This window comes from Acidobacteriota bacterium, assembly GCA_016716715.1.
Taxonomy (GTDB): Bacteria; Acidobacteriota; Thermoanaerobaculia; order UBA5066; family UBA5066; genus Fen-183.
The window spans coordinates 57,672-115,342 of record JADJVE010000012.1 but is presented as its reverse complement, the minus strand read 5'-3'; the positions used below and the strand labels follow the sequence as shown (position 1 = coordinate 115,342).

Here is a 57,671-nt window from a genome sequence, read left to right as displayed (position 1 = left end):
CGCTCCCTCGGCGCACGCTTCCTCGACGTCGACCTCGGCGGCATCCAGACGCAGGACGCCGGCGGCTACGCCGTCGAGCTCTCGCCCGAGGCGCTCAAACGCGGACGGGACCTCGTCGCCGCGCGCGTGAAGGACGCCGACCTCGTGATCACCACCGCGCAGGTCCCCGGCCGCAAGGCGCCTCTCATGCTCGACGAAGACGCCGTCCGCGGGATGAAGGCCGGCGCCGTCATCGTCGATCTCGCCGCACCTACGGGCGGCAATACGGCGCTCACACGGCCGGGCGAGAACACCCTCGTGAACGGCGTCGCGATCCTCGCGCCGCTGAACCTCGCGGCCACGGTGCCGCTCCACGCCAGCCAGCTCTACGCGCGAAACGTCGCCGCGTTCCTCAAGCTCCTCGTGGGCGAGGGCGGGGCGCTCACCGTCAACCTGAGCGACGACGTCGTGGCCGGCGCCTGCGCCGTTCACGACGGCAAAGCCGTGAATCCCCGCGTCGCCGCGCTCCTTGCGCCGGCCGCGCCTGCCGGAGCCTCCCGATGAACGAAATCCTCATCGCCGGCCTGTACGTCTTCGTGCTGGCCGCCTTCCTCGGCTATCAGGTCATCTCCCGCGTCCCGCCGCTCCTCCACACGCCGCTCATGTCGGCGACGAACGCCATCTCGGGCATCTCGCTCATCGGGTCGATCGTGACGGCGGGCGCGAAGTACAACACGACGAGCACGATCCTCGGCGTCGTCGCCGTGACGGCCGCGACGATCAACGTGGTCGGCGGATTCATCATCACGGACCGCATGCTGAAGATGTTCAGGCGCGAGACGAAGTCCACCAGGCCGGGCGAGGCGGGAAAGAAGTGAGCGCGCAGCTCCTCCTCACCGAGCTCTCGTACTTCGTCGCCTCGATCCTTTTCATCCTCGGCCTCCGCGGCCTGAGCCATCCCGACACCGCCCGGCGCGGCATGTTCATGGCCGAGTTCGGGATGCTGCTCGCGGTCATCGGGACGCTGCTCCACCGCGACATCGTCAGCTACGAGTGGATCATCGTCGGCCTCCTCGCCGGCTCGACGATCGGCGTCGTGATGGGCCTCTGGGTCCCGATGACGGCCATGCCGCAGCGGACGGCGCTCTCCCACGCGTTCGGCGGCCTCGCGGCGGCCCTCGTCGGCGTGTCGGAGTTCCTCCGGCACGGCGAGCATCTCGGGACGTTCAAGGTCACGGCGCTCGGCTTCGAGGTCCTGCTCGGCGGCATCACGTTCACGGGCAGCCTCGTCGCCTTCGCGAAGCTCCAGGAGCTCGTGAAGGGCCAGCCGATCACGTACAAGGGCCAGAACGTCCTGAACTTCCTCCTCTTCGGGAGCGCGGTCGTCATTTTCGTCGCGCTCGTCCTCAATCCCGGCCAAACCGTCCTCTTCTACGCGATGTGCGCGCTCGCGCTGCTCTTCGGCGTGCTTCTCGTCCTGCCGATCGGAGCCGCGGACATGCCCGTCGTGATCGCTCTCCTGAACTCCTACGCGGGCCTCGCGTCGGCCGCCACTGGCTTCGCGCTCGGGAACAACGTCCTCATCATCGCGGGCACCCTGGACGGCGGCTCTGGCTTCATCCTGTCGATCCTCATGTGCAAGGCGATGAACCGCTCGATCACGAACGTTCTCTTCGGAGCGTTCGGCAGCGCGGCCGCCGTGGGCCCGGAGACGGGCGAGGAAGGCGTGATGCGCGAGGTCTCTCTCGAGGACGTCGCGACGCAGCTCGCCTACGCCCGGAAGGTCGTCTTCGTGCCGGGCTACGGGATGGCGACCGCGCAGGCGCAAAACGCCGTGCGCGAGCTCGCGACGCACCTCGAGTCCCGCGGAGTCGAGGTCAAGTACGGGATCCACCCCGTCGCCGGGCGCATGCCGGGGCACATGAACGTCCTGCTCGCCGAGGCGAACGTCCCGTACTCGCAGCTCTACGAGCTCGAGCAGATCAACCCGGAGATGCCGACGACGGACGTCGCGGTCGTCATCGGCGCCAACGACGTCGTGAACCCCGAGGCGCGCGACAACCCGAAGAGCGCGATCGCCGGGATGCCCATCATCGAGGTCGACAAGGCGAAGTCCGTCATCGTCCTCAAGCGCGGGCGCGGGAAGGGCTTCTCGGGCCTCGAGAACCCGCTCTTCTTCAAGCCGGTCACGGGCCTCCTCTTCGGCGACGCCAAGACGAGCCTCGCCCGCCTCGCGTCGGCCGTCAGCGAGCTCTGACGAGCCGGGTTCGTTAACGGACGATGAAGCGAACCCCGGTCCTGTGGGGACTGGCAGTCGGTGCCATCCAGGCCGCCTCGCCGCTCGCCATCCGGTGGCTCGATCAGGCGACCGTGCAGGCGCTCTTGCTGGCCCTGATCGCAGCGGTCTACATCGGGTTCGCGGTAGCGGACGGAAGGCCCAGGGTCATCGCCGTCGAGAGCAGCGTCACGGGCGCCTTCCTCTTGCTTGCCGCCGCCGCCGTCACCGGATCGGCTTGGCTCCTCGTCCTCGGCTATGCAGGCCATGGTCTCAAGGATTGTTGGCAGGAGCGCAGCCACTACGTTGCCGGCACACGGTGGTGGCCTCCGTTCTGCGCCGCCGTGGACTTTCTCGTCGCCGCGGTTCTCATCATCGAGATCGCCCTCGGAGTCGGATTTCATCACTAGCCATCTGTAGGAATCCTGATGGCGGGGGTGGCGATCGCCGCCCTCCGGCCCTACTTTTGCTTTGGGGGAAGAGGGCCGTGTTGCACGCACAGGACCGGTTCGGGCACGAGGTCGCGACGGCGAGGTTCTGGGACGTGGGAGTTCCGGTTTCGACGGACGCCGACATGTTCCAGGCGTGGGCGTGGGACGACGATCCGCCCCGGCCGTTTCTCGTGACGCGCGTGTGGAGCGAAGGCACGCCGATCAACGAGCAGGCGTTCGAGCGCCTCGTCGCCGAGTGCCACCACCAGCCGGGGCTCGAAGGCGAGATCTGACGCGGCATCGCCGTTGCAGGAGCCGGGGCGGCTCCCAATCAACTGCCCGAATGGCAGAGCGCAACGGGCATGCGCTCGAACCCGCGGCCCGCCCCCTGCCTTTCAGTCCGGAAGCCCGTCCTCCGCGACTCGGCGGTCCCGTGCCACGTCGGCGCTCTCGGGTCGCGCTGGGCGACCCGGCCCCTCGGCCCCCGGACCGGGACACCTGTTCATCGTTTTCGTGCCCTCGCCGAGCAGCCGCACTTGGTCCCGGATACAACGTCGTCTCGTCCGCCCACGCCTCCCCGTCGTCCCTCCCGCGACGCCTCGGGCCGTCCGGCGCGCCGCCCAGTCGGCCGCGTCACCCCGATGTAGCGCGGGCGCGATCGCGCCGCCGTCGGGGCCGGCCCCGTTGAGACTTGGTATCGTCGGCGGATGGCGACCGTCCGGCTTCTTGCCCTCTCGCTTCTGATCGTCTTTCCGGCAACCGCCCGTGCGGGCGAGCCCGTCACGATCGGAGAGACGCTCCGCATCCACTCGAAGGTGCTGAACGAGGACCGGACGTACCAGGTCCACCTGCCCGCCAGCTACAAGTGGGCGAAGGACCGGCGTTACCCGGTCCTCTACGTCCTCGACGGCAAGACTCACTTCCTCCACACCGCCGCCTCCACGGACTTCCTCGCGGCCGAAGGCGAGATCCCCGAGACGATCGTCGTCGCGATCGCGAGCACCGTGCGCATCCGGGACTTCACACAGACGGACTGGAAGGAAGCCTGGGTCGGCGGCGGCGGCGCCGCGAACTTCAAGCGCTTCCTCTCGGCAGAGCTCGTCCCTCTCGTGGAGAAGACGTACCGCACCGACGGGTTCCGTACGCTCGTCGGCCACTCGGCGGGCGGACAGTTCGTGCTCTATACGCTGACGTCCGAGCCGGCGCTCTTCCACGCCTACGTCGCGCTCAGCCCGAGCCTCGACTGGGATGGCCGCCTCCCGGCCCGCTCGCTCAAGAAAGCGCTCGAATCCGCGCCGTCCCTGAACGCGTTCCTCTACGCCGCGCGGTCGGGCGACTCGGGCCAGGCGCTCGCGGACTGGGAGGAGCTCGTCGCCGCGCTCGGCGCGCGCAAGGTCCCGGGCTTCCGCTGGAAGAGCGAAGCGTTCCCCGCCGAGAGGCACCGGACCGTCCCGCTCCTCGGCGGAATCCACGCGCTGCGCGCGCTCTACGACGGCTACAGCCTGCCGGAGGGTCTCGAGGACCGGGGAATGAACGCCGTGACGAAGCACTACGAGGCGTTCTCGCGGACGCTCGGCTGGCCGGTCCCGCCGACGGAGAGCGCGATCAACGCGGTCGCCTACGCGGCTCTCGAGCACGACCGGGTCGAGGAGGCGCTCGCCCTCTTCCAGAAGAACGTCGACGAACACCCGTATTCGGCCAACGCCTGGGACGGGCTCAAGGACGGCTACGCGAAGGCGGGCCAATGGAAAGACGCCGCGGCGTCCGCGGATCGCGCGCTCGCACTCGCCCGCGCGTCAAACGACCCGCAACTCCCCGAATTCGAGCACCAGGCACGCAAGATGCGCGAGCGCCTGAAGCAGGAGAAGGGGCCTTCCCGCTAGCCCGCGCATGAGCGAGGACTTCGTCGTCAGCTGCCCCTACTGCGGAGAGGACGTCGAGGTGCGTCTCGAGCGCGACGTCCGGGGCAGCCTCGTCCAGGACTGCGAGGTCTGCTGCAACCCGTGGCTCCTGCGCGTCGAGGGCGACGACGACGACCGGACGGTGAGCGTTACGCGGGCAGACGGGTCCGAGTAGTTCGGACTCATTCCACCCGCGTCGAGTAGTTGCTGTGGCGGGTGAAGCGCGTCGCTTTCCCGTCGGGCCCCAGCGCGAAGACGATCTCCTCGCCGAGAGTCTCGTCCTTCCGGATTCGGCGGAACGTGTTCTCGGCCGTCTTCTTCATCTTGATCAGGTCCTTCATCGGGTTCTTCGATGGGAGGGAAAGCATCGCGAGGCCGTCCTCCCACGGCAGCACGAACGTCTCGCCGCCCCACGGCGCGCCCGAGTACGTCCCCGCGAACTTCCTCAGCTCCGGAGCGGGCGTCTTGCCCTTCCCGGGCTCCTTCGCCGCCGCCTTCAGCGCGGGCGCGAGGATCTCGCGCACGTGCTCCGCCCACCCCTCCGCGTCGACGCCGCCCGAGTTCGTGAGGACGGCGACGGCGAGCTTCTCGTCCGGCTGAAGCATGAGGTGCGTCCGGAAGCCCGGGCACGAGCCGCCATGTCCGACGAGCGTCGTCTTCTCGCTCCTCGAGACCTGGAACCCGAGGCCCCACATCGTCTCGAAGTCGGGATCCACGAAGTGGACGCGGTACATCTCGCGCAGCGTGGCGGTCCTTAGAACTTCGGGCCCTCCGCCGCCGAGCAGCCGGAACTGCCACGACGCAAAGCGGGCGAGGTCCTCGGCCGTCGAGGCGAAAGCCATCGCCGGCGCGACACCCTTCCCCTGGAAGAACGCGACGGGGTCGCGCCGCCCCGCGCGGGTCAGCGCGCTGTACCCGGTCGCGAGACGCTTGCCGCGCTCGGACTCGGGCATCTCGGGCGTCGTCGACGCGAGATTGAGCGGGACGAGGATGTTTTTCGAGACGTAGTCTGGGTAGGCCACCCCCGAAGTCGCGGAAACGATCTCCCCCGCGAGCGTCAGGCCGAGGTTCGAGTACTGGAAGTACGTCTCCGCCGGGTAGAGCGCCGTCTGCTGCGCGAGCCTCGCGACGATCTGGTCGTGCGTCGGGAATGCGAACGCGGGACCGGTCCAGTACGGGAGGTCAGTCTCGCGCGGCAGCCCGGACGCGTGCGTGAGCAGGCCCTCCACCGTGATCTCCGTCCCGTCGGTCCCGCCCGGTTTCATCGTGAACCACGGCAGGCGCGTCCGCACGGGATCGTCGAGACGGAGCTTCCCCGCGTCGCGCAGTTGCATCACGGCGACGCTCGTGAACAGCTTCGAGATGGAGCAGATGCTGTAGATCGTGCCGACATCCGCCTTCCGCCCGCTCGCGACGTCCGCAAGGCCGAAGGCACCGCTCCAAAGGACCTTCTGGTCGTGGACGATCGCGGCGGACACGCCGGGCACCTGTTCGTAGGCGCGCTCGGCGTCCAGCCACGCGCGCGCGAGCTCGACCGCCGACGCGACGCGCGGGTCATCGTCGGGCGACGGAGAGGGTTCCGCGGCGCGAACGGAGACGCTCGCAATCAGGAGAACGCAGGCAAGAACGCGCATGGCTCACTCCACCTTCCAAGAACTCTGAATCTGAATCCGAAAGCGGAAGTCTACGCGGGCGCCGGCGCAGGCGCCGGCACCCGCCGCCGAGCGCGGAAGCGCGCGCCGAGAGACTCGAACGCGAGGTAGACGACGGGCGTGATGTAGAGCGTGAGGAACTGCGAGACGACGAGGCCGCCGATCACGGCGAGGCCGAGCGGCTGGCGGGACTCTCCCCCGCGCCCGAGGCCGAGCGCGATCGGGAGCGTGCCCGCGAGCGCGGCCATCGTCGTCATGAGGATCGGCCGGAAGCGCGTGAGCGACGCCGTGACGATCGCCTTCTCGGGCTCCATTCCCTCGCCGCGCTGCGCCGCGAGCGCGAAGTCGATCATCATGATCGCGTTCTTCTTCACGATCCCGATGAGCATCACGAGGCCGAAGAACGCGTACACGTTCAGGTCCTTGCCGAAGATGATCAGCGTGAGGATCGCGCCGACGGCCGCCGAGGGCAGCCCCGACAAGATCGTCAGCGGGTGGACGAAGCTCTCGTAGAGGATCCCGAGGACGAGGTAGATCACGAGGATCGCCACGACGAGCAGGATGGACATCCCTTTGAGCGACGACTGGAAGACCTGCGCCGTGCCCTGGAAGCTCGTGGTGATCGAGCCCGGGAGCGTCTCCCTCGCCAGCCTCTCGACGGCGGCCGTCGCCTGGGAGAGCGCGACGTCCTTCCCGAGATTGAAGGAAATGGTCGCGGACGGGAGCTGGCCGAGGTGCGCCACGAGGAGCGGCCCGACGCTCGTCTTCGCCGTCGCGACGGCCGTCAGGGGCACGAGCGTCCCGTTCGACGAGCGCACGTAAAGCGACGAGAGGGACGAGGCATCGCGCTGGTCCTGGGGCTTCACCTCGAGGATGACCTCGTATTCGTTCGTGGCCGTGTAGATCGTCGAGATCTGGCTCGACCCGTAGGCGAGGGCCAGAGCCCGCTGGATCTGCCCGGCGGTGATCCCGAGGGCGGACGCCTTCTTCCGGTCGATCGCGATGTCGAGCTGCGGGTTCTTGATCTGCAGGTCGCTCGTCACGTCCCGGATGATCGGGATCCCGTGCATTTTCCTCTCGAGGAGCGCCGCATTCGCGTACAGCGCCTCGGTGTCCGTGCTCTGGAGCGTGAGCTGGTACTGGCTGCGCGTGTTCTGGCCCCCGACGCTGATCGCCGGCGGCGTCTGCATGAAGACGCGCAGGCCGGACACCTTCGCGAGCTTCGGTCGCAGGCGGTCGACGATGGCGTCGGACGAGACCCGCTGGCCGCGCGGCTTGAGCGTCACGAACATCGAGCCCGAGTTCGTCGTCGAGTTCGGCCCGCCCGCCCCCACCGACGACTGGACGGACTGGACGCCGGGGTCGGCGCGGACGATGTCGGCCGCCAGCTTCTGGCGGTCGCGCATGTCCTGGTACGAGATACCCTGCTGGCCCTCGAGGCTCGCCCGCAGCATCCCGATGTCCTCGTTCGGGATGAACCCCTTTGGGGCGATCTTGAAGAGGACTCCCGCGAGGACCGCCATCAGGACGAGGGTCGCGAGCGTGGCGGGCCGGTGCCGGAGGACGACGTGGAGCGTCCGTTCGTAGCCCCGGAGAATGCGGTTGAAGCCCCGCTCGAGCGCCGCCGCCACGCGGCCGTGAGTCGCGGCGCCGGGCTCTTCGCGCTTCAGGAGCCGGCTGCAGAGCATCGGCGTCAGCGTCAGGGACACGAAGCCCGACACGAGGATCGCGGCGCTGATCGTGACCGCGAACTCCTGGAAGAGCCGGCCGAGGAGGCCGCCCATGAATAGGACGGGGATGAAGACCGCGACGAGCGAGACCGTCATCGAGAGGATCGTGAAGCCGATCTCCCTCGAACCGCGCAGGGAGGCGACCGCGGCGCTCTCGCCCTTCTCCATCCGGCGGACGATGTTCTCGAGCTGGACGATCGCGTCGTCCACGACGAACCCGACCGAGAGCGTGAGGCCCATGAGGGAAAGGTTGTCGAGGCTGAACCCGAGGACCGCCATGACGGCGAACGTGCCGAAGAGCGACGTCGGGAGCGCGATGGACGGGATGAACGTGGAGCGCAGGTTCCGGAGAAACAGGAAGATAACGAGAACGACGAGGACGATCGTGAGGACGAGCGTGAGCTGGACGTCGCGCACGCTCTCGCGAATGCCCTGCGAGCGGTCGAACATGACGTCCATCCGCATCGCCGCCGGGATCTGCATCCGGAACGCAGGCAGCAGCGCCTTCACCGCGTCGACGACCTGGATCGTGTTCGAGTCCGGCTGGCGCTGGACCGCGAGGATGATCGATCGGTTGCCGTTGAACCACGCCGCCTGCCGCTCGTTCTCGACGCTGTCGAGGACGTTCGCGATCTCGCCGAGGCGCACGGGCGCGCCGTTGCGCCAGGCCACGATGAGGGGCTTGTACGCGTCCGCGTTCACGAGGCGGCCGTTCGTCTGGATCGAGAGCGCCTTCTCGGGCCCGTAGACGATCCCGACCGGCCGGTTCGAGTTGCCCGAGGAAATTGCCGATGCAACCTGGTCGATCCCGATCTGCCGGCTCGCGAGCGTGCCGGGGTCCACCTGGACACGCACGGCGTATTTCTTCGAGCCGTAGACGTTCACCTGCGCGACGCCCGTCACGGTCGAGATCCGCTGCGCGAGAACGGTCTCGGCCCACTCGGAGACCTCGGACATCTGGAGGGTCGGCGAGGACAGGACGATGAAGAGGACCGGCTGCATCGAGGGGTTGACCTTGCGCAGGCTCGGCGGGTTCGGCATGGACGGCGGGAGCTGCGAGAGCGTGGCCGCGATCGCCGTCTGGACGTCCTGCGCGGCCGCGTCGATGTCGCGGTCGAGGGAGAACTGCATCGTGATGTTCGTCGAGCCCTGGCTCGACGTGGAGTTCATCGAGTCGATCCCCGCGATGCCCGAGAACTGCCGCTCGAGCGGCGTCGCGACCGCGGCCGCCATCGTCTCGGGGCTCGCCCCCGGGAGGCTCGCGCCCACGTTGATCGTCGGGAAGTCGACCTTCGGCAGGTCCGCGACCGGCAGCGAGAGATAGCCGATCGCACCGAACAGGAACAGTCCCGCCATGACGAGCGTCGTCATGACGGGCCTCCGGATGAAGAGCGCCGAGACGTTGGCCTGAACGGGCTTCAGGCCCTTTTTGCTCACGAGGCGGTCTCCGGCGCCGCTTCCTCCGGCAGGTCCGGAAGCGCCTCGGGCGTCAGCTTCGCCTGGAGCGAGTCGAACGCGATGTAGACGACGGGCGTGAGGTACAGCGTCAGGACCTGCGAGACGAGAAGGCCGCCGACGACTGCGAGGCCGAGCGGCTGGCGCGATTCGGCGCCCGCGCCGATCCCGAGCGCGATCGGAAGCGTGCCCATGAGAGCCGCCATCGTCGTCATCATGATCGGCCGGAACCGCACGACCGCGGCCCTCCGGATCGCCTCGGCCGGGCCCTTTCTCTCGGTGCGGGCGGATTCGATCGCGAAGTCGATCATCATGATCGCGTTCTTCTCAACGATGCCGACGAGCATGATGAGACCGACGAACCCGTAGACGTTGAGGTCCTTCCCGAAGAGGAGCAGCGTGAGGAGCGCGCCGAGGCCCGCCGACGGCAGCCCCGACAGGATCGTGAGCGGGTGAATGAAGCTCTCGTACAGGATGCCGAGGACGAGGTAGATCACCAGGATCGCGATCACGAGGAGGAACGCGAGCCCGCCGACGGACGACTGGAAGACCTGCGCCGTGCCCTGGAAGCTCGCCGGGATCGTGAGCGGAAGGATCTCGTCCGCGGCCTTTCGGACACGCGAGGTCGCGTCGCCGAGCGCGACGCCGGGCTTCACGTTGAACGAGAGCGTCGAGGACGGGACCTGCCCGAGGTGGTTCACGGCGAGCGGGCCCGCGCTCTCGTCGAATCGCGCGACGGACGAGAGCGGGACGAGCGTGCCGGCGGTGTTGCGCACGTAGAGGAGCGACAGGGCGGCAGGGTTCGTCTGGTACTGCTCGAGGAGCTCGAGGATGACCTGGTACTCGTTCGTCGACGTGTAGATCGTCGAGACCTGGCGCGTGCCGTACGCGTTGTTGAGCGCGTCCTCGACCTGCGACGCGGTGAGGCCCAGCGCGGACGCCTTGTCGCGGTCGATCGTCACCGCGAGCTGCGGGTTCCTGTTCTGGAGGTCGGTCGTCACGTCGAGGAGGCCGGGCAGCGTCTTGACCTTCGCCTCGAGAAGCTCCGTGTATTTCGCGAGCTGGGCGCGGTCCGAGCCCTGGAGAGTGAGCTGGTAAGGGCTGCGCGTAACCTGGCCGCCGATCGAGACGGACGGCGGGTTCTGGAGGAAGACGCGGATCCCGGACACCTTCAGGAGCTGCGGCCGCAGCGACTCGATGACGCCGTCGACGTCGTGCTTGCGGTCCGAGCGCGGCTTGAGGAGGACGAGAAGGCTTCCCGAGTTGCCGGCCGGGCTCGCGTCACTCTGGCCGACGGTGGACGACACGCCGCGCACGTCCGGGTGCCGCCGGATCAGCTCGGCGACCTCCCGCTGGCGGCGCGCCATCTCCGGGAACGAAACGCCGGGCATGCCTTCCGTGTAGCCGATGAACTGGCCCGTGTCGTCGCTCGTGAGAAACCCCTTCGGGATCACGGCGAAGAGGACGCCGGTGACGAGGAGGAGGATCCCCGAGACGATCAGCGTCTCCTTCTGGCGCGCGAGCACCCACGTGAGCGTCCGCTCGTAGAGGCCGAGCCAGGCGTCGAAGATGCGCTCCGTCGCCTTGAAGAAGCGCCCCTCGTTCGCGACGTGAGAGGCCTTGAGAAAGCGGCTGCACAGCATCGGCGTCAGCGTCAGGGAGACGAACCCCGAGACGAGGATCGCCACGCTGATCGTGATCGCGAACTCCTTGAAGAGCCGCCCGAGGAGCCCGCCCATGAAGAGGACCGGGATGAAGACCGCGACGAGCGAGATCGTCATCGAGAGGATCGTGAAGCCGATCTCCTTGCCGCCCTTCAGCGCGGCCGTCAGGGGGTCCTCCCCGCCCTCCATGCGGCGGACGATGTTCTCGAGCATGACGATCGCGTCGTCGACGACGAAGCCGACCGAGAGCGTCAGCGCCATGAGCGAAAGGTTGTCGAGAGAGAAGTTCAGGAGCGACATGACCGCGAACGTCCCGACGATCGAGGCCGGCACCGCGAGGCTGGGGATGAGCGTCGCCCGCACGTTGCGCAGGAAGAGGAAGATCACGAGGACGACGAGTCCGATCGTGAGGACGAGCGTGAACTCGACGTCGTGCACGGACTCGCGGATGGGTACGGAGCGGTCGAAGAGGACGTCGAGCTTCAGCGCGCCCGGGAGCTGCGATCGAAGCGACGGGAGCTTCGCCTTGACCGCGTCCACGACGGCGATCGTGTTCGAGCCCGGCTGGCGCTGGATGGCGAGCGTGACGACCTGCTTGTCGTCGTACCAGTTCCCGATCCGGTCGTTCTCGACCCCGTCCACGACCCTGCCGAGGTCGCCGAGCGTCACGGGCGATCCGTTGCGGTACGCGACGATCATCGTCCGGTACGCGGCTGCGTCGAAGAGCTGGCCGTCCGCCTTCACCGTGAGCGATTGGTGGACGCCGTAGAGCGTCCCCACGGGCAGGTTGGAGTTCTGCCGCTGGATGGACGTCGCGACCTCGTCGATCCCGATCCCGCGGATCGCGAGCTGGGACGGGTCGAGCTTCACGCGCACGGCGAACTTCTGCGCACCCGTGACGACGACCTGCGCGACGCCCGAGATCGTGGAGAGGCGCTGCGCGATGAGCGTCTGGGCGACCTCGTCCACCGCCGTGAGCGGCATCGTGGGCGACGAGAGGACGAGGTAGAGGACCGGCTGGTCGGCCGGGTTGACCTTCTTGAGCGTGGGCGGCGACGGCATCCCCGGCGGGAGCTGGCGCGCCGCCGCGGCGATGGCCGTCTGGACGTCCTGCGAGGCCGCGTCGATGTTGCGGTCCAGCGCGAACTGCAGCGTGACCTGCGTCGTCCCCTGCGAGCTCGTCGAGTTGATCGAGTCGACGCCCGCGATCGCCGAGAACTGGCGCTCGAGCGGCGTGGCGACGGACGCCGCCATCGTCTCCGGGCTCGCGCCCGGGAGGCCTGCCGTGACCTGGATCGTCGGAAAGTCGACGTTCGGCAGGTCGCTGACCGGAAGCGAGCGGAAGCCGATCGTCCCGAACAGCAGGATTCCCGCCATGACGAGCGTCGTCATGACGGGCCTTCGGATGAAGGGCTCGGTGATGCTCATCCCTTGGACTTGATCTCGACCTTGGCCCCCGGGAAGAGGCGCAGCTGCCCGTCCGTCACGACGCGTTCACCGGCGGCGAGACCCTTCGCGACGGAGACGACTCCCTCCGAGGAGGGGCCGGTCTTCACCGGCCGCGGCTCGACGGTCATGTCGTCCTTCACGACGTACACGTACGGGCCGTCCTGCCCGGTCTGGATCGCCTGGGCCGGGACGACGAGCGCGTCCGCCTCGACGCCGGTCGTGAGGACGACCTTCACGAACTGCCCCGGCCAGAGGCGGCGCTCGGGGTTCTCGTACGTGGCCTTGAGGCGGATCGTGCCCGTCGTGGAGTCGACGGCGTTGTCCACGAAAGTTAGGACGCCTGCGACCGGATGCGCCTCGTCGCTCGGAAGCGCCGCCTCGACGCGGACGGCGCCCGCGGCGCGGGCCCGGTTCACCTTGGCGAGCTCGCCCTCGGGCACGGCGAACGTGACGTAGATCGGCGTCGCCTGCGTGATCGTGACGAGGGGCGTCGTGTCGTTCGCCTTCACGAGGTTGCCTTCGTAGACGAGGAGGTTGCCCGCCATCCCGTTGATCGGCGAGCGGATCGTCGCGAACGAGAGCTGGATCTTCGCGTTCTCGACGGCGGCCTCGTCGGCGGCGACGAGCCCGGCCAGCGTATCCGCGCTCGTGCGGTACTGGTCGAAGTCCTCTTTCGAGGCGATGCCCTCGTCCGCGAGCTTCTGGTAACGCGCTGCGAGGGCCCGCGCGTTCGCGAGAGTCGACTTGTCCTTCGCCAGCGTGCCGACGGCCTGGTCGTACGCCGCCTGAAGCGGGCGCGGGTCGATCGTGAAGAGGAGGTCGCCCTTCCTCACTTCCTGGCCCTGCTTGAAGTGGATCTTCACGAGCTCGCCCGAGACGAGCGCGCGGATCGCAACGGTGGCGTACGCCTCGACGTTTCCGATCGCCCGCGTCGTGAGCGGGATCGACTTCTGGGCGACGACGGCTGCCGAGACGGGCACGACCTCGGCGCGCGGGCCGCCCTTGCCGCTCGACTTCACGAGCGCGCGCGCCGTGGCCGCGGCCACGATGACGACCGCCGCGACGATGAGCACGATCCTGAGGCGGCTCCGCCTCGCCGGGACGGCCCCGGCCGGCGTTTCCGGTCCCTCGTTCATGGAACCTCCCACAAGGGCGCGGGGAGCGCCCGGTCGGGAAGCTTAAGCCTCTCCCGCCGCTGCGCTTAGAGCATGGACATGCGCCCCCGGATCACTGGCCGGCGGGCGGTTGCCAGAGCTCTACCTTGTTTCCTTCTGGATCGATGACCCAGGCGAACTTCCCGTACTCGGAATCGTCGATCTTCTCGAGAACGTTGCAGCCCTCTTCGCGCAGGATTTTGACCAGGGCGTGGAGATCCTCCACCCGGTAATTGACCATGAACGTGGCGGCGCTGGGCGCAAACGGGTCACCCTGCGCCGCACCAATGGACCAGATGGTTGTTCCGGCAACCGGCTTGCCTTCACCGTCGGTCCAGGTGAAAGCCGTGCCACCCCATTCCTGGACATCGATTCCGAGGTGCCGCTTGTACCAGGCCTGCAGTGCCGGGGCGTCTTTGGCCTTGAAGAAGATGCCGCCAATGCCCGTGACTCGTTTCATGGAACCTCCTGATTGGTTCGCGCAGCTCCGGTGCTCACTTCGACTGCGCCACGGTGATCACGATCTTCCCCTTGTGGCGTCCCGATCCGAAATAGCGGAAGGCCTCGGGCACGTCGGCGAGCCCGTAGCGCCCGTCGACCACCGGGACGACCTTCCCCGCTTCGAACAGGTCCCGGACGTACACGAGATCCTTGTTCGGCTTCAGGGCCAGAAGACGGACCTTCTTGCTCGTGGTCAGCGCGAACCACGGCCAGAGGAGCAGCGCCTGAATGAGCCGGGCCATCGAACCGCCGACCGTGACGTAGGTTCCGCCGGCATTCAGGGCCCTCGCGCAATCGACGACGGATCGGGTCGTTTTCACGTCGAGGATCAGGTCGTAGCGCTCGCCAGTCCTCGTGAAGTCCTCGCGCGTGTAATCGAGAACGTGCCGCGCACCCATCGAACGCAGCATGTCCAGCTTCTCCGGGGCGTCCACCGCGGTCACCTCGGCCTCGTAGAGGGCCGCGATCTGGATCGCGAACGTTCCCACCCCTCCGCCGGCGCCGTTGATGAGGAGCTTCTGTCCGGGCCGGATTCCCCCGAGGTCGCGCAGGGCCTGCACGGCGAGCAGCGCCGCCTGGGGGATCGCGGCCGCCTGTTCGAACGTCATGCCGGGCGCTTTCAGCGCCAGAGCCTTCTCGGGAGCGCACACGTACTCCGCGAATCCGCCCCATCTCCCGCTGAGATCCCCGAACACCTCGTCGCCGGGCCGGAACTGCCGGACGTTCCGGCCCACGGCCTCGATGCGACCAGCGACGTCGGACCCCAGGATTTGCCTCTCCTTTTTCGGCTTCCAGAGGCCGAACAGGAGGCGGTTCACGAAGTCGGCGCCCTCGAGGGCGCCACAGTCCCAGTCGTTCAACGACACCGCGTGAACCTTGATCAGGACCTCGTCGTCCGCGGGAACGGGCCGGTCGACCTCCGCGAGCCGGAGAACTCTCGGCGATCCGTATTCCGTGAAGACGATCGCCTTCATGGAGCTCCTCAGATGATCCGGTCCTTGATGCCCTTGCTGACGGCAGCCGACTTGGACGTGACGTGGAGCTTCTCGTAGATGGAGCGCACGTAGTTCCTGACGGTGTTGATGCTGATGCCGAGCTTGTCCCCTGCCGCCTGGTAGCTCGCGCCGTCCGAGAGCAGCTTCAGGAGGCGCACCTCCTGCGGCGTGAGGTCGTGCTCCGCCCGCCCCGCCGGCACGGACTCGCGGAACGCCTGGATCACCTTTCGCGCGATCTCGGGCGAGATCGGCGAGCCGCCCTCCTTCACGTCGCGAATCGCCTCGAGGAGCTTCGCGGGCGCTGTCTTCTTCAGGAGGTAACCGGCAGCGCCGTTGCACAGGGAGGTGAAGATCGGATCTTCCCCTTCGTACACGCTCAACATGAGCACCGCGACGGACGGGTGCGCTTCGCGCACCTGCCGCACGGCCTCCGAGCCCGGCATGCCCGGCAGGTGGATGTCCATGAGAAGGACGTCGGGCAGTCCGCCCGCGGCCGCGCCGAGTCGCTGGAGCGCCTCCTCCGCCGAGCGGTAGCCGCCGGCCCACGCGAATCCGCGCGTCCCGCCGATCAGAAGGCGCAGGCTCTCGCGCAGCCCGGGATCGTCCTCGACGACGGCGACGCGGATCATGGCAGCGGGATCCCCTCGACGCGGATCCGCGTCCCGGCGCCGGGCGACGCCGCGATGGCGAACGTCCCTCCGAGAGCGGTGGCGCGCGAGCGCATGTTGTCCAGGCCGCGGCCTTCGGCCTCGGGCACGTTCCGCGCCGCGGCGTCGAAGCCCGCGCCGTCGTCGGCGACCTCCACGGAGAGCTTCCGGTCCTCGAGGCGGAAGCCGACGGTGACCGACTTCGCGTCCGAGTGCCGCGCGGCGTTCGTAACGGCCTCCTTGAGGAGGAGGAAGAGGTGGCGCCTCGGCTCCGCGGGCAGGTCGACGGCGCCGGCGCCGGCCGGAAGCTCGATGCGGCACGCGATGCCGCGCCCCTCGAGAAGGTCCGTCGCGAAGTGGCGAAGCCGGTCCGCGAGGCTCTGGAGGTCGTCGTGCCGCGGGTCGATCGACCAGATCGCGTCGCCGAGCGCGTCGATGACGCCGCGCGACGTCTCGCCGATCTCCGAGAAAAGGCGGGCCGTCTCGCCCGCGGGGTCGAGGTCCCGGCGGCCCACCTCCGAGAGGATCGAGATGCGCGCGAGGCTCGAGCCGACGTCGTCATGGAGGTCCGTCGCGAGGCGCGTTCGCACGCGCTCGACGGCGACAGCGTGCCGCACGCCCTGCCGGTGGACGAGATACGCCGCGAGCGCCAGAAGGGCGAGCGCCGACACGAGGAACTCCGGCCGCCTCCACAGCGGTGGAAGGATGCGGAACGCCGCCGTGGCCTCGGGGCCCGGCGCCCCGTCGGGCGCCACCGCGCGCACGTCCAGCCGGTACGAACCCGCCGCGAGGCCGACGTAGCGGACGGTCGGGTCGGCGTTCGGCGCGCTCCACTGCGCGTCCAGACCCTCGAGCCGCGTCTGAAAGAGGACGCGGCCGCCCGACGCGAAGCTCGGGGACGCGAAGTCCACGCGGACCCGGTTTTCGTCCGGGGCGAGCGTGATCCCGGTCAGGGCGGCCGTGCCGAGCTCGGGCACGGGCCGTGGGTTTCCGTTGACCCGGAACGCCGCAATCACGGTGCGCGGAGGGGGCGATGCGACGTCGGGGCCGGGCACGAAGCGCGAGACGCCCTCGGGCGTGCCAAACCAGAGGGCGCCGGAGGCGTCGCGCGCCGCCGACGTCACGAGGTTGTTCGCGAGGCCGTCCGCGGTCGTGAAGTGGGCCTGCCGCCCGGTTCCGGGGTCGAGGCGGACGACGCCGCGCGTCGTCCCCACCCACACGAAGCCGGCGGCATCCGCCTCGAGGCAGAGGATGCTGCTCGGGACCGCCCCGCTCGCGAACTCGACGGGACGGGCCGCGAGCGTCGCGGCCGCGGGATCGTCCACGCGCAGAAGTCCGGCGTTTCCGTTCGCGACGTAGAGGCGGCCCGTGCCGTCGAGGAGAAAATCGTGGACGTATCCTTCGGGCGCCCCGTGCGCGGGGTCGAGCCGGTCGGCGCGGCCGTCCTTCAGACGCACGGCTCCTCCGCTCCCGAATCCCACCCAGAGCCCGCCTTTTCCGTCCTCGAGAAACGCGAGCGGCGCGCCCGCCGGCAGTCCGCCCGCGGGTTTCACGGCGGCGAAGCGATGCGCCGCGGCGTCGAATCTCAGCAGGGCGTCCGGAGTGTCGTAGACGCCGGCCCAGAGAGATCCGTCGGCGGCCTCGAAGATCGAGGAGACCTCGCCCGGGACTCCTTCGGCGGGGCCGAACGCCTCCGCCCTCCCGCGCACGAGGGCCTCGCCGAAAGCCGCGGCCGGGTGGCGCGCGACGCCGCCCGGCCCGGCGACCCACCACGCGCCCGAGCGGTCGCGCAGGACGGATCGGCCCCAGATGAGGCGGCCGAGGACGGGTGCGGCCGCGCGCGGCCAGCGGATCGAACGGAAACCCTGGCCCTCGCGGCGCGCGAGCGTCGTGTTGCCGCGCGACGCGACATAGAGCGCTCCGCCGTCGCCCCGGAACACCTCGGCGACCTGGACGTCGAGGAGCCCGTCCTCCTCGCCGAACGACGTGAACCCCGCGGGGCGAAGGCGCAGGAGGCCCGTGCTCTGCGTGCCGATCCAGAGGTTGCCCTCGCCGTCCTCGAGGAGCTCGCCGAGGATTCCGTCGCCGAGCCCGTCTCGCCGCCCGAAGAGCTCGAGGCGGTCGTCGTTTGCCACCGCGAGGCCCGCCGTCGTCGTGAGGACGACGCGCCCGTCCTTGCGCTCGAGGATGCGTTGGAAGGCCGAGGGCCCCGCCCCGGGAAACCCGTCCAGAGCCCGCCACTCCCCGGGCGCCTCGGGAAGGTCGAGCCGTCCGTTGGACAGGAGGGGGCCCGCCCTCTCGGCGCCGCCCCGCTCCCATCCGCGGGCGCCGACGAAGAGGCGCCCGGGGGTCGCGACCCACAGCCTCCCCGCTCGATCGACGAGAAGACTTCGCACGTCGTCCTGCCTGAATTCCTTCGAAAGGGGAACACGCTCCGGCTTGCCGCCGGGCGTGGCGCGAAAGAGGCCCTTTGACGTGCCGGCCAGGATCGCCCCGTCGGCGCCCGACCGAATGATGCGGACGACGCCCCCGGGCGCCGCGGCGGCGAGGCCCCATGCGCGCGGAGGCGCGTCCCCTCTTCCACCTTCAAAGATCTCTCCTCCCGAGCCGTACCAGAGGCGCCCTTTCGGATCCGACCAGACGCATTCGACCGGCTTGCCCGCCGGCGGGCCGGCCGGCTTGAACGCCGGCCGCGTGGACGGGTCCGACGCGCCGAGCCGCGCGAGGCCGCCCGACGTGGCGACCCAGACGGCCCCGTCCGCGGCCTCCGCGAGCGCCCAGATGCGCGCCTTCGGGAGCCCGTCCTCGACTCCGTAGACGCGGAAGCGCTCGCCGTCGAAGCGGGAGAGGCCGTTCAGCGAGCCGACCCACAGGTACCCGCGCGAATCCTTGAGGAGCGCCGTGACGGTCTCCTCCGCGAGGCCCTCGGCCACGCCGTGCCGCTGGACCGGCAGCCTCTCGGCCGCAAGCGGCGAGGCGAGCGCGGTGACGGCGAGGAGCGCGGCCCGGAGTCGCATCGTCCGCCCCATTCTGAGCGCTCAGGCGCCGAGGCGCTTCGCGATCCGTTCGGCGGAGTCGCGGACCTTTGCGACGACGCGGCCCTCCCCGTCGAGCAGGACGGGGATCTCGAGGCCGAACCGCTCCGAGAGCGCCGGGTCCGAGTCGACGTCCACTTCGGAAAGCGTGCCGCCGAGCCGCGCGACGAGCGGCGCAACCACCGCCTTCATCTCGTCGCAGAGATGGCAGCCCGGCCGCGTCAGAAGGCGCAGCGCGGGAGCGCTCACGCGGCCGGGCGCGCCGCCGGAGGGTGCGGTCCGCGCGGAAGCTGCGTGAGGACGCGCCACGAGTAGTGGAGCCCCGAAATCGTCGCGAAGGCCGCGACGAGCCACATGCACGCCGTGGCGACGACGGGATCCAGGCGCTTCACGTTGACGAGGAGGATCGCGGTCACGGTCGAGATCTCGAGAAACGTCGTGAGCTTGCCGAGGATCGACGGCGGAAACGACCGGATCCCGAGTGCGAGGAAGAGCACGAGGCAGATCACGAGGATGAAGACGTCCCGGAAGATCGTCAGGACGAGGAGCCACATCGGGATGCGCACGGCCGTCGGCGTCCCCGGCAGCGCGAAGACGACGAACGACGAGACGAGAAAGAGCTTGTCGGCGATCGGGTCGAGCAGCGCGCCCAGCGGCGACCCCATGCCGAACCGGCGCGCGACGTAGCCGTCCACGATGTCCGTGACGGCGGCCGTGAGGAAGATCGCGAGCGCCGTCCACGCCCGGCCGCCGAGGATCGCCATGACGAGGAACGGGAGCGCGACGAGGCGCGCGAACGTGAGGAAGTTCGGCAGCGTCCAGGGGCGAAGCTCCACGGCGCGTCCCGTCAGCCGGGCGGCGGAGCCGCCCCGGCGTCGCCCTCGAGCCGCACGTAGACGGCCTTGCCCTTCGGGACGATGAGCTGCTCGGCGGCCATCTGGGACATCGTCCGCGAGACCGTCTCGCGCGAGGAGCCGATCGTGTCGGCGATCTCCCGCTGCGACGGGCGCACGACGACGGACCATCCGCCGCCGGCCTTTCGCCCGCGCGCGACGGCGAGCTCCCGGAAGTAGCGCGCGAGGCGCGCCTTGACGTCCAGCGAGGCGAGGCCCTCGATCGTGGCGTTCGCGCGCCGGAGGCGCGCCGAGAACGCGGCGAGGAGCGCACGCGTGAGGACGAAGTTGGATTTCAGGAGGCTGAAGAAGACCGGGCGCGAGAGGATCGCGAGCTCGGACTTCTCCTGCGCGATCACGCTGGCCGAGCGCGGGGCGTCGTCGAGGAGCGCCATCTCACCGAAGTGCTCGCCCTCTCCGAGCGAGTTCAGGACGACCTCGCGCCCGTCCGGCGCGACGATCGCGACCGCGACGCGGCCCTTCACGATCACGTAGAACGCATCTCCGGGCTGGCCCTGCTCGACGATGGTCTCGCCGCGGGTGTACGTGCGGAGAGCCGCGGCCTTCGCGAGCGCGACACGGTCCTCGGGGGCGATTCCCTCGAAGAGGGCGACTCTCGAGAAGAGCTCCGTGACGTTCATCGCGATCCTCCTCCCCGGGCCATCTTCAGCGCCGCCTCGATCGCGGCGACGGATTCACGCCCGCTGAGCTGCCGGGACCCTTCCGGAAGTATGCCGCACTCGGCCAGGGACGCCGGGCAGGAGAGCTCGCCGCCCGCGAGCGTCGCGAGCCGCTTGAGATGAGACGCCATCTCGATCCGCGTGACGGCCGCGTCCGCGCCGACGAGGTGCGTGTCCCGCGAGACCGGGAAGAACCCGAGCCCGATGGTCCGCACGAGCGCCGCGCGCTCCGGCCTGTCCACGACGTCCACCGCGACGTCCGCGCCCGGAGGGACGCGGGCGTCCCGCACCTCGGGAGAGATCTCGACGAGAAGGGACGCCAGCTGCGCCCGCGTGAGCCGCGGAGAGAGCGCCGCGCGCCGCGCCGGCGCCGGGAGGTTCTGGACGCGGAACTCGAAACGCGCCGCCGCCGCCTTCTCGCGAAACGCGGGGTCGGTCCGACCGAGCTGCTCGTAGAGGGCCTCGGCCTCGGCCCAGCGCCCCGTCCTGGTTGCGAGAGCGGCGAGGGATTCCGTGAGGGCCGGATCCGCCGGGTCGATCTCGTGCGCCCGCTTCGCGGCGGACCACGCGTCCTCGAGGGCGCCCTCGGCCTCGGCGGCCTTCGCGAGTGCGCGGTAGCCCGCGGCCGCATTCGGGTCGACCTCGAGGATCGAAACGGCGGCGCGCCGGGCCGCCGCGGTGTCCTTCGCCTTCAGGGCCTCGTCGGCCTCGGCCGAGCGTCTGGCGACGAAGGCGTCCCGGAGCTCCTTCTCGCGCGCGACGTACCGCGCATTCGAGGGGACGAGGCGGATCGCCTCGCGGTAGCCGTCCAGCGCGTCGCGCAGGCGGCCCTCCGCCTCGGCGGCGTCGGCGCGCGAGGCAGCGTCGCCGGCGCGCAATGCGGCGGGGTCCTTCGGGGGCGGTACCGTCGTGCACCCCGCGGCCGCCCCGAGGACGACCGCCAGGGCGAACGCGAGCCGGCGCGTCAAACCGCGGGAGCCCGCACCGCCGGGGGCGCGAAAGCGGGAGCGTTGGCTCCGGTCGACGCCACCGACGCGATCGCGTGCTTGTAGATCATCTCTTCGCGGCCGTCGACTTCGACGACGACGGCGTACTTGTCGAAGCGGCGGATGCGTCCCACGCGCGTGCGCCCGGAAAGGAGCATCACCTCGACGATCGTGTTGTCTTTTCGGAGCTGGTAGAAGAACCCGTCCTGGACGTTGATGGGCGGCTTCGGCGTCCCGATCATGAATGACTCCCTTCCGGAAGATGAGCAAGAAGCGGGCGCGCGAGGCGCTCCGCGAAATCGACGAGGTCGGGGCGCGTCGCGTCGACCGTCACGAGACCCGGCTCCCGCCGGAACCAGGTCTCCTGTCTCTTGGCGTAGCGGCGCGTATCTCTCAGGATCCGCTCCTTCCACTCCGCTTCGGAGATCTCCCCTCCGAGAAGCGCAGCCGTATCACGATACCCGATGGCCGAGAACGCGGGCGCCGTGACCGGCACGCCGGCGGCGAGCAGGCCCTGCACTTCCCCCGGGAGCGCGGTTGCGAAGCGTGTTCGAAATCTCTTCGAGATTCTGTCATGGAGGTCCGCGCGCGGCAACGTGAGGAGCAGCTTCACGGAAGGCCGCGTCCACGCGGCGCCGGGGCGCTCGCGGAACAGCCGCGACGGGCGCTGGCCCGTGAGGAAGAGGATTTCGAGGAGGCGGATCGCCCGGGACGCGTCGGCGTCGGCGAGACGCGAGGCGACCTCGGGGTCGAGAACGGAGACCATCCGCTTGAGGGACGCCTTGCCGCGGCGGGCCGCGACGGCCTCGAGCGCGGAGCGGACGGCGTCGTTACGGCGCGGCCCCTCGAAGAGGCCGCCGAAGAACGCGCGGACGTAAAAGCCCGTGCCTCCCGCGAGGATCGGCAGGCGGCCGCGCGCGAGGATCTCCTCGCAGAGGCGCCGCGCCTCCGCGGCGAACTCCCCGGCGCTCCACGGCTCGACGGGCTCGCGCGCGTCCACGAGGTGGTGCGGCGCGCGCGCGCGCAGGTCCGCTCCGGGCTTGGCCGTCCCGACGTCGAAGCCGCGGTACACGGCGAACGCGTCCGCCGAGACGATCTCTCCCCCGAGGCGCTCGGCGAGCGCCACGGCGAGCTCCGACTTCCCCGTCGCCGTCGCGCCGAGGATCGCGAGGACGCCCGCCGGGCCGCTCACGGCGCGGACCTCGCGACTGCCTCCGGGAACCACGGGAGGATGCGGCCCGCGGCCAGCGTGAGGGCGAGGTCGCCGTCGCGGTCCGTACGGAAGACGCGCGCGCCGGCGCCCGCGAGGCGCTGGACGACGTCCGGCGCGGGATGCCCGAACCGGTTGCGCCGGCCGACGCCCACGAGCGCGACGCGCGGAGCGACGCGAGAGAGAAAATCCGGCGTCGTCGACGTGCGGCTCCCGTGATGCGGCACCTTCAGGACGTCGGCCCGGAGGTCCTCCCCGGACGCCACGAGGTCGCGTTCGGCGGCCGATTCCACGTCGCCCGTCAGGAGGAGCGTTCGCCCCTCCGCCCGCGCCCTCAGGACCAGCGATCCGTTGTTCTCCCGGGCGCGCGGGTAGGGGTCGTCCCGCGGGTGGAGGACGTCGAAGGCGACGCCGGCGGCCTCGAAGCGGGCGCCTGCGCCGAGCCGTTCCAGGACGAGACGCCGCTTCCGCGCGACGGCGAGAAACTCGTCGAGGAAGGCGTTGCGCGGCGCGGCCCGCGGGAGGACGACGCGGCCGACCGGAAGCGAGTCCAGGACGGCGAGGAGCCCGCGCGCGTGGTCCGGGTGCGGGTGCGTCAGGACGACCGCGTCGAGAGACACGGCGCCGAGGTCCGCGAGCTTCGGCACGAGGCGCAGCCGCCCGAAGTCGTACGCCCGGTCCGGGCTCCCGCCTCCGTCCACGAGAACGCGCCCGCGCGGCGTCACGAGCAGCCAGGCGTCGCCCTGTCCGACGTCCACCGCCCGGAGGACGACGGTCCCGGCGCCCGCCGCGGCCGGAGGCGCCGCGACGACGGCGAGGACCGTGAGGAACGCCGCCGCCAGCGCCGTTCGGCGGACGGGCCGGGCCGCGGCGAGGCCCGCGACGAGGAGGAGGCCGGCTGCCGCCGCCGCCAGCGCGAAGGACGGCGTCGGGACGACGCGCACGGCGTGGAGCCGGTCCAGCGCGTCGAGGATGCCGAACTGGAGCTCGGCAAGAAGCCGCAGCGGGACGATCGCGGCGGCCGCCGCGCCCGGCGAGAGCGCGAGGAACGGCAGGAGGCCGAGGCCCGCGAACAGGAAGACGCCCGAGAGCGGCACGATGAAAGGATTCGAGAGGAGCGCGACGAACGGGACGACGTTGAAGACGTGCGCCTGGACCGGCAGGACGGCAAGCTCGGCTCCCAGCGTCGCCCCGACCGCGTCGGCGAGGAGGGGCGGCGCGCCGCGCGCGCGCAGAAACGCCACCGCCGGCGCCCCGAACTCCGCGAGACCGAACACCGCCGCGAACGTCAGGAGGAACCCGACGTCGAAGAGCGCCGACGGATCCGCGAGCAGGATGGCGCAAGCGGAAAACCCGAGGACGTGCTCGGGGGACGTCGGCCGTCCGAGGAGCCGTGCGGCGAGGTAGAGCCCGATCATGAGCGCCGCCCGCCAGACCGGGGGCCGGCCGCCCGCGAAGACGGCGAAGAGAAGCGTCGCGCCGAGAACGATCGCGTCGCGCGCGGCGAGAGAAACCCCCGCGCGCCGCACGAGGAACCCGAGCAGCGCGGCGACGAGCGCCACCTGCAGGCCGGAGATCGCGACGATGTGGGCGACGCCGCCGTCACGGAACGCGCCCACGGCCGCGAACGGCACGTCCTGCGTGTCGCCGAGGACGAACGCGAGGAGCAGGGCGAGCGCCGTGCGGTCCGCCTCCGGCGCGCCCGCGAGGTTCGCGCGCAGCCGGCGCTTGAGCGCGGCGCGCGCGGCCTGAACCGGAGCGAGCGGGCCCGCCGGGCCCGAGAGGCGTTCGACCTGGAGGGCGCTCTTCGCGAGAAGGTGCGGCTGCTCGGGCAGGCTGAACGGCGAGCGACGCGGGCCGCCGCGCTCGGGGAGGCGCAGCGTTCCCGTTACACGCACCCGGTCACCGACTTCGGCCGCCCGGGAGGGATCGGTCTCCCCCGCCACGGCGAGCGTCACCGGAGCGTCGAGGGCGAGCGGGCGGCCGCCGAAACTCGCGGTCGCGACGTCGATCCGGGACCTCGCGAGCGAGCCGCTCGGCGACCACGGCGCGTCGAGACGCCCCGTGATCTCGACGAGAGCACCGCCGGCTTCAGGGTCGCGCACGGCGGACTCCGCGATCGCGCGCCGGGCCTCGCCGGCTGTTCGGAGCGCGGGAACGAGCCAGCGCACCTGCGCCGACGCGTAGCCGAGGGCGGCCGCAAGGACGAGGCCGCCGGCCGCGGCGAGACGGCCGTGGCCGCGGCCCACGGCGACCGCGGCTGCGGCGGCGAGGGCGAGCGCGGATCCGGCGAACAGGGAGGGCGGCACCGCGAGCGAGACGGCGGCGGCGATCCCTGCCGCGATCGCGAACGCCGCGGGCAGCGACGGCGCGCCCGCCCCGGGCGACCAAGAGCGCCTCATCCGCCGCTTCTATCCGATCGGACGCCTGGCGAGCAAGGCCACCGTCTCGACGTGATGAGTCTGCGGGAAGAGATCGAGGAGCGTCAGCCGCGTTACCGCGTACCGCTCGCGAAGGGCCGCGACGTCGCGCGCGAGCGTCGGCGGATCGCAGGACACCATCAGGACGTGCGGCGGCGCGAGCCGCAGGATCCCCCGGCGTACCTCGGGCGAAAGGCCGGCGCGAGGAGGATCTGCGAGGAGAAGAGAGAGCGGGGATTCGGATTTCTTTGAGTGGAAGAAGGATTCGGCTGAGGCGCGGACGGCGCGCGCGTGCGGCAGGCCCGAGGAGGCCCAGATAGAGAGATTCTTTGAAAGTGAATGAGCGGACGACTCGTCGATTTCGACCGCCGTCACGTCGCCCCCGCCCGCCTCGGCCGCGAGCTCCAGCAGCGGGCGCGTCATGAACCCCACGCCCGCGTAGAGGTCGACCGCGCGCCGCGGTTTCAGGCCGCGCAGCGCGGCGCGGATTTCTTCGAGGAATGAATCCAGGAGAAACAGATTTCCTTGAAAGAAAGAAGACACGGAAACGTCGAACGAGGCGCCGCCGGCCACGATGGAGAGCGACGACGGGCCCTCCGAACCAACGACCCGCCCGCCCGCATCGACGACGCGAAACCCGTCGAGCGGTCCCTTCTTCACCTTCAAAGAAATCCCCGGTCCCCCTCCGTCTCCCCCGCCGAGTCGCAGCTCGCCGAGGCGCAGCTCGCCGAGTAGGGTCTTCCCGTCCCGCGACTCTAGAGTCGCCAGTTCCCCCTCCAAAGGCCCGAGCGAGCGCAGGTGTTCCCGGAGCGCGGGGAGCCGCGCGAGAAACGGCTTCGACACGATCTGGCAGCCCTCGAGGTCCGCGACGGCGTTTGAGCGCGGCGCGAAGAAGCCGAGGCGGCCCTCGCGGCCGAGATGGAGGCGGTTGCGCAGCCGGTAGTTCGGCGGCGAGCCCAGCCAGCGCGGCTCGGGCAGGTCCTCCGCCTTCAGGCCGCCGAGGCGGCGCAGCGCGTCGAGGACGAGCTCGGTCTTGAGGGCGCGGTGGTGCTCGAGGCGGGCGGCCGGCCAGTCGCACCCGCCGCAGGCGCCGCTCAGGGCGAGCGCGCAGACGTCGGCGTCCGGGCGGCGGGCCTCCCCCGCCTCGAGGATCGCTTCGGCGCGGCCGCGGATCAGCCTCGGCGAGACCTCGTCCACGCGCAGCCGCACACGGTCGCCGGGCAGCGCGCCCGCGACGAGCGTGACGACGCCGTCCGTTCGCGCGAGGCCCTCGCCGCCGGGCACGACGCGCTCGACGACGGCCTCGAAGGCGTCGCCCGCGCGGATCTCAGCCATGGAGGAGCGTCAGGGCCGGCAGACCCAGCAGGAGCCGCACCTCGCGGCGCGTCAGCGCCCGCCGCATGCGCTCGACGACGGCGGGCGAAACGCCCGCCACGTCGCCGAGAGCCGCGGACACGCGGGATTCGACCAATTCTTTTTGCTTCGGAGGAAGACCCTTGAGCGCGGAGCGCAAGAGTGCCGCCTCAATTGCGGAGAGGGCGCTTTCGGATTCTTCGAATGGAAGATCGCGCGCCAGCGCCTCGACCTTCGCCGCGGCGGCGAGTAGCGCCCCACCCTCACTCACCCTTCTAAGAAAATCCTCGATCCCTTCGGCGGTTGCGAACCGCTCATTCGCCGCGCGCAGGCCTTTCGAAAGCAAAGCAAGAGATTCTTCTCTCGCGGGCGCGTTCGCGCCCGCCACGGCGGTCTCGCGGGCTTTGCCCACGAGACCGCGCCGCTCCATCTCCCAAAGCTCCTCGACCGAGCTCGCGCAGTAAGCGATCGACGAGATCTTCCCGGCCTGGCTGCGCGCGCGCCGCTTCTCGAACGCTTCGCGCACCGCGCGGACCACGACGTCCAACGGGACCCCGTTCTCGCGCCAGCCGCGAATGAGCGTCCAGTCCTTCGGAGACAGGAGGAACGGCGTCCCGCGCTCGGCAATGAAGGCCTCCTCCACCCTCGTGGCGTAGGCCTCTTCATCGGGCACGGCGTCGTCCATGTCAGAAGTGGACGACGTCCCCCGACACGAGCGTCTCGTCGCCACCCTCGGTCGCGAGGCGCAGGAAGCCCTCGGGCGTGACGCCCGCGAAAGCCCCCTTGTGCGAGCGGTCCCCGTCCGTGACGGTCAGGAGATCGCCCGGCGCGTGCGCGGACACCGCCGCGAACGCCTCCGGAAGCGGTTCGGCGCAGGGCTCGCCGACGCCCTCGTCGAGAATCGCGAGGACCTCGTCGAACGGCGTCTCGCCCTCGAGCAGCGCCGGCGCGACGCCGCACGCTTCGAGCGACGTGGCGCTGGGGAGGCCACGGGCCTCGAGGTCCGCGCGTGTGCCGCGGACGTTCAGCCCGATCCCGATCACGGCCCACCCATCGCCGTCGTCGTTCGAGCGGGCCTCGATGAGGAGGCCGCCGAGCTTCCGCCGGTCCACGAGAAGGTCGTTCGGCCACTTGAGCCTCACGTCGAGTCCGAACGCGGCGGAGAGGCCCCGCGCAAGGAGGATTCCCGTCTCGATCGGGAGCCGGACGCGGCCCGGGCCCTCGGGCCACGGCACGATCGCCGAGAGCGCGAGCGCGCCCGGGAGCGGCACCCACGTGCGCCCCGCGCGGCCGCGGCCCGCGGTCTGTTCGCCCGCGGCGATCACCGTGAGCCGGATCTCCTCGCTCTCGGCGAGCGCGTGCTCGACAATGATCTTCGCGAAGTCGTTCGTGGAGGGCGCCGTCGCGAGGAGGATCACGTTGTGGATTCGGGCGAACCGTCTCCCGCCGAGCGGCGCGAGGGCGCCGAGCGGGGAGCCCGCGGGCGGGAGAGGCACGCCGCCGCTCACCGGCCGGACGTCCCCACGAGGTTGCTCTCCAGCCGGAGGATTCGCTCGGAGATTTCTTCGAGTTGTTGTTTGGTCTTCTCGACCACGGCGGCGGGGGCGCGCGCGCGGAAGCTCTGGTCGGACAGACGGCTCTCGATCTTCGAAGCTTCCGCGCGCAGGCGCTCCACGTCGCGTTCCAGCTTCTCTCTATCTTCAGAAGAAATTTCTTTCTTCGGAAGGTCCACGAGGATTCCGGCACCCGCGACGACGTCCCGGAAGGCTCCGGGGATCTCCACCTTCGAAGAAATCTTCACGCCCTTGAGCCGCGCGAGATGGCTGAGGAGCGGCACCTGCCGCTGGATTTCTTCTGAAAGGGGTCCGTCGGGGAGCTCGAGGCCGATGGCAAGCGCCTCGGTCTGCGCAAGGCCGTTTTCCGCCCGAAGGTTGCGGACGCGCGTCACGACGGCCCGCAGTGTTTCGACTGCTTCCACCGCCGCGTCGTCCTTCCACTCGGGGCGCGGCTCGGGAAACTTCGCCATCGTGAGCTTCAGGCCGTCGCCGTTCAGCGCCTCACGGATCTCGCACGACACGAACGGCATGAAAGGGTGCAGGAGCGCGAGAGAGTCGAGCAGGACGCGCTTGAGGACACCGCGCGTCTTCGCCTTTTCGGATTCGGGCACGTCGGCGCCGCGGAGGACCGGCTTGATCATCTCGACGTAGCCGTCGCAGAACTCGGACCAGAAGAACTGATAGAGGGCGTGCGCGGCCTCGTCGAAGCGGTACGCCTCGAGGGAGGCGCTCACGCGGCCCGCGGCGTCCGAGAGCCGCGCGAGGATCCAGCGGTCGACCGTGGAGAGCGTCCGGACGTCCAGCGCCTCGGGGTCCGCGCAGTCGCCTTCGGCGATCAGGGGCAGCGCGAACCGCGTCGCGTTCCAGACCTTCGTCGCGAACGCGCGGTAGCCCGCGACGCGGCTCTTGCCGAACGGGAGGTCGCGGCCCGTGCCGGAGAGGACGGCGAGCGTGAACCGGACGGCGTCCGCCCCGAACTCGTCGCACATTTCCAGCGGGTCGACGACGTTCCCCTTCGTCTTCGACATCTTCTGGCCCTTCTCGTCGCGGACGAGGCCGTGGAGCACGACGTCCTTGAACGGCGCCCGTCCGTCGAACCAGGTCCCCGCCATCACCATTCGGGCCACCCAGAAGAAGAGGATGTCGAAGCCCGTGACGAGGACGCTCGTCGGGTAGAAGCGCTTGAAGTCGGGCGTCTCGTCGGGCCAGCCGAAGACCGAGAGCGGCATGAGCCACGACGAGAACCACGTGTCGAAGACGTCGGGGTCGCGAGTGAGCGCCTGCTTGCCGCACGTGCCGCACGAGACGGGGTCGCCCGCCCCCGGTTCGGGGACGTTCACGTGCCCGTCCGCGCAGTACCACGCCGGGATCTCGTGCCCCCACCAGAGCTGGCGCGAGACGCACCAGTCGCGGATGTTCTTCATCCACTCGTCGTACGTCTTCTTCCAGAGGTCGGGCGTGAACGCCGTCTCGCCCGAGTCCGTCGCGGCGACGGCCTTCTCGGCGAGCGGGCCGATCTTCACGAACCACTGGATCGAAACGAGCGGCTCGACGACCGTGTCGCACCGCTGGCAGCGCGCGAGCGGGACGAGATGGCTCTTCTCGCCGCGGCGCCGGCCCTGCGCATCGAGGTCCTTGAGGACCTTCCTCCGCGCCTCGGACCGGTCGAGTCCCGCGTACGCGTCGCCCGCGGCCTTCGTCATCTTTCCGTCGAAGCCGATGACGGTCACGAGCTCCAGGCCGTGGCGCCTGCCCGCCTCGAAGTCGTTCGGGTCGTGCGCGGGCGTGACCTTCACGACGCCCGTCCCGAACTTGGGGTCGACGAAGGCGTCGGCGATGACGGCGATCGTGCGGCCCGTGAGCGGCAGCGTCACGCGCTTGCCGACGAGGGCCGTGTAGCGCTCGTCGTCCGGATGCACGGCGACGGCCGTGTCGCCGAGCATCGTCTCGGGGCGCGTCGTCGCGACGACCACCTCCCCGCCGCCTTCGACGGGATAGGCGATCGACCACAGGTGGCCCGACGTCTCGACGTGGTTCACCTCGAGGTCGGAAAGGACGGTCGCACAGCTTGGGCACCAGTTCACCATCCGCTCGGCGCGGTACGCGAGGCCCTGCTTGTAGAGCGTCGTGAACACATGGCGGACGGCCTTCGAGCGCGTCTCGTCGAGCGTGTAGTACTCGCGCGTGAAGTCGCACGAGGCCCCGAGGCGCCGGATCTGATTCAGGATGTCGCCGCGCCGCGATCCCGCCCACTCGCGGCAGATCGCGAGGAACGCTTCGCGGCCGAGGTCGTGGCGCGTCTTGCCCGTCCGCTCCTTCAGGTCGCGCTCGACGACCATCTGCGTCGCGATACCCGCGTGGTCGACGCCGGGCACCCAAAGGACCGCGCGACCCTGCATGCGACGCCAGCGGCAGAGGACGTCCTCGAGCGTGCGCCCAAGCGCGTGGCCGACGTGCAGCCGCCCGGTGACGTTCGGCGGCGGGATCACGATCGTGAACGGCTCCGCGTCGGGAGCGGCCGCCTCGGGACGGAAGAAGCCCGCATCCTCCTGCGCCTTGTACCAGCGCATCTCGAAGTGCGAGGGGTCGAAGGTCTTCTCGAGTTCCTTCACAGGCTGCCGAGGATATCGGAAAGCCGAATCCTCAGTCCGCCCTTTCGAGCTCCTCGAGGCGCTCCTTCACGAGGCGCTCGGCCAGCTCCGGAACGACGTCCCAGGCGATGCGGCGGACCACGCGCTCGCCGCCCAGCTCGAGCACGCGGCGCGCGATGCGGTCGACGTCGGCGTCCGACAGCGGACCCACGGAGGTTGCAGGCCCGGACGCCGCGGGCGCGGAATCGGGGATGAGGCTCTTGAGGTCCGTGAGGCTCGCCTCGGCCGCGAGGGCCTCGAGGTCGGAGCGCGACTCATGGGCCGCCGCGGACTCGGCGCCGTCTGCCCCGCCGAGCCTTTCCCACGCCTCGGGGCGGCGCGTCTTGCCCTTGTCGGAGCGCTCGAATTCGGCAATGTCCTCGTCGAGGTCGCGCCGCTGCGGCTCCGGGGTGTCGTCGAGCGCGTCGAGATTCATCTCGTACCCGCGCTCGCCCGCCAAGGCCGGAGGCGGGGGCGGCACCGGTGGAATCGGCCCGGTCGGCGGGTCGAAGTCGGTCCGCGCCGGCGGCGGCAGCTCGGAAAAGACCGGCATCGCCACCGTCGAGAAAACGTCGTCGGAAAGCGGCGCGGGCGGCGGGAGGAGCGGAGGCGGCGGTGGCGCCGGCTCGAGCTCCGGGACGACCAGCGGCGCCGTGTAGAACGACCCCACGTTCGAGAGCGTCGGATCCGTGTCCTCGCCGCCCGCGGCCGGCTCGGGCGCGGGAGGAGGAGGAGGCGGCGGCGGGGGTTCGGGGGCCGGCGGCGGCTCGGGCGGCGCGGAGGCCTTCGCCTCGGTCGCGCGTCGGACGAGGTCCCGCACCAGGGACGCGAGACCTTGCGAGTCGAACGGCTTCGTGACGACCGAGTCGGCGCCGACGCGCTCCGCGCGCGGCTTGTCGAACGGCTCGAACGTGCCCGTGAGGAGCACGACGGGAACCCAGCGGCCGCCCGGGCGCTTCTTCACTTCCTCGCACACGTCGTACCCGGTCTTGCCGGGCATGACGGCGTCCGCGAGAACGATGTCTGGCTCGAAGCCCGCGAGGAGGACCACGGCGTCGTCGCCGTTGCCGACCGCCCTGAGCTCGAACTCGCTGCCCGAGAAGGTCAGCTCGACCACCTTGCGGATGGTCAGGCTGTCGTCCGCCAGAAGAATTCGGGAAGGCATGATTAGGCGGGAGTTTACACCGGACGCTTTGCCGCGGCCGCATCGAGGGCCTGGAAGACACGCGAGACCGGGCGCCGCCCGATCGCCGCGGAGAGGACGCGCGACGCGCCGGCGACGGCGGCGAGGTCCACGCCCGTTTCGTAGCCCATGCCGTCGAGCATCCAGAGCAGATCCTCGGTCGCGACGTTGCCCGCCGCGCCCGGCGCGTACGGGCAGCCGCCGAGACCACCCGCCGAGGAGTCGAAGATCCGCACGCCCTCGCGCAGGCCCTCCGCCACGTTCGCGAGGGCCGTCCCGCGCGTGTCGTGGAAGTGCAGGGCAAGGCGGTCGATGGGGACGCCCGCCTCGACGGTGCGTCCGACGACCTCCGGCACCTGTGTCGGGACGCCGATCCCGATCGTGTCGCCGACGGAGACCTCGTCACACCCGATCTCGACGAGTCGCCCCGCGACACGCCCGACCTCCTCGGGCGCGATCGAGCCTTCGTACGGGCAGCCGAACGCGCACGACACGTAGCCGCGCACCCGCATCCCCGCGGTCTTCGCGCGGGCAAGCACCGGCGCGAAGCGCGCGAACGACTCGTCGATCGACGCATTGATGTTCCGGCGGTTGAACGTCTCGGAAGCCGCCGTGAAGACCGCGATCTCCCGCACGCCCGCCGCGAGCGCGCGGTCGAGGCCCTTCTCGTTCGGGACGAGGACCGGGTAGCGGACGCCCGGGCGCTTCACGATCCGGCGGAAGACGTCCTCACCGTCCGCGAGCTGCGGGATCGCCTTCGGCGAGACGAACGCCGTCGCTTCGATCACGGGCAGGCCCGCCGCCGAGAGCGCGTCGACGAACGCGACCTTGGTGTCCGCGGAGAGGATCGCGGCCTCGTTCTGCAGGCCGTCGCGGGGGCCGACCTCGACGACGGTGACGTGTTGGTGGCTCATGTGACGTCGAGGAGAACGGCGCCGAGGGCCACCATCTTCCCGGGCTCGGCGGCGAGCCGCGACACGGTTCCCGCCCGGGGCGCCCTCACGGCGTGCTCCATCTTCATGGCTTCGAGGATCACGAGGACGTCGCCCTTCTCCACCTTCTGGCCGTCCGCCACCCGCACGGCCGAAATCCGGCCCGGCATGGGCGCCGTGAGCGCGTGCTCTTCGTCGGCCGAGCGCGCCACGCGGGCACCCACCTTCGCGATGCGCCACGTCTCCCCGGCGACGAAGACCCACGCGACGTCGCCGTCCCTCGCCGCGAACGCGCCGCGCGGCATCAGGCCCGGCCGCACGTCGCGCGCCTCGCACGTCGCGCTCTCGCGGAGCTTCACGCGCCGCCCCCGGCCCGGAACCGGCCGTCGAAAGGATCGGGAAACGCCGGCGCCGACGCACCGCCCGGCGCGGCCGCGCCCGAGAGCGCCGCCGCGGCCGCCGCGAACGCCTCGTCGGGCGGAGGCGGGGGCGCGGGCACGGCGAGAGTTTCCAGAAGGCCGGTGTGGATCGCGCCCGCGGCCACCTCGGGCGTCCCGAGCAGACGGCGAAGCCACGAGACGTTCGTCACGACGCCGAGGATCACCGTCTCGCCGAGGGCGGCGGAGAGCCGGAGGCGCGCCTCCTCGCGCGTCGCGCCCGAGGCGACGATCTTCGCGAGGAGCGGGTCGTAGTGCACGCCGACGTCCTGCCCTCCGGCGAGCCCGGACTCGACGCGCACGCCCGGGCCGGAAGGCTCCCGGTAGAGAAGGACGCGCCCGGTCTGCGGCAGGAAGCCCCCCTCCGGGTCCTCCGCGTAGACGCGCGCCTCCATCGCGTGGCGCGCCGGGGCGGCCGGCAGGGGCGGCAGCTTCCCCCCCGCCGCAACGGCGAGCTGGAGGAGGACGAGGTCCACGCCGAAGGCTTCCTCGGTGACGGGATGCTCGACCTGCAGGCGCGTGTTCATCTCGAGGAAGTAGAACTCGCCGGACGGCGCGAGGAGGAACTCGACCGTGCCCGCGTTGACGTATCCGACGGCTCTCGCCGCGTCGACCGCCGCCTTCGTGAGGCGCGCGCGCAGCTCCGGCGTCACGGCGGGCGACGGACACTCCTCGACGACCTTCTGGTGCCGGCGCTGCAGCGAGCACTCGCGCTCGCCGATCGCGACGACGTTGCCGTGGGAGTCGCCAAAGACCTGCACCTCAATGTGCCGCGGCCTCTCGAGGTACTTCTCGACGTACACCGTCGCGTCCCCGAACGCAGCCGCCGCTTCGCGGCGGCAGGATGAAATGGCTTCGGAAAGCTCGGAGGGATCGCGAACAATCCGCATCCCTTTGCCGCCGCCTCCGGCGGAGGCCTTCACGACGATGGGAAGACCGAGAGAAAGAATTTCTTTGAGGGTGCCAGAGGCTGTGATGAGGGCGCCCGGCACGACGGATACGCCTGCCTTTTCCATCCGTTCGCGGGACGCAATCTTGCTCCCCATCGCCTCCATCGCGTCGGGCGGGGGGCCGATCCACACGAGCCCGGCCGCCTCGACGGCGCGCGCGAAGGCCGCGTTCTCGGAGAGGAAGCCGTAGCCGGGATGCACGGCGTCACAGCCTTTTTCCTTCGCGGCGGCGAGGAGCTTCGGGATCGAGAGGTAGCTCTCTTTCGCGGGCGCCGGCCCGATCTCGACCGCGTCGTCCGCGAGCGCGGCGTGGCGGGCGCCGCGGTCCGCCTCGGAATAGACCGCGACCGATTCGAGGCCCGCAGCGCGGACGCCGCGGATCACGCGCACGGCAATCTCGCCGCGGTTCGCGACGAGGACGCGCCGGAAGGGCCTCGCCCCCGTCACGATCCCTTCGTCGTCCAGCTCGCGGGGCGCTTCTCGAGGAAGGCCTTCAGGCCCTCCATCCCTTCATGCGAACCGCGCCGCTCGGCCATCCGCTGGACGGCCCAGGCCGTCGCCTCGCGCGCGGGCAGCGTGGAGACGGTGCGGACGAGGCGCTTGGCCTCGACCACCGCGGCCGGCCCGCCGAGGAGGATCGCCTCGATCACCGCCTTCGAGGCGCCGGCCAGGTCCTTCTCCGCCACGACGTGGTGGACGAGGCCGACGCGCCGCGCCTCCTCGGCGCCCACGCGCTCGCCCGTCAGGAACCACGAGCGGGCGTGCGACTCGCCGATCTTCCGGACGAGATACGGGGAGATCACGGCCGGGATGATCCCGAGACGCACCTCGGTCGTCCCGAAGACGGCGCCCTCGGCGGCGACGACGACGTCGCACGCGGCGACGAGACCGGTGCCGCCGCCCAGCGCGGCGCCCTGGACGCGCGCGACCACGGGCTTGTCGAGCTCGTCGAGCGCCTTGAAGAGCTGCGCGAGCTCGGCCGAGTCGCGCCGGTTCTCCTCCATCGTGAAGTTCGCGACGCGCTTCATCCAGTCGAGGTCCGCGCCGGCGCAGAACGCCGTCCCCGCGCCCGAGAGCTCGACGACGCGCACGGAGTCGTCGGAGGCGAGGTCGCGGAGCGCGCGCTGCAGAAGCGTCACGGTCTCGCCGTCCCAGGCGTTGCGCACCTCGGGCCGGTTCAATACGAGATGCGCGACGCGCGGGTCGGGGGATTTCTCGACGAGGACTTTAGGGGCGCTCATTTGCCCACCTGGATCGTGCCGGGGAGATCGAGCGGAACCGTCATGGCCTGGTCCTTTCCGACTTTCACGGAGATCTTCGCGACGAGCCGTCCCTCCACGCGCCCGCCCGACGCCACGGCGCCCGCGAGCGCGACAGCGAGGTCCGTGTTGGCGGCCGAGACGGGCAGGTCGATCGCGTTTTCCCGGCCCGGGTGGAGTCGCACGCCGTGCCGCTCGCCGGACGCGACCTTGCGGTCGCCGGAGCGGATCTCGTAAACGAGATCCTTGACGTCCAACGGGAAGGAGAGAGGGTTGTAGATCAGGACGGACGCTTCTCCCTGCGTCTCGGTCAGCGAAAGCCCGGCCAGGCGCGCGCCGCCGAAGCGCGCGAAATCCTGGCCGACGGGGCCCACCGCCCGGATGTCGTTCGTCCCGACGCGAAGGACGCCCGCGGCGCAGACCTGCGTCGGCGGGGCTCCCGAAGAGGTTCGGAGACTTCCTTCGAGTGTGAAGTCCAGGGCGGCGGCGTGCAGCCTTCCGAGGAGGTCGGCGGGCACGCGGGCGAAATCCAGTTCGGTGAGGAAGACCACCTCGTGACTGCCCTCGGCGTGCTGGACGAGCGCCATCACCGGTTGCACCACCGGCAACCTGGTGTTCGCGAGCTCGATCGTCCCTTCGAAGAAAATCTTCGATCCGGGCGGCGAGGCGGGCAGGGTCGTTCGAAGGAACGCGGTTGCTCTGGTCCGCGTGAGCGACGTCACCTCGAGGGAATCCACCGTCCCGCACGTCAGGCGCCGCTGGGCGGACGCGGGGAATGCGAGGACGAAGGCGGCGGCGAGGGCGAGTCGTTTCATGTCTACATCCGGAAGACGCCGAATCGCGTCTCCCCTCCGGGCGCGCGCGACGCCGTCGCGAGCGCGAGCGCGAGCGTGCGGCGCGTGTCGAGCGGGTCGACGATCCCGTCGTCCCACAGGCGCGCGGTCGCGTAATACGGGTTTCCCTCGGCCTCGTACTTCTCGAGCGTCGGGCGGCGGAACTCCGCGCGCTCGGCGTCGGTCATGCGCGCCGCGCCTTCGCGCGCGCGCTGGTCGTCCTTCACGGTTGCGAGGACGTCGGCAGCCTGCTCGCCTCCCATCACGGAGATCCGCGCGTTCGGCCACGTGAACAGGAACCGGGGCTGGTACGCCCGCCCGCACATCCCGTAGTTCCCGGCGCCGAACGAGCCGCCGATCACGAGCGTGATCTTCGGAACGGACGCGTTCGCGACGGCGTGCACCATCTTGGCGCCGTCCTTCGCGATCCCGCCGTGCTCGGCCGCCCTGCCCACCATGAAGCCCGTGATGTTCTGGAGGAACACGAGCGGCACTCCGCGCTGGCAGGCCATCTCGATGAGGTGCGTCGCCTTGAGGGCGGACTCCGAGAAGAGGACGCCGTTGTTCGCGAGGATCGCGACCGGGTAGCCCGCCACGTGTCCGAAGCCCGCCACGAGCGTCGCGCCGTAGCGCGGCTTGAACTCGTGGAAGCGCGAGCCGTCGAGGACGCGCGCGAGGACCTCGCGCACGTCGTACGGGCGGCGGACTTCCTTCGGAACGACCCCGTAGAGCTCCTCGGCCGGATAGAGCGGCTCCTCGGGCGCGATGCGGCCCGGGGACGCCGGAGGCGGCACGGCGAGGTGCGCGACGATCCCGCGCACCTTCTCGAGCGCGTCCGCGTCGTCGTCCCCGAGGTGGTCCGCAACGCCCGAGAGGCGCGTGTGGACGTCGCCGCCCCCCAGCTCCTCGGCGCTCACGTCCTCGCCCGTGGCCGCCTTCACGAGCGGCGGCCCGGCGAGAAAAATCGTCCCCTGGTTCTTCACGATGACGGTCTCGTCCGACATCGCCGGGACGTACGCGCCGCCGGCCGTGCACGAGCCGAGGACGGCGGCGATCTGCGGGAGGCCCGCGGCGCTCATCCGCGCCTGGTTGAAGAAGATCCTGCCGAAGTGGTCGCGGTCCGGGAACACCTCGGCCTGCAGCGGCAGGAAAGCGCCGCCCGAGTCCACGAGGGTGATCGAGGGGAGCCGGTTCTCGAGCGCGATCTCCTGCGCGCGCAGGTGCTTCTTGACCGTGACCGGGTAGTAGGTCCCGCCCTTCACGGTCGCGTCGTTCGCGACGATCATGACGGCCCGCCCCTCGACCTTGCCGACGCCCGTCACGAGGCCTGCGCCGGGAGCGGCGCCGTCGTAAAGGCCGTGGCCCGCGAGCGGAGCGACCTCGAGAAACGCCGTGTCGGGGTCGAGAAGGCGCTCGATCCGCTCGCGCACGGGAAGCTTGCCGCGCGACACGTGGCGCTGCCGCTCCTTTTCGCCGCCGCCCTCGCGCGCCTTCGCGATCTCGTCCCGCAGGCGCTCCGCGAGCGCACGGTGGTGCGCGGCGTTCTCCTGGAACTCGCCGGACGAGGGCGAGAGCTTCGAGGCGAGGGTCTCGCTCACGGACGAATCAGGAGCCGGCCCGTTCGCCCGCTAGGCGGCGGATCGCGTCGACCGTGGAAGCCGTGCTCGTGCCCGGCAGGAAGACGTCGCGGACTCCCTTGGCTTTCAGCGGCGCGATGTCCTTGTCCGGAATGATCCCGCCCACGACGACGGCGATGCCCTCGCCGCCGCGCTCCTTGAGCGCCAGGAGGACTTCGGGCACGAGGACGTTGTGGGCGCCCGAGAGGATCGAGAGGCCGACGACGTCGACGTCCTCCTGGACGGCGGCCGCGGCGATCTGCTGCGGCGTCTGGCGCAGGCCCGAGTAGATGACTTCCATGCCGGCGTCGCGCAGTGCGCGGGCGACGACCTTGGCGCCGCGGTCGTGACCGTCGAGGCCCGGCTTGGCGACGAGGACGCGGATCGGACGGTCGCTCATGGCGGAGATTCTACCCGTGCGCCACGTGTAGACTTGCCGGGAAAGTCTCTGTATGCCGCGACTGGGCGATCTCCTCTTCGAAAGCAAGCTCATCACGGAGGAGCAGCGCCACCGCGCCGTCCTCCGGCAGAGCCGTCTGCGCGGCCGGTTCGGCACCGCCCTCCTCGAGGGAGACGCCTCGGAAGACGTGATCGCGCACGGCCTCGCCGTGCAGAACCGCGTGCCTCCGGCCACGCCGGAGTTTCTCCAGTCGATCCGCTCGGACGTCCTCCGGCTCGTTCCCGCCCGCGTGGCCCAGCGGCTGCACTCCGTGCCGTTCCGCAAGGAGGGCCGCGTCCTCTCGGTCGCGATGCGCGACCCCGGGGACCTCCCCGCCCTCGACGAGCTCGCGGCTTTGACGGGTTTCCGCATCGCCCCGCACGCGGCGCTCGAGGTCCGGATCTACGCGCTCCTCTACCGCTTCTACGCGGCCGACGTCGAACCGCGTTACCTGACGGCCGCGGCGTTCCTGCGCGAGGTCGCGTCCGACTCGAAGGACGACACGGACGAGCCGACGCAGCCGAAGGTCGCGCGCTCGCGGAGCAAGCCCGAGCTTCGCATCCTGCCGCCCCCTCCGCCGCCCGACACGCTCACGCCCTATCCGCAGCGCATCCGGCGCATGGACGAGGGCGACCCGTGGCAGGCCGAAGGCGCGGCGCTCGCCGCCCAGGCACAGGCGGTTCGCCGGCGCGCCGAGCCCGAGATCTTCGAGGACCCGCTCGAGGTGCTCGATCCTCAGCCCGAGTCGATGAATTTCCCCGAGCGGCCCGAACCCAGCCCGGAGGCCGCCGCCGAGGAGAAGCTCCTGGCGCGCCTTGCGGGTGCGCGCCACCGTGACGACGTCGCCGAAGCCGTCCTCGACGACGCGCTCCGGCACGTGAAGCGTGCCGCGCTCTTCATCGCGCAGCCCGACGCCGTCGTCGGCTGGGCGGCCCGGCCCGCGCCGACAGACGGCTTCAGCCGCTTCCGCCTCCCCGACACCGAGCCGTCGGTCTTCGCGACCCTGCGAAACACGGAGGGGTTCTACGTCGGCCCGCAGCCCGACCTGCCGGGGACGGCTTCGACGCTCGAGGCGCTCGCCTCCAACGGCCTCGGCCTCGTCGCCGTCGTGCCCGTGAATCTCAAGGGAAAGACCGTCGTTTACCTCTACGGCGAGGCCGCCGAGGGGGCGAGGCCGCCCTCGATCCCCGCGCTCAAGCGCCTTGCGGCCATGGCGGCCACGGGGCTCGAGATCGTCCTTCTCAAGAGCCGGCTCACCCGCCTCTGACGGGGGCTAACGGGCTCGATTTGAACGACATGGGCCCGACCGGGTAAACTCCGCAAACACGTGATCAAGAACGACATCATCAACGGCGTCGCCGCAGCGGCCGACGTGCCGCGGCAGAAGGCTACCCAGGCCGTCGAGACGGTCATCGACGTGATGCGCCAGGCCCTCGCGCGCGGCGAGCGCATCGAGCTGCGCGGCTTCGGCGTGTTCCTCGTCAAGCCCCGCAAGCGTGGCATCGGTCGGAACCCGAAGCGCCCGACCGAGGAAGTCCAGATTCCGCCCGGATTCACGATCCGCTTCAAGCCCGGCAAGGAGCTCCGCGACATGACCGGCACGCTCGAGCCGGACTCGAAGGAGCCCGCCCACGACGCCCCCGCCGCCCCCGCCACCCGCACCTGACGTGGCCGACGGCTCGGCCTGGGCGCCGCCCCCCCCGCTGCGCCGCCGCGAGCGCTGGTGGCTGCACATCCTGCTTCTCGTCCTGACGTTCGGGACGACGACGTACGTCGGAGCCAACTTCGCCGTGAACTTCCGCCCGAGCCTCCTGACGCCGGGCGCCGACACGGCCGCAACGGTTGCCGCGCTCTTCAGGGGCGCGATCACGTTCTCGGTGCCGCTTCTCCTGATCCTCCTCGCGCACGAGATGGGGCACTACCTGATGTGCCGCCGTTACGGGATCGACGCGTCGCCGCCGTACTTCATCCCGTTCCCGTCGCTCGTCGGCACGATGGGCGCCTTCATCCGCATCCGCCAGCAGATCCCCGACAAGAAGAAGCTGTTCGACATCGGCGTCGCGGGCCCGATCGCCGGCTTCGTCGTGACCCTGCCGCTCCTTGCCTGGGGCATCGCGCACACGCGTCCGAACCCGGCGTCGGTCCTCTCCGAGGGCACGATCCTCTTCCGCTATCCGCTCCTCGTGACGCTCTTCCAGAAGATGGTCCTCGGGACGACGTTCACGAGCGTCGACGCAGTCGAGCACCCCGTCTTCATCGCGGCGTGGTTCGGCCTCTTCGTAACCGCCCTCAATCTGCTCCCACTGGGCCAGCTGGACGGGGGGCACGCGCTCTACGCGGTCTTCGGCAGGCACCAGCGCACGATCGCGATCCCGCTCCTCATCGTCCTCGCATTCATGGGACTGCAGTGGCCCGGCTGGTGGATCTGGGTCGCGTTCACGCTCTTCACGGGGCTCAGGCACCCGCCGGTGATCGACGAGGACTCCCCGCTCGACTTCCGCAGGAAGCTCGTGGCGGCCGCCGTGCTCCTGATCTTCGTCGTCTGCTTCGCGCCGATCCCGCTCGAGCTGATCTAGGCCGGCGACTTCAGAGATCCCGGGGATAGAGCTTCGGAGCGCCCTTCAGTGACACGGCGCCGAAATCCCTCACGTCGAGGGTTGCGATCGCCGTCGCTCTGAGTCGCTCGGCGACTGCCATCACACACGCATCGACGAGGCCCATGTCGAGGTCCCGGTGCTTACGGCAGATCCGGCGCGCCTCGACGAGGTCTCTCTCGTCGCCCCATGCGACGGCGAACGCGCCGTCGGCGAGGTCTTCGAGGAACTCTTCTTCGACGCGCGCACCGAGATGCTTCGCGACGAGGTAGTCGACCTCCGGCAGTACGGCCCACGGGATGACCCACGCGTCCGGGTCCTTTTCGAAGAGTCCTCGGAGGACGGCGTGATGACGCTCGCGCGAGTCGATCAGCGCGTAGACGGCCCCCGTATCCGCGACGATCATCAGGAGCGGCCGAAGCCCGCGAGGGACTCCTCGGCGCGCGTCCCGAGATCGTCCCGGCGCCCGCGGCCGGCGCCGAGGCTCTTCGGCAGGCGGCGCTTTCCGTGCCGGCGCGCGTATTCGGCAACTGCCTCCCGGACGAGCTCGGCGGGCGCCCGCCCGTCCGCCCGTGCGATCGCCTTCAGGCGCCGGTAGTCAGCCTCGTCGAGGTAGACGGTCGTCTTGAGGGCCATATGGCAACCATATATGGCCTAAGCGTCTTCGTCAAACGGGCAGCTTCTTCCGCCGCAGAGCCCCGAGCGCCTCGCCCAGCTCCGGCGCCCTGAGCAGCGCGGCGAAGGCGAGGAACGCCGCCGCGCCGGTGGCCGCCGCGCCCGCGACCCAGCCGACGCGCGCGAGGAAGACCCAGCCCGCGTCGTACGGAAAGACGCGGTGCGCGAGGAACCAGACGACGCCGCCCATCGCGAGGCTTGCGAGGAAGAGGCGGAGAAGCGAGAAGACGACGGTGCGGCCGCCGAGCGAGCCCATCCGCCGCCACAGCAGGGCAAGGAGAACGAGGAAGTTGATCCAGAACCCGGCGGACGTCGCGAGCGCGACCCCGGCGTGCTGCATGGGCTTCGCGAGCCACACGCAGAGCACCCAGAAGACCGCGAGGTCGAACGTCGCGACGATCACCGGCGTCTTCGTGTCGTGGAGCGCGTAGAACGCCTGCGTCACGATCTTCACGCCCGCCGCGGCGTAGAGGCCGACCGCGAAGAACACGACCGCGAGCGCCGTCTTCGCGACGTCGCCTTCCGCGAACCGGCCGCGCCGGAAGATGAGGTCCACGATGGGCGCGGCGAGAAGCATGAGACCCACCATCGACGGGATCGTCACGAACCCGATGAGCCGCAGCGCGAACGCGACGGTCGCTTTGTACGCCGAGCGGTCCTTCTCGAACGCCTGGTCCGAGAGGGCCGGCAGGACCGTCCGCGTGAGCGAGACGACGAAGCCGCCAAGAACGAAGTCCACGAGGCGGAACGCGCAGTAGTTGTACGTGACGAACGCGTCGCCGAGCGCGGCGAGGGTCCGGGTGGAGATGACGAGCGACAGCTGCCCGACGCCGTAGCCGTAGAGGCGTGGCGCGATCATGAGCGCCGTGCGCTTGACCTCCGGGTCGCCGAACGGCGAGCCCGAGAACCTCAGGCCGAGGCGCCGGACGGCCGGTCCCTGCAGCGCGACCTGCAGGACGCCGCCCACGAGGACGCCGCCCGTCAGCGCGGCGACGGCCGGCACGCCCGCGGGCGCGAGGCCCCACGCCGCCGCGACGATCGCGAGGTTCCACGCGATGGGCGTCGCCGCCGAAAGCTGGAAAAAGCCCTTGGAGTTCAGGAAGGCCTCGAGCAGGGCGGCGACGGAGACGAGGAGGACGTACGGGAACATCCAGCGCGTCAGGAGAACCGTCAGCTCGAACTTTCCCGGCGTCGCCTTGAAGCCGCCCGCGAAGAGGCCGACGAGCGGCCCGGCGAAGAGGACGCCGAGCGTCACGATCCCGACGAGCACGCAGAAGAGCAGGACGAGCATCCGGCCCGCGTAGACGCCCTCCTCGCCGGGGCGCTCGCGCTCGACCTTCTTCGCCATCGGGACGAACGCGGCGGGGAGGCCCCCCTCCCCCACGACCGCCCGGATCGTGTTCGGGATCCGGAGCGCCGTGTAGAACGCGTCCGACAGGGCCGAGGCGCCGAGGAACCGGGCGATCGTCGCGTCCCGTACGACGCCCGCCAGCCTGGAGACCACCGTCCACGCGGTGATGCCCCAGGTCGACCGGACGAGTTTCCGCGTGTCGCTCAAGCCGGAGGGATTGTAGGATCCGGGCCGATCGGAGGAGATTTCATGGCTGGATCCGTCAACAAGGTCATCCTCATCGGCCATCTCGGGGCCGACCCGGAAATGCGCGCCACGACGGGCGGCGTGCCGATCGCGCGCCTGAGAATCGCCACGACCGAGACGTGGAACGACCGCACCAGCGGGCAGAAGCAGGAGAAGACCGAGTGGCACACGGTCATCGCCTTCGACAAGCTCGCGGGCATCTGCGAGCGTTACCTGTCCAAGGGCCGCCTCGTCTACATCGAGGGCGCGCTCCAGACGCGCACGTGGGACGACAAGGAAACGGGCCAGAAGCGCTACGCCACCGAGATCAAGGCCCGTGACATGAAGATGCTCGGCGGCAGGCCCGACGGCGCGGGCGCCGGAGCGGGAGCGGGCGGCGGCGGCGACGCCGGACGCTCCCGAGGGCGGCGACGCGGACGACGACGTCCCGTTCTAGGGAGACCCCCCCCCCCCCCCCCCCCCCCCCCCCCCCCCCCCCCCCCCCCCCCCCCCCCCCCCCCCCCCCCCCCCCCCCCCCCGCCCCCCCCCCCCCCCCCCCCCCCCCCCCCCCCCCCCCCCCCCCCCCCCGCCCCCCCCGCCCCCCCCCCCCCCCCCCCCCGCCCCCCCCCCCCCCCCCCCCCCTTCCCCGCGCCTTTTTTGCCCCCCGCCCCCCCCCCGCCCCCCCCCCGCCCCCCCCGCGGTTTCCCCCGCTTGTGCGCCCCCGCGGCCCCCGGCCCCCCCGCCGCGGGCGGCCGCCCCGGGCGCCCCCCCCCCCGCCCCCCCCCCCCCCCCCCCCCCCCCCCCCCCCCCCCCCCCCCCCCCGGCCCCCCCGGCCCCGGCGCCCCCGCGGCGGGCGCGGGGGCCGCCCCCCCCGCGGCCCCCCCCCGCCGCGCCGCCGCGCGGCGCCCCGGCCCGCATCCCCGGCCCCCCGCCCACGGGGGCTTTTTTGGGGGGGCCCGGCTCCCCCCCGCCGGCCCCGGGCCCGCCCCGGCGGCCCCCCGGGCGCCCGCCCTCTTCACGGTCTAAGAGAATCTTCCGAAGTCCTCGTCTCTTCTCTTCTCTCTTGGCCTGGCCATCAGCTCGGCGAAAGCTGCGGCTTCTTCCGCGAGTTTCGCCCACGCCTCTTCCGTGAACCGCGGGCGCGGTGCGCCCGCGACGCGCCGCCGGATGGCGGCGAAGCGCTCGTCGCGCGCGGGATCTGGGCCGAGAGCGGCCACGCGGGCCACCGCCTCCTCGTACGCCTCGAACGTCTTCGAGAGGATCACGGCGTCGCAGCCGGCCGCGGCAGCGCGTTCGGCGCGCTCGGGCAGCGTTCCCTCCAGCGCGCTCATCTCGAGGTCGTCCGAGTAGACGACGCCGTCGAACCGGACGGGGCCGCGCAGGATGGAGTGGATCTTCGGCGAGCACGACGCCGGCACGAGCGCGCCGTTTTCGAACCCGGGGTACGCCGCGTGGCCCACCATGACGCCGTCCGCGCCGCGGGCGAGCTTCGTGAACGGCGCGATGTCCGTGACCATGAGGTCGACGTCGTGCGCGTCCACGACGGGCAGCTTCGCGTGCGAGTCGACCGCGCCGCGCCCGAGTCCCGGGAAGTGCTTGACGCACGTCGCGAGACCCGCGCGTGCGAGGCCGTGCAGGAAGACCATCCCGCCGATCACGACGTCCTCGGCGTGGAAGCCGAAGCAGCGGCCCTCGAGGACGACGGCGCCCGCGCCGGGCTGCCCGAGGTCGAGACAGGGCGCGAAGTCCACGTCGAAACCGAGCATCCGCGCGGCACGGCCCATGAGGTACGCGTTCTCGTGGATGCGGTCCGTCCCCGCCTCCGAGCAGGCGGCGGCAGAGGCGAACGGCACGCCGACGAGCGGGCCGAGGCGGTCGACGGTGCCGCCCTCCTGGTCGACGAAGAGGAGAGGCGGGGCGCCGGCCGCGCCCGCGGCCGGCGCGACCCCCCTCAACGCCTCCAGCAGCTCGACCGTTTGCGAAGGTGATTGAAGATTTCTTTTGAATAGGAGGAAGCCGAGGGGTGGGTGCGCCGCGAAAAACGCGCGCTCGTCCGCCTCCAGCGCGGGGCCACGCAGCCCGAACACGAAGCGCTCAGCCCCAGCCATCGCCCTCTTCACCTTCTAAGAAAATCTCTTCTTCTCTCTTTCTGTCTTTCTTCTTCAATCTTCCCCCCTCAGCCGGTGCTGAAGAGAGGCCAGGAGCTGCAAGGCGGCCAGCGGCGTCATCGCGTCGATCTCGGCCTTGCCGATCGTGTCGAGCACGATTTCCCCCTGCCCGCGGAAGAGGTCGAGCTGCGCGTTCTTCTGCGGCGGCGCGCCCGCGTGCTCGGCCAGCACGGGCCGCCCGCCGACGTCGAGCTGGTGGCGCTCGAGGTTGCCGAGGATCTCGCGCGCCCGGACGAGGACGGGCTCCGGAATTCCCGCCAGCCGCGCGACCTGCACCCCGTACGAGCGGTCGGCCGTGCCGTCGCTCACTTTCCTGAGGAAGACGACCTCGCCGTTCCACTCCTTCGCCGTCATCGTGCGGTTCACGACGTCCGGCTTCACGAGCGCCATCTCGGTCAGCTCGTGGTAGTGCGTCGCGAAGAGGACGCGCCGCGCGCCGGTGTCGTGGAGGTGCTCGGCGATCGCCCACGCGAGCGACAGGCCGTCGAACGTCGACGTGCCGCGTCCGATCTCGTCGAGGATCACGAGGCTCCTCTCCGTCGCGTGCCGCAGGATGTGCGCCGTCTCGGCCATCTCGACGAGGAAGGTCGACTCGCCGCGGACGAGCGAGTCCGACGCGCCCACGCGCGTGAAGATGCGGTCGCAGAGCCCGACGCGCGCGGACGCGGCCGGCACGAACGAGCCGGCGTGCGCGAGGAGGACGAGGATCGCGTTCTGCCTCAGGTACGTCGACTTGCCGCCCATGTTCGGGCCCGTCAGGACGACGACGTGCGCCCCCTCGCCGCCCAGGCTCGCGTCGTTCGGGACGAACGGCTCGCGCGGGCGGAGCGCCTCGACGACCGGGTGGCGGCCGCCCTCCACGTCGAGAATCGGCTCCTCGACGAGGCGCGGCCGCGTCCAGGCGGCGGCACGGGCGACGCGCGCGAACGAGACGAGCGCGTCGAGGAGCCCGAGGCGCGCGGAGGCCGCGAGGATGCGGCCCGACTCCACGACGACCTCGGCGACGAGATTCTGGAAGAGCTCGAGCTCGCGCGCGGCGAGGCGGGCGTCGGCCGACCGCAGCTTCTCGTCGACCTCCACGAGCGCGGGCGTCGCGTAGCGCTCGACGTTCGCGAGCGTCTGGCGCTTGAGCGCGTCTTCGGGAATCTTCGCGCGGGCGGCGCCCGGCACCTCGAACACGTGGCCGAAGACCTGGTTGAACTTCACGCGCAGCGTCGGGATCCCCCGCGCGGCCTTCTCGCCGGCCTCGAGCGCGGCGAGAACAGTCGCCGACTCGCGCCGCAGCGTGCGGATCTCGTCCACCTGCGCGTCCACGCCGTCGCGGAAGAGTCCGCCCTCCTTCGCCGAAAGCGGCGGCTCGGCGACGAGGCGCGCGGAAACGGACTCGCCCAGCCCGAAGGGAACGCCGTCGGGCGAGGCGTCGCCGCCCGGCGCGAGGAGCGTGCAGGAAACGCCGTCCAGCGTCCCGGAGAGGCGGGCCGCCCGGACGAGCCCGGCGGCGAGCGAGGCGAGGTCGCGGGGCGTGCCGGCGCCCACCGCGAGGCGCGAGACGAGGCGCGGGAGGTCGGGGATCTCGCGAAAGCCCTTCGCGAGCGCCTCGAGCCGGGCCGCGTCGGCCGTGAGCTCCTCGACGGCGTCCAGGCGGCCCTCGATCTCGGGGATCTTCCCGAGCGGGCGCTCGAGCAGACGGCGCAGCGTCCGCGCCCCGAACGCCGTGCCCGTCCGGTCGAGGAGCGACACGAGCGTGCCGTCCGCGCTTCCGTCCCGGGCCGAGCGGAAGAGCTCGAGGTGACCCGCGGTCACCGAGTCGACGACGAGCCCGTCGCCCTCGGCCTCGCGCCTCAGCGATCGCACGTGGTCGCAGTCGGCGCGCTGGGTCGTGCGCGCGTACGAGAGAAGCGCCGCCGCGGCGTCCACCGACGGGCCGCCTTCGCCGAGCCCGAACGGCTCGAGAGTCGCGGTCCTGAAATGGCGCTTCAACAGCTCGCACGCGCTCGCGCCGCGCGGCGATTCCGACGCGAGCGTCGAGAGCGCGGGCGGATCCGCCCAGCCGGAGCGCAGGGCCCCGAGGAGCGCCTCGGCCCGCTCGCGGTCCGACGGGAAGACCACGAGCTCGCGCGGCGCGCGCCTCAGGAGCCACTCGGAGACCGCGCTCGCGTCTCGCAGCGGAAGGACGGAGAAATCGCCCGTGGAGAGGTCGAGCGAGGACACGGCCGCGCCAGCTCCGTCCCAGGCGACGGCCGCCATCTCGTTCGCGCGCCGCGCGTCGAGGCGCTCGGGGTCGACGATCGTCCCCGGCGTGACGACGCGGACGATCTTCCGGGCGACGAGGGCTCGGCCCTTGGCCGCCGCCTCGGTCTGCTCGGAGATCGCGACCTTCTTCCCCGCCGTCACGAGGCGGGCGAGGTACGTCTCGAGAGCGTGCTGCGGGATCCCGCACATCGGGGCCTCGATGTCCGAGTCCTTGTGGCGGGCCGTGAGCACCAGACCGAGCAGCGGAGCCGCGATCTCGGCGTCCTCGAAGAACATCTCGTAGAAGTCCCCGAGGCGGTAGAGGAGGATCGCGTCTCCTGCTTCCCGCTTCAGTGCCCAGTACTGCTCGAGCATGGGCGTCGCGCGCATCGGAGGTCGGGGATGCTAGCATCGACGCAACCCCCGTTGATGCGCGTCCTCTCGCTCGATTCGGCTTCTCCCGGACCCGCGCTGGCGGTCGCGGACGAGGCCGGCCGCGGCCCGGTGACCGCGCTGCCCGCCGCGGCCGCCGAGGCGATCCCGAACGCCGTCGCCGCCGCGCTCGCCGGGGCCGGCCTCGCCGTCGCCGACCTCGACCGCGTCGCCGTCCTCTCGGGCCCCGGGTCCTTCACGGGCCTGCGCGCCGGGATGGCCTTCGCGCGCGGCCTCGCGCGCGCCCGGGGGATCCCGCTCGTCCTCGTCCCGACGTTCCGCGCCGCATCGTCGGCCCTTCCCGAGCCCGCCGACGTCCTCTTCGTCCTCGACGCCGGCCGGGGCGAGGTCCACGCGGCCCGCCGCGGCGCCGGCCGCCTTGCGGAAGAGCCGGCCCCGCGCCCTCGCGAAGAGGTCCTCGCCGCAGCGGCCGCCGCGGGCGTCCCGGTCGTGGACCTCGCGCTCGCCGGCCTGCCGCTCGCCTCGGCGGCCGCGCGTGTCGCGGCCGCCGCCGGGCCGGAATTCTCCGGCGGAATCGTCTACGGCCGCCGCAGCGCGGCCGAAGAAAAGCTCGGGGTGCCGTGAGCGCGCTGGCCGAATCCATCACGACGCGCGACGCCCACGCGGTCGACCTGGACGCGATCGCCGCGCTCGAACGCGCGGCCTTCCCGGTGCCCTGGAAACGCGAGTACTTCGAGGTCGAGATCGGCGCCGCGCACCGCTTCAACAGGGTCGCGATCGGCCCGCGAGGCGACCTCGCAGGCTACGTCTTCTGCGCCTTCGCCGCGGGCGAGCTCCACGTCAACAAGATCGCGACCAGCGAGAGGCACAGGCGCAGCGGCATCGCGTCGTACCTGATGGACGAGGTTCTCGGATTCGCCGAGGCCGCCCGCGTCGAGGAGATCTACCTCGAGGTCCGCGTCTCGAACCGCGCGGCGCGGGCTTTCTACGCCCGCCTCGGTTTCCGGGAGGCCGGACGGAGGAGCCGCTATTACCTGGACGGGGAAGACGCCCTCGTTCTGGTCCGGGACATGAGGAAAACGGCTTCTTGACGGCGCGCATCATGAAAATACAGACTCGCGACTCCGGGTTCACCCGGGATTCCGATTTGAGGAGGTGGCGATGCAGTCCTTGACCGAGGAAATCAAGCACGAACTGGCCAGCCACAACGACGAGTTCAAGAACCTTCTGAAGAACCACCACGACCACGAACGCCGGCTGGCCGAGCTCGCGTCCAAGACCTTCCTCTCCACGGACGAGGAGATCGAGGAAAAGCGGCTGAAAAAGGAAAAGCTCCACCTGAAGGACCGCATGGAAGAGATCGCGCGCGAACATCGGGCGCGGGTCTCCGCGCACTAGGCTTTCCCTTGGCCGACTCCCCTTCGATCGCCCCGCGCCGCGGGGTTCGCCGGGGGGTTTACGTGCTGCCCGCGCTTTTCACCGCGGGCAACATCTTCTGCGGCTTTCTCTCGCTCGACGCTTCCGCGAGGGGTGCGTTCGAGACCGCGGCGATCCTCATCTTCGTCGCGGGATTCTTCGACGGGATCGACGGGCGCGTCGCCCGGCTGACCGGAACGACTTCCGCGTTCGGCGAGCAGCTGGATTCCCTCTGTGACGTCGTCTCCTTCGGCGTCGCGCCCGCCTTTCTCGTCTACAACTGGGGGCTCTCCTCCTTCGGCCGCGCGGGCCTCCTCGTCTCGTTCCTCTTCGCGGTCTGCGGGGCCTCGCGCCTCGCCCGCTTCAACGTCCAGATCCACGTCGTGGACAAGCGGTGGTTCGTCGGGCTTCCGATCCCGTCCGCGGCGGGCGCGCTCTGCGGCCTCATCTGGGCTGTTCCGTCCTCCCACCTCACGGACCCGCTCCGCGCCGTCTTCATGGGCGTCACGGCGGCGCTCGCGTTCCTCATGGTTTCGACGTTCCGCTACCGGTCATTCAAGGATCTCGACATCAAGTCGCGCCGCGGCCGGCTCTACTTCCTGCTTTTCGCGGCGGCCCTCGCCCTCATCTGGTGGCTGCGCCAGTACGCTCTGGCGGGCCTTCTCGCGACGTACGCCGCGTCGGCGCCCATCGCGCGGCTCGCCGGACTGTTCCGGCGCCGCCCGGCCGACAGCGCCGCGTGATGAAGGCCGCGGGAATCTCCGTCGGCCTCGTCGAGCCGACGACGCTCCTCGGCCGCGACGTGAAGGCCGTGCTCAAGGAGCGCAACTTCCCCGCCGCGAAGATCCACCTCTTCCACCAGACCCCGCAGCCGGGCGGGCTCCTGACCGCGGACGATGACGAGGTGGCCTTCGTCGCGCCTCTCACTCCGGATGCGCTCGAGACCTGCAGGATCGCGTTCCTGTGCGGGTCGGCCGCCGACACGCAACGCTTCCTCGCCACCCGCACGGACTCCTGCCTCGCGATCGACCTCTCCGGCGTCCGGCACGAAGGCACGCTCGCGGTGCCGTCTGAAGACGGCGCTCCGCGCACCCTCCCGGCGGGAAACGTCCTCGCCGCGCCGCACCCCGTGGCCTTCGTCCTCGCGGAGGCGATCGCCGTGGTCGACGCCCTCGCACCGGTCGCCGAGGCCACCGCCGCGATCGACCGGCCCGCGAGCGAGCTCGGCAAGGCCGCGCTCGACGAGCTGTTCGAGCAGGCCGTGGCGCTCGCGGCGTTCCGTCCGGTCCCGAAAGTCGCCTTCGGAACCCAGGCCGCGTTCAACGCATTCGTCCCCGCCGATACGGATCTCTTCGAGAGCCGTGTCGCGGCGGACGTCGCCGCGCTCCTCGGCCGGCCGTTCCCGCTCGGAGTCCTTTCGGCCCGCGCGGGCGTGTTTCACGGCCATCTCCTGCGGCTCGAGCTCCGTCTGGGCGCCGACGCCCCGGCGCCCGCCGCGCTCCTCGCCGCGTTCGCAGCCCGCAAGGACGCCTTCGAAGTCGTCGATCCCGAGAACCTCTCGGGCTCCGTCGAGTCGGCGGCGCGCGACGAAACCCTCGTCCTGCGCGTGGATTCTTCCGGCCGACGCGTGTGCCTCACCCTGGCCTCGGACCACCTGCGGCGCGGCGGCGCGATCCTCGCCGTGCGGCTGGCCGAGCAGGCGCTGAAGGAGCGCGCTCTGGCCTAACGCCGGCGCGCGGGTTTCGACGGCGCCATCTTCGGCGGCGCCACGTTCACCGGCGCCTCGACCTCGGCGCCGTCGAGGACCTTGCCGTCCGGAAGGGTGAGGTGCCAGCTCGCGAAGACCCGCGGGTGCGCGCCGACGACGCGGATCGGACCCGAGACGTCCACCTCGCCCGGCGCGAAGATGTTCTCGAAGAGCCGGCAGACGACGGCGCGGCTGGACGTCGTCGGCTTGAAGCCCTCGGCCTCGGACGTGAGCTGCTCGTACCGGTCGAAGTCGCCCGGGCGCACGGATGCGACGGTGCCGCCCTCGACGCGCAGCTGCACCCAGCTGTTGTAGTGCGAGAGGTCCGTCGGCGTCGGCCCCAGGTTCGTGGACGTCACCGTGACCTCGGCCCAGCCGTGCCCGGACCCCATGTGCGCAACCTCCACCGCGAGGCGCGGCTCGAGCGGCTTGCCGGTGAGGAGCGCCCGCACCGCCGCGTAGCCCACGAGCGAGCCGTCCTTCGGGACGCCGCCCACGAGGAACACGCGCCCGAGATACCGCGGCGCCGCCCAGCGGCCCGCGGCGGCGAGCGAGCGCAGCCCCTCGGCCATCGTCGGGATCTGGAATCGGGCCCAGCCGCCGGCCGCCGTGAGCGACGAACGCGCGCCCGGCCGCGGCTTGAACGTGTAGACGGTCCCCGGATCGGCGGAGAACACCTGCTGACCGAACTCGAAGTCGAGCCCGCGATCCTCCGACAGCTCGTCGATCTTTCCGTCGGCGAGGATCGGGCCGGTGAAGCTCGCCCCGTCTCCGGCGCGGCCGTAGCTGCCGAACGCGACGAGGAGACGGAACGGAATCGGGAAGATCTTCGCGTTGTCCTCGGGCATCTCGCTCACGATCCGCCCGCCGAGCTCTGGCCGGCGCCCGAATGCGAAGACGAGCGCCTCGTCGGCGGCGCCCGTGAGCGGCTTCCAGGCCGTCGGCTCGCCGGCAGCCGGAAGCGTCACCGACACCGCGGCCCCCCCGATCGACTTCTTCAGCGCGGCGAGTGCGGCCGCGAGGTCCTTTGCCTGCTCGGGGGTCGGCCAGATGTGCACGTGCACGCCCGCCACGCGGCCCCAGCTCCTGGAATCGGCGAGCACGCGTGCGACGGCCCGCGCCCACTCGGCCCCGGCCTCGGCGCCGCGACCCGTGAGCGCGGAAGCGGCATCCTCCGAGCCCATCAGGACGAGCACGATCGGCCGCTTCAGCGGGGTGGGCGGCGGCGGCGCCGGAGTCGCGCGGCCGTCGCGTCCGAGCGTCGCGGCCACGACGTAGACGCGCGAGATCCCCATCCCCGAGAGCTCGGCGTCCGCCTCGTCCGGAACGTACGCCGGAGCCTCCGAGAGAAACAGGGCGTCGGTGCGGGCCGCTCCGGGGGGCTGGGGCGGCGCGTCGGCCGGCTCCACACTCTTCCGGCACGCTCCGGAGAAGAGCAGAGAGAACGCAAGCGCAACGGCGAGACGCGCGGCAGGCGGTACGCCCGTCCGAAACGCGACGCGAGCGCCGCGGCGTCGGGAACCGCTCTTCACGCCGGTGATGATAGCGCGGGCAGCGTGAAGCCGATCACGAGTCCCCCGCCGGGCCCGGCCTCGGCGAAGACTTCCCCGCCGTGCCGCTCTGCGGTTCTGCGCACGGCGGCCAGACCCATGCCGGAGCCGCGCGCCTTCGTGGAAAACGCGGGTTCGAAGAGCCGCTCCGCGGCGCCCTCCGGCGCGCCCGGCCCGTCGTCCGCGCAGGCGAAGCGCACGCCCGCGGCGCCCCCGGAAAGCGCGGCGTTCGAGGCCGAGAGAACGATCGCGCCGCCGCGCTCGGCGAGGGCCTCGGCCGCGTTGACGAGGAAGTTCGTGAGCGCGTCGCGCAGGAGCAGCCTGTCCGCGGCGAGCGGCCGCAGCCCGGCCGGCACGTCGACCGCCACGGTCAGGCGCTCGTGGGCCCGGAAGTCGGCCGCGACCTCCTCCAGGAGCGCGCGAACCGCCACGGCGTCCAGGGTCCGGCGATCCAGCGCCGCGGGATCTCCGAACCGGCCGAGCCTCCCGATGCGTTCGGTGAGGATCGCGACCTGCCTCAGGATGTTCGCGGAGATCTCCGCAAACGCTCCCGGCGGCGGGGGGTCGCGACGCTCCTCGAGCCTTCCCAGTCTCTCCGCCGCGAGGCGGATCGGCGTGAGCGGGTTCTTGATGTCGTGCGCGATCGCCCGCGCGGCGTCCACCCACGCGGCAAGGCGGTCGGCGCGCGTGAACTCGGTGAGGTCCTCGAGGAGCAGGATCGTCCGCCCCTCCTCGAGGTCCTCCGGCAGCGTGACGATCGCGATGCGGAAAAGGCGCTCGCCTGCCGCACCCGGCACCGCGACGCGCGTCTCGTAGGGCGACGGGCGCGACACCGCCGCGTCGAGCGCCGCGCGGAGCGGCGCCCACTCGGGCCCCGCGAGCCGTTCCGCGAGACCCCCGCCCGGCAGGATCTGATCCGCCGCCTCGTTCGAGAGCAGGACCGCCCCGTCCCTGCGCCGGTAGAGGAGGACGGCCGCGGTGAGGTTCTCGAGCAGTCCCACGGCCGACGCCCGCTCCCGTGCGAGCGACTGCGTGCGCTCCTCGACACGCGCCGACATCTGCCCGAACGCTTCGACGAGGCGCGCGAGGTCGGCGTTCTCCGGACGACGGATCGGCGGAAGCGCACGGCCCTCGCCGACCTTCCCCGTCGCTTCGAGGAGGTCCTCGAGCGGCTGCCCGAGCGCGAGCGCCGCACGGCCTCCGAGACCGAGCGCGAGGAGCGCGACGGCAACCGACAGGAGGACGAGGGAGTCGGCCGCGGAGCGGAGCGCCTCGTCCTCCCCGACGACGACCGCGAGGACGTCGCGCCCGTCGCGCGATAGGGCCTCGGCGGCCTCGAAGACGCGCGGCGCGCCGGGGGTGTTCGTCCGGCGCGCGGCCACGGAGGCCGGGCGTCCCTCGGCGAGACCCTGCGCGACCGCCGCGGACAGCCGCTCGCGAGCGATCGCCGCCGAGACGGGGAGCGCGCGCGAAGCCGCGACGAGCGTCCCGTCGCGGTAACGCAGGAGGTCCGTGCCGATGACGGCCGCCGCGCGGTTCAGCTCTCCCTCGGGCGACGTCGCGAGCCCTTCTTCCCCGCTCTGAAGGACGCGGCGCCCCTCCGTCACGAGGTCGCGCGCGCGCCGGCCCGTCTCGCGCGTCGCGTGGTTCGCGAGAGAGACGCGCACGAGAACGACGCTCGCCGCCAGCGGGAGCACGCCGAACAGCACGACGAGCGCGACGAGGCGCGCGCGGAACGTGCCGAAGAAGCGCGGCCCCCGTGCCCGGTCCTGCCGAGCAGGGCGAAACGCGAAGAGGAGCGGGACGAGGATCGCAAGTGCGGCTTCGCCGGCGGCGACCGCCGCGCCCGCAGAGGTCAGGGCCGGGTCCACCGGCGCGCCGAAACCCTCGAAGCCGTCCGGGACCGAGGAGACGTGAATCCTGCGAAGCCCGTCGCTCGTCGACGCCGTGCCGACGGCCCTCCCGGCGCGGCGGACCGCCGCGAGGAAAGCGGACGGAAGCTCGACGTTCTCGCCGCGCAGGCCGGACGGCCGTCCCGAGGCGTCCCATTCGAGACGCTCGGCGGCGACACGGTCGGGAACCTCGCGTGACGCGACCCAGGAGAGCAGCGGATCGCGGTCCGCCTCGCGCGGCCAGGAAACGTGCAGGAACGTCGCCGGGAAGCCCGACGGGATCGAGACCGGCCTCACGGCGTCCGGCGCGCGGCTCCCGGGCCGCATGACGCCGAACGAGGACGTCGTCGACTCGAACGGGCTGCGGATCGTCAGCATGTCGCCGAGCTCCGGGAAGGCCTCGTCGGCGCCGCGCACCCACAAGGCGCGCGCGAGGTCGTCGTTGTGCGTCCGCTCTCCCGCGGGCAGCCAGGGCTCGAGCTCCGGCGCGCCCACGCGCGCCTCCCAGCGCGCAACCGCCGCGGCGCGCGCGGCGCGCGCGTCGCCCGACACCGCGCGCTCGGCCCGCACGAGCGCGCCGTCCACGTAGCGCCGCGTGCCGTCCGCGAGCCCCGCCCCGAGGAGGAGCGTCGCGGCCGCGACCGCGAAGACGGCGGTCGAGACCCGCGCGAGAAGGTCGTCGTCCTCGGACGGAACCGCGCGGTGCGCAAGCGCCGCACCGGCAAGGACTGCGGCCAGGAGGCCGAAGGGCGCCGCCGCCGGTCCGCCCGCCGCCCAGAAGGCGGCCGCGCCGGCGGCCGCCGCGAGCACGGCGGCCACGCCGGACGGCCGGCGCCTCAGGAGCGCGGACAGGAGAGCACCGGCCCCGAGGAGCCCGGCTGCCGCAAGCGCGAGCAGGCCCGTCTGCTCCGCGAACACCCCCGCCGAGGACGGCACGACGCTCATCCCTTCGAAGAGTCCGGGGCGTGTCGCGCCCGCCCATCGGCCGAGAAGCCACGGCGCACAGGCGAAAGGCACGGCCAGGAGCGCGCTCCGGACTTTGTGCCCCGGAACGGCGGCCCTGCGCGCGAACGCGCCCGCCGCCGCGGCGGCGAGGACGCCCGTGAGAAGGACGTCCGCGGGCGTCGCAAGGAGTCCGAGGAACGCCTCCCCGGAGGGCAAGGGCGCGAAGAGACCCGCTCCGCCCCGCGGCATGCCGAGAAGGAGCGCGAAGCGGGCCGCCGCGAGGCCCGCCACGGGATGGCTCGCGGCAAAACCGACCAGCGCGGCGCAGGCAGCGAGCGCAAGGGCCGCCGGCAAGGCGCGCCGGCGCGCGACGTCGTTCTCCGCGGCGCCCGGAGTCGGCGGCTCGACGAAGAACGTGACGACGCGGTCCCGGCTCTCGGAGGCGCGCAGCCTCAGGCGCAACGGTGTGGGCCCTCCCGGAAGGCCGAGGTACTCGATGACGTCGGGCCGGAGGATCCCCGTCGGGTAGCGCCGCGTCACGACGAGCGTGCCGCGCGCGCCGCCCTCGCCGCGGTGCGACACCCAGCCGACGTAGACGCGCGTCACGTGATAGGAAACGACGAGCCCCGCCGTCGCGGCGCCACGTTCGGCCTCGAGCCCCGCGGCCTCGCCCGCCCACGCGGCCGGACGCCCGGACGCATCGAAGAAGACGGCGCCCCACCCGCGTTCGCGGGGCAGCGAGTCGCCGAGGAGCGTGAAGAGGCGCGAGGGCCGCACGAGGGCCCCGCCGCCGTCCACGATGGACGAGAACTCCGGCGACGCCTGGACGCGATCGGCCGTGCGGCGCAGGTCCGCGGCGTCCCGCTCGAACTGACGGCCGGCCTCGGCCCGGAACCCGTCCGCGCGCGCGGCGATCGCGGCCCCGTCCACGGGCGCGAGACGCAGGGCGAGCGTCGCGGCGAGGGCGAGGCCCGCGGCGGCGCCCGCCCCGAGCGCGAGCCGGGCCCGCGTCCGGCCGCTCACCGGCGCATCGGGACCGGGATGCCGTTCGCCTCCGCGCACGCCACCGCTTCGGAGTAGCCCGCGTCCGCGTGCCGGATCACGCCCATGCCCGGATCCGTCGTGAGCACGCGCTCGAGCCGCGCGGCGGCCGCGTCCGTGCCGTCCGCCACGACGACCATGCCCGCGTGCAGCGAATAGCCGATCCCGACGCCGCCGCCGTGGTGGATCGAGACCCATGTCGCGCCGGCGGCCGTGTTGAGCATCGCGTTCAGGAGCGGCCAGTCCGCGATGGCGTCGCTCCCGTCCTTCATGCCCTCCGTCTCCCGGTTCGGCGAGGCGACCGAGCCGCAGTCGAGGTGGTCGCGGCCGATCACGATCGGCGCCTTCACGCGTCCGCTCCTGACGAGCTCGTTGAAGGCGAGGCCCGCCTTCGCGCGCTCGCCGTAGCCGAGCCAGCAGATGCGCGCCGGCAGGCCCTGAAACGCGACACGCTCGCGCGCGAGCGTGATCCAGCGGCGGAGCGCGGCGTTCTCCGGGAAGAGCTCGAGAACGGTGCGGTCCGTCTCGGCGATGTCGGCGGGATCGCCGGAGAGCGCGGCCCACCGGAAAGGCCCTTTGCCCTCGCAGAAGAGAGGCCGGATGTAGAGCGGGACGAACCCGACGATGTCGTAGGCGTTCCCGACGCCGGCCTCGACCGCTCCCGCGCGCAGGTTGTTGCCGTAATCGAACGTCACGGCGCCGCGGCGCTTGAGCTCCAGCATGGCCGTCACGTGCGCGCCCATCGACGCGATCGACCGGCGGCGGTAGGCCTCGGGGTCCGCCGTCCGGAGGCGCAGCGCCTCGTCGTACGGCAGGCCGTGCGGGACGTATCCGTTCAGCTCGTCGTGCGCCGAAGTCTGGTCCGTGAGGACGTCCGGGACGATCCCGCGGGCCAGAAGCCGCTCGAGGAGATCCACCGCGTTGGCGCGGACGCCGATCGACACCGCCTCCTTCGCGTCCTTCGCGGCGAGCGCGCGGTCGATCGCCGCGTCCAGCCCGTCGATCCGGAGGTCGAGATAACGCGTGGCGAGGCGCTTGTCGATGCGCGCCGCGTCGACCTCGGCCACGAGCGCCGTTCCCCCGCACATCGTGACGGCCAGCGGCTGGGCGCCGCCCATGCCGCCGAGGCCCGCCGTGACGGCGAGGCGCCCGGCGAGCGAACCGTCCGGCGACCCGAGATCGCGTCGCGCAGCCTCC

50 protein-coding genes and 1 pseudogene (2 of these 51 cut by a window edge) are annotated in these 57,671 nt (G+C 71.5%); 16 read left to right on the top strand and 35 right to left on the bottom strand.

The annotated features are described in order from the left end of the window. The 7 genes from IPL89_16705 to IPL89_16675 form a co-directional block, all read left to right on the top strand. A protein-coding gene (locus IPL89_16705) for an NAD(P) transhydrogenase subunit alpha (protein ID MBK9064807.1) crosses the window boundary here: on the top strand, positions 1–543 show its 3' end. Its footprint begins 618 nt before the window's first position; the window shows 543 of its 1,161 coding nt (coding positions 619–1,161); the start codon falls outside the window, past its left edge; the stop codon is at positions 541–543. Beyond that, positions 540–857: an NAD(P) transhydrogenase subunit alpha gene (locus IPL89_16700; GenBank protein MBK9064806.1), complete on the top strand. Its 318-nt coding sequence runs from the start codon at positions 540–542 to the stop codon at positions 855–857. The genes IPL89_16705 and IPL89_16700 overlap by 4 nt, the downstream gene beginning before the upstream one ends. Further along, entirely contained in the window at positions 854–2,236 is a 1,383-nt protein-coding gene (locus tag IPL89_16695; GenBank protein ID MBK9064805.1) for an NAD(P)(+) transhydrogenase (Re/Si-specific) subunit beta, read from the top strand. The genes IPL89_16700 and IPL89_16695 overlap by 4 nt, the downstream gene beginning before the upstream one ends. A 23-nt stretch (positions 2,237–2,259) precedes the next feature. Next, positions 2,260–2,664: a hypothetical protein gene (locus tag IPL89_16690; GenBank protein MBK9064804.1), complete on the top strand. Its 405-nt coding sequence runs from the start codon at positions 2,260–2,262 to the stop codon at positions 2,662–2,664. Between the two features lie 77 nt (positions 2,665–2,741). Beyond that, on the top strand, positions 2,742–2,978 hold the full coding sequence (locus IPL89_16685) for a hypothetical protein (protein MBK9064803.1): 237 nt from the start codon (positions 2,742–2,744) through the stop codon (positions 2,976–2,978). 414 nt (positions 2,979–3,392) lie between these two features. Further along, a complete protein-coding gene (locus IPL89_16680; protein MBK9064802.1) occupies positions 3,393–4,568 on the top strand; it encodes an alpha/beta hydrolase in 1,176 nt (391 codons plus the stop codon). Positions 4,569–4,575: 7 nt separating this feature from the next. Further along, entirely contained in the window at positions 4,576–4,761 is a 186-nt protein-coding gene (locus IPL89_16675; GenBank protein ID MBK9064801.1) for a CPXCG motif-containing cysteine-rich protein, read from the top strand. A 7-nt stretch (positions 4,762–4,768) separates the two neighbouring features. Here the strand turns inward: IPL89_16675 and IPL89_16670 are convergent, their stop codons facing one another. The 27 genes from IPL89_16670 to IPL89_16540 all read right to left on the bottom strand — a co-directional run bounded on the left by IPL89_16670 (position 4,769) and on the right by IPL89_16540 (position 38,206). After that, a complete protein-coding gene (locus IPL89_16670; GenBank protein ID MBK9064800.1) occupies positions 4,769–6,220 on the bottom strand; it encodes a serine hydrolase in 1,452 nt (483 codons plus the stop codon). 50 nt (positions 6,221–6,270) lie between these two features. Then, a complete protein-coding gene (locus IPL89_16665) occupies positions 6,271–9,339 on the bottom strand; it encodes an efflux RND transporter permease subunit (protein ID MBK9064799.1) in 3,069 nt (1,022 codons plus the stop codon). 62 nt (positions 9,340–9,401) lie between these two features. Then, positions 9,402–12,515: an efflux RND transporter permease subunit gene (locus IPL89_16660; protein ID MBK9064798.1), complete on the bottom strand. Its 3,114-nt coding sequence runs from the start codon at positions 12,513–12,515 to the stop codon at positions 9,402–9,404. Then, entirely contained in the window at positions 12,512–13,672 is a 1,161-nt protein-coding gene (locus IPL89_16655) for an efflux RND transporter periplasmic adaptor subunit (protein ID MBK9064797.1), read from the bottom strand. The genes IPL89_16660 and IPL89_16655 overlap by 4 nt, the downstream gene beginning before the upstream one ends. 91 nt (positions 13,673–13,763) lie before the next feature. Beyond that, on the bottom strand, positions 13,764–14,150 hold the full coding sequence (locus tag IPL89_16650) for a VOC family protein (GenBank protein ID MBK9064796.1): 387 nt from the start codon (positions 14,148–14,150) through the stop codon (positions 13,764–13,766). Positions 14,151–14,184: 34 nt separating this feature from the next. Further along, entirely contained in the window at positions 14,185–15,165 is a 981-nt protein-coding gene (locus tag IPL89_16645) for an NAD(P)-dependent alcohol dehydrogenase (GenBank protein MBK9064795.1), read from the bottom strand. Between the two features lie 8 nt (positions 15,166–15,173). After that, positions 15,174–15,815: a response regulator transcription factor gene (locus IPL89_16640; protein MBK9064794.1), complete on the bottom strand. Its 642-nt coding sequence runs from the start codon at positions 15,813–15,815 to the stop codon at positions 15,174–15,176. Further along, positions 15,812–18,850 (bottom strand): ATP-binding protein, encoded by a 3,039-nt coding sequence (locus tag IPL89_16635; GenBank protein MBK9064793.1) that lies wholly within the window; start codon positions 18,848–18,850, stop codon positions 15,812–15,814. Before IPL89_16635 ends, IPL89_16640 begins: the two co-directional genes overlap by 4 nt. Positions 18,851–18,871: 21 nt before the next feature. Continuing rightward, on the bottom strand, positions 18,872–19,060 hold the full coding sequence (locus IPL89_16630; protein MBK9064792.1) for a glutaredoxin family protein: 189 nt from the start codon (positions 19,058–19,060) through the stop codon (positions 18,872–18,874). 53 nt (positions 19,061–19,113) lie between these two features. Further along, a complete protein-coding gene (locus IPL89_16625; GenBank protein ID MBK9064791.1) occupies positions 19,114–19,704 on the bottom strand; it encodes a CDP-alcohol phosphatidyltransferase family protein in 591 nt (196 codons plus the stop codon). An 11-nt stretch (positions 19,705–19,715) separates the two neighbouring features. After that, positions 19,716–20,402 (bottom strand): Crp/Fnr family transcriptional regulator, encoded by a 687-nt coding sequence (locus IPL89_16620; protein ID MBK9064790.1) that lies wholly within the window; start codon positions 20,400–20,402, stop codon positions 19,716–19,718. Then, positions 20,399–21,409 (bottom strand): hypothetical protein, encoded by a 1,011-nt coding sequence (locus IPL89_16615; protein MBK9064789.1) that lies wholly within the window; start codon positions 21,407–21,409, stop codon positions 20,399–20,401. The genes IPL89_16620 and IPL89_16615 overlap by 4 nt, the downstream gene beginning before the upstream one ends. Beyond that, positions 21,406–21,669 (bottom strand): RNA chaperone Hfq, encoded by a 264-nt coding sequence (hfq, locus tag IPL89_16610; protein MBK9064788.1) that lies wholly within the window; start codon positions 21,667–21,669, stop codon positions 21,406–21,408. Before hfq ends, IPL89_16615 begins: the two co-directional genes overlap by 4 nt. Next, complete coding sequence (gene miaA / locus IPL89_16605; GenBank protein MBK9064787.1) at positions 21,666–22,619, bottom strand: tRNA (adenosine(37)-N6)-dimethylallyltransferase MiaA; 954 nt, start codon at positions 22,617–22,619, stop codon at positions 21,666–21,668. The genes hfq and miaA overlap by 4 nt, the downstream gene beginning before the upstream one ends. Next, positions 22,616–25,039 carry a DNA internalization-related competence protein ComEC/Rec2 gene (locus tag IPL89_16600; protein MBK9064786.1) on the bottom strand — a complete coding sequence of 808 codons (2,424 nt, stop codon included), beginning with the start codon at positions 25,037–25,039 and terminating at the stop codon, positions 22,616–22,618. Before IPL89_16600 ends, miaA begins: the two co-directional genes overlap by 4 nt. 9 nt (positions 25,040–25,048) lie before the next feature. Next, a complete protein-coding gene (locus tag IPL89_16595; protein ID MBK9064785.1) occupies positions 25,049–26,392 on the bottom strand; it encodes a class I SAM-dependent RNA methyltransferase in 1,344 nt (447 codons plus the stop codon). Continuing rightward, positions 26,385–27,095: a hypothetical protein gene (locus IPL89_16590; protein MBK9064784.1), complete on the bottom strand. Its 711-nt coding sequence runs from the start codon at positions 27,093–27,095 to the stop codon at positions 26,385–26,387. Before IPL89_16590 ends, IPL89_16595 begins: the two co-directional genes overlap by 8 nt. A gap of 1 nt (position 27,096) precedes the next feature. Continuing rightward, a complete protein-coding gene (locus IPL89_16585) occupies positions 27,097–27,906 on the bottom strand; it encodes a biotin--[acetyl-CoA-carboxylase] ligase (protein MBK9064783.1) in 810 nt (269 codons plus the stop codon). Between the two features lie 8 nt (positions 27,907–27,914). Beyond that, positions 27,915–30,536 carry a valine--tRNA ligase gene (locus IPL89_16580; GenBank protein ID MBK9064782.1) on the bottom strand — a complete coding sequence of 874 codons (2,622 nt, stop codon included), beginning with the start codon at positions 30,534–30,536 and terminating at the stop codon, positions 27,915–27,917. A gap of 73 nt (positions 30,537–30,609) precedes the next feature. Then, positions 30,610–31,761, bottom strand: coding sequence for a response regulator (locus IPL89_16575; GenBank protein MBK9064781.1), 1,152 nt, complete (start codon positions 31,759–31,761; stop codon positions 30,610–30,612). 14 nt (positions 31,762–31,775) lie between these two features. After that, positions 31,776–32,693, bottom strand: coding sequence for a hydroxymethylglutaryl-CoA lyase (locus tag IPL89_16570; protein MBK9064780.1), 918 nt, complete (start codon positions 32,691–32,693; stop codon positions 31,776–31,778). Next, the gene (locus IPL89_16565) at positions 32,690–33,016 is read right to left on the bottom strand and encodes a biotin/lipoyl-binding protein (GenBank protein ID MBK9064779.1); all 327 of its coding nucleotides are present in this window, start codon (positions 33,014–33,016) and stop codon (positions 32,690–32,692) included. Before IPL89_16565 ends, IPL89_16570 begins: the two co-directional genes overlap by 4 nt. Positions 33,017–33,066: 50 nt before the next feature. Further along, positions 33,067–34,545, bottom strand: coding sequence for an ATP-grasp domain-containing protein (locus IPL89_16560; protein ID MBK9064778.1), 1,479 nt, complete (start codon positions 34,543–34,545; stop codon positions 33,067–33,069). Then, positions 34,542–35,339, bottom strand: a complete 798-nt coding sequence (locus IPL89_16555; GenBank protein MBK9064777.1) for an enoyl-CoA hydratase/isomerase family protein — start codon at positions 35,337–35,339, stop codon at positions 34,542–34,544. The genes IPL89_16560 and IPL89_16555 overlap by 4 nt, the downstream gene beginning before the upstream one ends. After that, positions 35,336–36,172: an LEA type 2 family protein gene (locus IPL89_16550; protein MBK9064776.1), complete on the bottom strand. Its 837-nt coding sequence runs from the start codon at positions 36,170–36,172 to the stop codon at positions 35,336–35,338. Before IPL89_16550 ends, IPL89_16555 begins: the two co-directional genes overlap by 4 nt. 2 nt (positions 36,173–36,174) lie before the next feature. After that, positions 36,175–37,788 carry a methylcrotonoyl-CoA carboxylase gene (locus tag IPL89_16545; protein ID MBK9064775.1) on the bottom strand — a complete coding sequence of 538 codons (1,614 nt, stop codon included), beginning with the start codon at positions 37,786–37,788 and terminating at the stop codon, positions 36,175–36,177. A gap of 7 nt (positions 37,789–37,795) precedes the next feature. Continuing rightward, positions 37,796–38,206, bottom strand: coding sequence for a cobalamin B12-binding domain-containing protein (locus IPL89_16540; protein MBK9064774.1), 411 nt, complete (start codon positions 38,204–38,206; stop codon positions 37,796–37,798). Positions 38,207–38,258: 52 nt separating this feature from the next. Between IPL89_16540 and IPL89_16535 the strand changes: the two genes are divergently transcribed. The 3 genes from IPL89_16535 to IPL89_16525 are packed head-to-tail and all read left to right on the top strand — an operon-like array spanning position 38,259 to position 40,821. Then, positions 38,259–39,512, top strand: coding sequence for a hypothetical protein (locus tag IPL89_16535; GenBank protein MBK9064773.1), 1,254 nt, complete (start codon positions 38,259–38,261; stop codon positions 39,510–39,512). 60 nt (positions 39,513–39,572) lie between these two features. Further along, entirely contained in the window at positions 39,573–39,911 is a 339-nt protein-coding gene (locus IPL89_16530; protein MBK9064772.1) for an integration host factor subunit beta, read from the top strand. A 1-nt stretch (position 39,912) separates the two neighbouring features. Next, on the top strand, positions 39,913–40,821 hold the full coding sequence (locus IPL89_16525) for a site-2 protease family protein (protein MBK9064771.1): 909 nt from the start codon (positions 39,913–39,915) through the stop codon (positions 40,819–40,821). A gap of 10 nt (positions 40,822–40,831) precedes the next feature. Here the strand turns inward: IPL89_16525 and IPL89_16520 are convergent, their stop codons facing one another. The 3 genes from IPL89_16520 to murJ are packed head-to-tail and all read right to left on the bottom strand — an operon-like array spanning position 40,832 to position 43,072. Further along, positions 40,832–41,245, bottom strand: coding sequence for a PIN domain-containing protein (locus IPL89_16520; protein MBK9064770.1), 414 nt, complete (start codon positions 41,243–41,245; stop codon positions 40,832–40,834). Then, positions 41,245–41,475, bottom strand: coding sequence for a ribbon-helix-helix protein, CopG family (locus IPL89_16515; protein ID MBK9064769.1), 231 nt, complete (start codon positions 41,473–41,475; stop codon positions 41,245–41,247). Before IPL89_16515 ends, IPL89_16520 begins: the two co-directional genes overlap by 1 nt. A 31-nt stretch (positions 41,476–41,506) precedes the next feature. Then, complete coding sequence (gene murJ, locus IPL89_16510) at positions 41,507–43,072, bottom strand: murein biosynthesis integral membrane protein MurJ (GenBank protein MBK9064768.1); 1,566 nt, start codon at positions 43,070–43,072, stop codon at positions 41,507–41,509. A 42-nt stretch (positions 43,073–43,114) separates the two neighbouring features. Here murJ and ssb point away from each other — a divergent pair. Continuing rightward, positions 43,115–43,495 (top strand): annotated as a pseudogene (ssb, locus tag IPL89_16505) (single-stranded DNA-binding protein). A 617-nt stretch (positions 43,496–44,112) separates the two neighbouring features. Here ssb and IPL89_16500 read toward each other — a convergent pair. Together IPL89_16500 and mutS are read right to left on the bottom strand one after the other, a co-directional pair. Continuing rightward, positions 44,113–45,198 (bottom strand): glycoside hydrolase family 3 protein, encoded by a 1,086-nt coding sequence (locus tag IPL89_16500; protein ID MBK9064767.1) that lies wholly within the window; start codon positions 45,196–45,198, stop codon positions 44,113–44,115. 54 nt (positions 45,199–45,252) lie between these two features. Then, positions 45,253–47,880 (bottom strand): DNA mismatch repair protein MutS, encoded by a 2,628-nt coding sequence (gene mutS / locus IPL89_16495; GenBank protein ID MBK9064766.1) that lies wholly within the window; start codon positions 47,878–47,880, stop codon positions 45,253–45,255. 12 nt (positions 47,881–47,892) lie between these two features. On the opposite strand from mutS, the gene tsaB reads away from it, so the two are divergent. The 5 genes from tsaB to IPL89_16470 all read left to right on the top strand — a co-directional run bounded on the left by tsaB (position 47,893) and on the right by IPL89_16470 (position 51,025). Continuing rightward, the gene (gene tsaB / locus IPL89_16490) at positions 47,893–48,507 is read left to right on the top strand and encodes a tRNA (adenosine(37)-N6)-threonylcarbamoyltransferase complex dimerization subunit type 1 TsaB (protein ID MBK9064765.1); all 615 of its coding nucleotides are present in this window, start codon (positions 47,893–47,895) and stop codon (positions 48,505–48,507) included. Further along, on the top strand, positions 48,504–48,974 hold the full coding sequence (gene rimI / locus IPL89_16485) for a ribosomal protein S18-alanine N-acetyltransferase (GenBank protein MBK9064764.1): 471 nt from the start codon (positions 48,504–48,506) through the stop codon (positions 48,972–48,974). The genes tsaB and rimI overlap by 4 nt, the downstream gene beginning before the upstream one ends. Positions 48,975–49,044: 70 nt before the next feature. Then, positions 49,045–49,281, top strand: a complete 237-nt coding sequence (locus IPL89_16480; protein ID MBK9064763.1) for a YdcH family protein — start codon at positions 49,045–49,047, stop codon at positions 49,279–49,281. Between the two features lie 8 nt (positions 49,282–49,289). Further along, positions 49,290–50,042, top strand: coding sequence for a CDP-diacylglycerol--serine O-phosphatidyltransferase (gene pssA, locus IPL89_16475; protein MBK9064762.1), 753 nt, complete (start codon positions 49,290–49,292; stop codon positions 50,040–50,042). Then, entirely contained in the window at positions 50,042–51,025 is a 984-nt protein-coding gene (locus IPL89_16470) for a hypothetical protein (protein MBK9064761.1), read from the top strand. The genes pssA and IPL89_16470 overlap by 1 nt, the downstream gene beginning before the upstream one ends. Here the strand turns inward: IPL89_16470 and IPL89_16465 are convergent. The 3 genes in view from IPL89_16465 to hutU are tightly spaced (each overlapping or abutting the next) and all read right to left on the bottom strand, a layout consistent with a single transcriptional unit that may run on beyond the window. Beyond that, a complete protein-coding gene (locus tag IPL89_16465; protein ID MBK9064760.1) occupies positions 51,022–52,578 on the bottom strand; it encodes a hypothetical protein in 1,557 nt (518 codons plus the stop codon). The genes IPL89_16470 and IPL89_16465 overlap by 4 nt on opposite strands. Then, a complete protein-coding gene (locus IPL89_16460) occupies positions 52,575–56,456 on the bottom strand; it encodes a hypothetical protein (protein MBK9064759.1) in 3,882 nt (1,293 codons plus the stop codon). Before IPL89_16460 ends, IPL89_16465 begins: the two co-directional genes overlap by 4 nt. Then, positions 56,453–57,671, bottom strand: partial view of a urocanate hydratase gene (gene hutU / locus IPL89_16455; GenBank protein ID MBK9064758.1) — the 3' portion only. Its footprint extends 464 nt past the window's final position; 1,219 of the gene's 1,683 nt are visible here — the last part of the coding sequence; its start codon lies beyond the right edge, outside the window; the stop codon is at positions 56,453–56,455. Before hutU ends, IPL89_16460 begins: the two co-directional genes overlap by 4 nt.

Bases quoted from the DNA above. Each gene is read 5' to 3' on its own strand.
- hfq (MBK9064788.1), bottom strand. From the start codon at position 21,669: ATGATCGGGACGCCGAAGCCGCCCATCAACGTCCAGGACGGGTTCTTC.
- IPL89_16515 (MBK9064769.1), bottom strand. From the start codon at position 41,475: ATGGCCCTCAAGACGACCGTCTACCTCGACGAGGCTGACTACCGGCGC.
- IPL89_16655 (MBK9064797.1), bottom strand. From the start codon at position 13,672: ATGAACGAGGGACCGGAAACGCCGGCCGGGGCCGTCCCGGCGAGGCGG.
- IPL89_16500 (MBK9064767.1), bottom strand. From the start codon at position 45,198: ATGGCTGGGGCTGAGCGCTTCGTGTTCGGGCTGCGTGGCCCCGCGCTG.
- IPL89_16520 (MBK9064770.1), bottom strand. From the start codon at position 41,245: ATGATCGTCGCGGATACGGGGGCCGTCTACGCGCTGATCGACTCGCGC.
- IPL89_16700 (MBK9064806.1), top strand. From the start codon at position 540: ATGAACGAAATCCTCATCGCCGGCCTGTACGTCTTCGTGCTGGCCGCC.
- IPL89_16550 (MBK9064776.1), bottom strand. From the start codon at position 36,172: ATGAAACGACTCGCCCTCGCCGCCGCCTTCGTCCTCGCATTCCCCGCG.
- IPL89_16690 (MBK9064804.1), top strand. From the start codon at position 2,260: ATGAAGCGAACCCCGGTCCTGTGGGGACTGGCAGTCGGTGCCATCCAG.
- IPL89_16635 (MBK9064793.1), bottom strand. From the start codon at position 18,850: ATGCGACTCCGGGCCGCGCTCCTCGCCGTCACCGCGCTCGCCTCGCCG.
- IPL89_16645 (MBK9064795.1), bottom strand. From the start codon at position 15,165: ATGAAGGCGATCGTCTTCACGGAATACGGATCGCCGAGAGTTCTCCGG.
- IPL89_16600 (MBK9064786.1), bottom strand. From the start codon at position 25,039: ATGAGGCGCTCTTGGTCGCCCGGGGCGGGCGCGCCGTCGCTGCCCGCG.
- IPL89_16570 (MBK9064780.1), bottom strand. From the start codon at position 32,693: ATGAGCCACCAACACGTCACCGTCGTCGAGGTCGGCCCCCGCGACGGC.
- mutS (MBK9064766.1), bottom strand. From the start codon at position 47,880: ATGCGCGCGACGCCCATGCTCGAGCAGTACTGGGCACTGAAGCGGGAA.
- IPL89_16480 (MBK9064763.1), top strand. From the start codon at position 49,045: ATGCAGTCCTTGACCGAGGAAATCAAGCACGAACTGGCCAGCCACAAC.
- IPL89_16640 (MBK9064794.1), bottom strand. From the start codon at position 15,815: ATGATCCGCGTCGCCGTCGTCGAGGACGATCCCGGGCTGCGCGAGAGC.
- IPL89_16665 (MBK9064799.1), bottom strand. From the start codon at position 9,339: ATGACGACGCTCGTCATGGCGGGACTGTTCCTGTTCGGTGCGATCGGC.
- IPL89_16670 (MBK9064800.1), bottom strand. From the start codon at position 6,220: ATGCGCGTTCTTGCCTGCGTTCTCCTGATTGCGAGCGTCTCCGTTCGC.
- IPL89_16590 (MBK9064784.1), bottom strand. From the start codon at position 27,095: ATGGACGACGCCGTGCCCGATGAAGAGGCCTACGCCACGAGGGTGGAG.
- tsaB (MBK9064765.1), top strand. From the start codon at position 47,893: ATGCTAGCATCGACGCAACCCCCGTTGATGCGCGTCCTCTCGCTCGAT.
- IPL89_16540 (MBK9064774.1), bottom strand. From the start codon at position 38,206: ATGAGCGACCGTCCGATCCGCGTCCTCGTCGCCAAGCCGGGCCTCGAC.
- IPL89_16580 (MBK9064782.1), bottom strand. From the start codon at position 30,536: ATGCGCTGGTACAAGGCGCAGGAGGATGCGGGCTTCTTCCGTCCCGAG.
- IPL89_16565 (MBK9064779.1), bottom strand. From the start codon at position 33,016: ATGCCGCGCGGCGCGTTCGCGGCGAGGGACGGCGACGTCGCGTGGGTC.
- IPL89_16650 (MBK9064796.1), bottom strand. From the start codon at position 14,150: ATGAAACGAGTCACGGGCATTGGCGGCATCTTCTTCAAGGCCAAAGAC.
- IPL89_16680 (MBK9064802.1), top strand. From the start codon at position 3,393: ATGGCGACCGTCCGGCTTCTTGCCCTCTCGCTTCTGATCGTCTTTCCG.
- IPL89_16575 (MBK9064781.1), bottom strand. From the start codon at position 31,761: ATGCCTTCCCGAATTCTTCTGGCGGACGACAGCCTGACCATCCGCAAG.
- IPL89_16555 (MBK9064777.1), bottom strand. From the start codon at position 35,339: ATGAGCGCCCCTAAAGTCCTCGTCGAGAAATCCCCCGACCCGCGCGTC.
- IPL89_16470 (MBK9064761.1), top strand. From the start codon at position 50,042: ATGAAGGCCGCGGGAATCTCCGTCGGCCTCGTCGAGCCGACGACGCTC.
- IPL89_16620 (MBK9064790.1), bottom strand. From the start codon at position 20,402: ATGAACGTCACGGAGCTCTTCTCGAGAGTCGCCCTCTTCGAGGGAATC.
- IPL89_16595 (MBK9064785.1), bottom strand. From the start codon at position 26,392: ATGGCTGAGATCCGCGCGGGCGACGCCTTCGAGGCCGTCGTCGAGCGC.
- IPL89_16660 (MBK9064798.1), bottom strand. From the start codon at position 12,515: ATGAGCATCACCGAGCCCTTCATCCGAAGGCCCGTCATGACGACGCTC.
- IPL89_16630 (MBK9064792.1), bottom strand. From the start codon at position 19,060: ATGAAGGCGGTGGTTGCGCCGCTCGTCGCGCGGCTCGGCGGCACGCTT.
- IPL89_16675 (MBK9064801.1), top strand. From the start codon at position 4,576: ATGAGCGAGGACTTCGTCGTCAGCTGCCCCTACTGCGGAGAGGACGTC.
- IPL89_16535 (MBK9064773.1), top strand. From the start codon at position 38,259: ATGCCGCGACTGGGCGATCTCCTCTTCGAAAGCAAGCTCATCACGGAG.